General features: G+C 69.2%; 43 protein-coding genes and 1 pseudogene. 23 read left to right on the forward strand and 21 right to left on the reverse strand.

The window, feature by feature from the left end; genetic code table 11:
- Positions 1-497, forward strand: a pseudogene (locus MVA01S_RS07300) (DNA polymerase III subunit gamma/tau); the annotation flags it as partial.
- 19 nt (positions 498-516) lie between these two features.
- Here MVA01S_RS07300 and MVA01S_RS07305 read toward each other — a convergent pair.
- From MVA01S_RS07305 to MVA01S_RS07315, 3 genes are read right to left on the reverse strand one after another with little or no spacing between them, the layout of a single operon-like run.
- A complete protein-coding gene (locus tag MVA01S_RS07305; protein WP_003931814.1) occupies positions 517-894 on the reverse strand; it encodes a phage holin family protein in 378 nt (125 codons plus the stop codon).
- A gap of 16 nt (positions 895-910) precedes the next feature.
- Positions 911-2,245, reverse strand: a complete 1,335-nt coding sequence (locus MVA01S_RS07310; protein ID WP_003931815.1) for a class I SAM-dependent methyltransferase — start codon at positions 2,243-2,245, stop codon at positions 911-913.
- Entirely contained in the window at positions 2,242-3,633 is a 1,392-nt protein-coding gene (locus MVA01S_RS07315; RefSeq protein ID WP_003931816.1) for an FAD-binding oxidoreductase, read from the reverse strand. The genes MVA01S_RS07310 and MVA01S_RS07315 overlap by 4 nt, the downstream gene beginning before the upstream one ends.
- Positions 3,634-3,713: 80 nt before the next feature.
- Between MVA01S_RS07315 and MVA01S_RS07320 the strand changes: the two genes are divergently transcribed.
- Positions 3,714-4,178: an SRPBCC family protein gene (locus tag MVA01S_RS07320; RefSeq protein WP_003931817.1), complete on the forward strand. Its 465-nt coding sequence runs from the start codon at positions 3,714-3,716 to the stop codon at positions 4,176-4,178.
- A gap of 9 nt (positions 4,179-4,187) precedes the next feature.
- Here the strand turns inward: MVA01S_RS07320 and MVA01S_RS07325 are convergent, their stop codons facing one another.
- Complete coding sequence (locus tag MVA01S_RS07325; protein ID WP_040542071.1) at positions 4,188-4,928, reverse strand: Rv3717 family N-acetylmuramoyl-L-alanine amidase; 741 nt, start codon at positions 4,926-4,928, stop codon at positions 4,188-4,190.
- A gap of 129 nt (positions 4,929-5,057) precedes the next feature.
- Here MVA01S_RS07325 and MVA01S_RS07330 point away from each other — a divergent pair, with 129 nt between their 5' ends.
- From MVA01S_RS07330 to MVA01S_RS07340, 3 genes are all read left to right on the forward strand, one after another.
- Positions 5,058-5,390 (forward strand): YbaB/EbfC family nucleoid-associated protein, encoded by a 333-nt coding sequence (locus tag MVA01S_RS07330; RefSeq protein WP_003931819.1) that lies wholly within the window; start codon positions 5,058-5,060, stop codon positions 5,388-5,390.
- A 4-nt stretch (positions 5,391-5,394) separates the two neighbouring features.
- A complete protein-coding gene (gene recR, locus MVA01S_RS07335; protein WP_003931820.1) occupies positions 5,395-6,006 on the forward strand; it encodes a recombination mediator RecR in 612 nt (203 codons plus the stop codon).
- Between the two features lie 274 nt (positions 6,007-6,280).
- Entirely contained in the window at positions 6,281-7,168 is an 888-nt protein-coding gene (locus MVA01S_RS07340) for a type IV toxin-antitoxin system AbiEi family antitoxin (protein ID WP_003931821.1), read from the forward strand.
- Between the two features lie 6 nt (positions 7,169-7,174).
- Here MVA01S_RS07340 and MVA01S_RS07345 read toward each other — a convergent pair whose 3' ends face one another.
- Positions 7,175-7,891 (reverse strand): type 1 glutamine amidotransferase, encoded by a 717-nt coding sequence (locus MVA01S_RS07345; protein ID WP_003931822.1) that lies wholly within the window; start codon positions 7,889-7,891, stop codon positions 7,175-7,177.
- Positions 7,888-9,114: a DUF1727 domain-containing protein gene (locus tag MVA01S_RS07350; RefSeq protein WP_003931823.1), complete on the reverse strand. Its 1,227-nt coding sequence runs from the start codon at positions 9,112-9,114 to the stop codon at positions 7,888-7,890. Before MVA01S_RS07350 ends, MVA01S_RS07345 begins: the two co-directional genes overlap by 4 nt.
- Positions 9,115-9,192: 78 nt before the next feature.
- Between MVA01S_RS07350 and MVA01S_RS07355 the strand changes: the two genes are divergently transcribed.
- Positions 9,193-10,194, forward strand: coding sequence for a DEDDh family exonuclease (locus MVA01S_RS07355; RefSeq protein WP_040542026.1), 1,002 nt, complete (start codon positions 9,193-9,195; stop codon positions 10,192-10,194).
- Here MVA01S_RS07355 and MVA01S_RS07360 read toward each other — a convergent pair.
- Positions 10,181-11,050 (reverse strand): helix-turn-helix transcriptional regulator, encoded by an 870-nt coding sequence (locus MVA01S_RS07360; protein WP_003931825.1) that lies wholly within the window; start codon positions 11,048-11,050, stop codon positions 10,181-10,183. The two genes, MVA01S_RS07355 and MVA01S_RS07360, sit on opposite strands and share 14 nt — an antisense overlap.
- Before the next feature lie 73 nt (positions 11,051-11,123).
- On the opposite strand from MVA01S_RS07360, the gene MVA01S_RS07365 reads away from it, so the two are divergent.
- On the forward strand, positions 11,124-11,783 hold the full coding sequence (locus MVA01S_RS07365; protein WP_040542073.1) for a class I SAM-dependent methyltransferase: 660 nt from the start codon (positions 11,124-11,126) through the stop codon (positions 11,781-11,783).
- On the opposite strand, the gene MVA01S_RS07370 is transcribed toward MVA01S_RS07365, so the two are convergent.
- The 11 genes from MVA01S_RS07370 to MVA01S_RS07420 form a co-directional block, all read right to left on the reverse strand.
- The gene (locus MVA01S_RS07370; protein WP_003931827.1) at positions 11,776-12,159 is read right to left on the reverse strand and encodes an SHOCT domain-containing protein; all 384 of its coding nucleotides are present in this window, start codon (positions 12,157-12,159) and stop codon (positions 11,776-11,778) included. The genes MVA01S_RS07365 and MVA01S_RS07370 overlap by 8 nt on opposite strands.
- A gap of 117 nt (positions 12,160-12,276) precedes the next feature.
- Positions 12,277-15,513, reverse strand: a complete 3,237-nt coding sequence (locus tag MVA01S_RS07375; RefSeq protein WP_003931828.1) for an NAD-glutamate dehydrogenase domain-containing protein — start codon at positions 15,511-15,513, stop codon at positions 12,277-12,279.
- A 135-nt stretch (positions 15,514-15,648) separates the two neighbouring features.
- Positions 15,649-17,460 (reverse strand): 2-isopropylmalate synthase, encoded by a 1,812-nt coding sequence (leuA, locus tag MVA01S_RS07380; RefSeq protein WP_060941565.1) that lies wholly within the window; start codon positions 17,458-17,460, stop codon positions 15,649-15,651.
- 240 nt (positions 17,461-17,700) lie between these two features.
- Complete coding sequence (locus tag MVA01S_RS07385) at positions 17,701-18,369, reverse strand: helix-turn-helix domain-containing protein (protein WP_003931831.1); 669 nt, start codon at positions 18,367-18,369, stop codon at positions 17,701-17,703.
- Positions 18,370-18,378: 9 nt separating this feature from the next.
- On the reverse strand, positions 18,379-19,587 hold the full coding sequence (locus MVA01S_RS07390) for an NAD(P)/FAD-dependent oxidoreductase (protein ID WP_003931832.1): 1,209 nt from the start codon (positions 19,585-19,587) through the stop codon (positions 18,379-18,381).
- A complete protein-coding gene (locus tag MVA01S_RS07395; protein ID WP_003931833.1) occupies positions 19,584-20,954 on the reverse strand; it encodes an FMN-binding glutamate synthase family protein in 1,371 nt (456 codons plus the stop codon). Before MVA01S_RS07395 ends, MVA01S_RS07390 begins: the two co-directional genes overlap by 4 nt.
- A complete protein-coding gene (locus MVA01S_RS07400) occupies positions 20,954-21,649 on the reverse strand; it encodes a GltB/FmdC/FwdC-like GXGXG domain-containing protein (RefSeq protein WP_003931834.1) in 696 nt (231 codons plus the stop codon). Before MVA01S_RS07400 ends, MVA01S_RS07395 begins: the two co-directional genes overlap by 1 nt.
- Positions 21,637-22,545: a class II glutamine amidotransferase domain-containing protein gene (locus MVA01S_RS07405; RefSeq protein WP_003931835.1), complete on the reverse strand. Its 909-nt coding sequence runs from the start codon at positions 22,543-22,545 to the stop codon at positions 21,637-21,639. Before MVA01S_RS07405 ends, MVA01S_RS07400 begins: the two co-directional genes overlap by 13 nt.
- A gap of 34 nt (positions 22,546-22,579) precedes the next feature.
- Entirely contained in the window at positions 22,580-23,887 is a 1,308-nt protein-coding gene (glnT, locus tag MVA01S_RS07410; protein ID WP_003931836.1) for a type III glutamate--ammonia ligase, read from the reverse strand.
- 106 nt (positions 23,888-23,993) lie between these two features.
- Positions 23,994-25,247: an ammonium transporter gene (locus MVA01S_RS07415; RefSeq protein WP_003931837.1), complete on the reverse strand. Its 1,254-nt coding sequence runs from the start codon at positions 25,245-25,247 to the stop codon at positions 23,994-23,996.
- Between the two features lie 136 nt (positions 25,248-25,383).
- Entirely contained in the window at positions 25,384-25,980 is a 597-nt protein-coding gene (locus tag MVA01S_RS07420) for a nitroreductase family protein (RefSeq protein ID WP_040542075.1), read from the reverse strand.
- An 86-nt stretch (positions 25,981-26,066) separates the two neighbouring features.
- On the opposite strand from MVA01S_RS07420, the gene MVA01S_RS07425 reads away from it, so the two are divergent.
- The 3 genes from MVA01S_RS07425 (at position 26,067) to MVA01S_RS07435 (ending at position 29,545) form a co-directional block, all read left to right on the forward strand.
- A complete protein-coding gene (locus tag MVA01S_RS07425; RefSeq protein ID WP_003931839.1) occupies positions 26,067-27,332 on the forward strand; it encodes an aspartate kinase in 1,266 nt (421 codons plus the stop codon).
- A 62-nt stretch (positions 27,333-27,394) separates the two neighbouring features.
- On the forward strand, positions 27,395-28,429 hold the full coding sequence (locus MVA01S_RS07430) for an aspartate-semialdehyde dehydrogenase (protein WP_003931840.1): 1,035 nt from the start codon (positions 27,395-27,397) through the stop codon (positions 28,427-28,429).
- Between the two features lie 39 nt (positions 28,430-28,468).
- Complete coding sequence (locus MVA01S_RS07435; protein ID WP_390176151.1) at positions 28,469-29,545, forward strand: DUF4185 domain-containing protein; 1,077 nt, start codon at positions 28,469-28,471, stop codon at positions 29,543-29,545.
- A gap of 88 nt (positions 29,546-29,633) precedes the next feature.
- On the opposite strand, the gene MVA01S_RS07440 is transcribed toward MVA01S_RS07435, so the two are convergent.
- Positions 29,634-30,596 (reverse strand): NmrA/HSCARG family protein, encoded by a 963-nt coding sequence (locus MVA01S_RS07440; protein ID WP_003931842.1) that lies wholly within the window; start codon positions 30,594-30,596, stop codon positions 29,634-29,636.
- 92 nt (positions 30,597-30,688) lie between these two features.
- On the opposite strand from MVA01S_RS07440, the gene MVA01S_RS07445 reads away from it, so the two are divergent.
- The 11 genes from MVA01S_RS07445 (at position 30,689) to MVA01S_RS07495 (ending at position 41,169) form a co-directional block, all read left to right on the forward strand.
- Positions 30,689-31,174: a MarR family winged helix-turn-helix transcriptional regulator gene (locus tag MVA01S_RS07445; protein ID WP_003931843.1), complete on the forward strand. Its 486-nt coding sequence runs from the start codon at positions 30,689-30,691 to the stop codon at positions 31,172-31,174.
- A 56-nt stretch (positions 31,175-31,230) separates the two neighbouring features.
- A complete protein-coding gene (locus MVA01S_RS07450) occupies positions 31,231-31,605 on the forward strand; it encodes a hypothetical protein (protein WP_003931844.1) in 375 nt (124 codons plus the stop codon).
- A gap of 97 nt (positions 31,606-31,702) precedes the next feature.
- Positions 31,703-33,145: a catalase gene (locus MVA01S_RS07455; RefSeq protein WP_003931845.1), complete on the forward strand. Its 1,443-nt coding sequence runs from the start codon at positions 31,703-31,705 to the stop codon at positions 33,143-33,145.
- 42 nt (positions 33,146-33,187) lie between these two features.
- A complete protein-coding gene (locus MVA01S_RS07460) occupies positions 33,188-33,616 on the forward strand; it encodes an organic hydroperoxide resistance protein (RefSeq protein ID WP_003931846.1) in 429 nt (142 codons plus the stop codon).
- A 4-nt stretch (positions 33,617-33,620) separates the two neighbouring features.
- On the forward strand, positions 33,621-34,259 hold the full coding sequence (locus MVA01S_RS07465; RefSeq protein ID WP_003931847.1) for a sensor domain-containing protein: 639 nt from the start codon (positions 33,621-33,623) through the stop codon (positions 34,257-34,259).
- Between the two features lie 113 nt (positions 34,260-34,372).
- Positions 34,373-35,647: an ergothioneine biosynthesis glutamate--cysteine ligase EgtA gene (egtA, locus tag MVA01S_RS07470; RefSeq protein WP_003931848.1), complete on the forward strand. Its 1,275-nt coding sequence runs from the start codon at positions 34,373-34,375 to the stop codon at positions 35,645-35,647.
- Entirely contained in the window at positions 35,644-36,930 is a 1,287-nt protein-coding gene (egtB, locus tag MVA01S_RS07475; RefSeq protein WP_003931849.1) for an ergothioneine biosynthesis protein EgtB, read from the forward strand. Before egtA ends, egtB begins: the two co-directional genes overlap by 4 nt.
- The gene (gene egtC, locus MVA01S_RS07480; RefSeq protein WP_003931850.1) at positions 36,930-37,619 is read left to right on the forward strand and encodes an ergothioneine biosynthesis protein EgtC; all 690 of its coding nucleotides are present in this window, start codon (positions 36,930-36,932) and stop codon (positions 37,617-37,619) included. The genes egtB and egtC overlap by 1 nt, the downstream gene beginning before the upstream one ends.
- Positions 37,619-38,593 (forward strand): L-histidine N(alpha)-methyltransferase, encoded by a 975-nt coding sequence (egtD, locus tag MVA01S_RS07485; RefSeq protein WP_003931851.1) that lies wholly within the window; start codon positions 37,619-37,621, stop codon positions 38,591-38,593. The genes egtC and egtD overlap by 1 nt, the downstream gene beginning before the upstream one ends.
- Entirely contained in the window at positions 38,590-39,669 is a 1,080-nt protein-coding gene (gene egtE / locus MVA01S_RS07490) for an ergothioneine biosynthesis PLP-dependent enzyme EgtE (protein WP_003931852.1), read from the forward strand. Before egtD ends, egtE begins: the two co-directional genes overlap by 4 nt.
- A gap of 99 nt (positions 39,670-39,768) precedes the next feature.
- Positions 39,769-41,169, forward strand: coding sequence for a C4-dicarboxylate transporter DctA (locus tag MVA01S_RS07495; RefSeq protein WP_003931853.1), 1,401 nt, complete (start codon positions 39,769-39,771; stop codon positions 41,167-41,169).
- Between the two features lie 3 nt (positions 41,170-41,172).
- On the opposite strand, the gene MVA01S_RS07500 is transcribed toward MVA01S_RS07495, so the two are convergent.
- The gene (locus tag MVA01S_RS07500; RefSeq protein WP_003931854.1) at positions 41,173-41,847 is read right to left on the reverse strand and encodes an SAM-dependent methyltransferase; all 675 of its coding nucleotides are present in this window, start codon (positions 41,845-41,847) and stop codon (positions 41,173-41,175) included.
- A 221-nt stretch (positions 41,848-42,068) separates the two neighbouring features.
- Here MVA01S_RS07500 and MVA01S_RS07505 point away from each other — a divergent pair, with 221 nt between their 5' ends.
- Both MVA01S_RS07505 and MVA01S_RS07510 read left to right on the forward strand, forming a co-directional pair.
- The gene (locus tag MVA01S_RS07505; protein WP_003931855.1) at positions 42,069-42,665 is read left to right on the forward strand and encodes a hypothetical protein; all 597 of its coding nucleotides are present in this window, start codon (positions 42,069-42,071) and stop codon (positions 42,663-42,665) included.
- On the forward strand, positions 42,662-43,669 hold the full coding sequence (locus tag MVA01S_RS07510) for a PrsW family glutamic-type intramembrane protease (RefSeq protein WP_040542032.1): 1,008 nt from the start codon (positions 42,662-42,664) through the stop codon (positions 43,667-43,669). Before MVA01S_RS07505 ends, MVA01S_RS07510 begins: the two co-directional genes overlap by 4 nt.
- Here the strand turns inward: MVA01S_RS07510 and MVA01S_RS07515 are convergent.
- Positions 43,660-45,156, reverse strand: coding sequence for a glutamate-cysteine ligase family protein (locus tag MVA01S_RS07515; RefSeq protein WP_003931857.1), 1,497 nt, complete (start codon positions 45,154-45,156; stop codon positions 43,660-43,662). The two genes, MVA01S_RS07510 and MVA01S_RS07515, sit on opposite strands and share 10 nt — an antisense overlap.
- Between the last annotated feature and the right edge of the window lie 80 nt (positions 45,157-45,236).

The following is a 45,236-nucleotide window of genomic DNA, read 5'->3' on the forward strand; positions in this document are numbered from 1 at the left end:
CCGCGCCCGCCGTGCAGGCCCCGCCGACCACCCCGGCCGCGGCGGTGGCCGCGGGCGAACCCGGTGCGGCCGCGGTCCGCAGCATGTGGACCACGGTGCGGGAGAAGGTGCGCGAACGCAGCCGCACCACCGAGGTGATGCTCGCCGGTGCGATCGTGCGTGCCGTCGAGGGCGACACCCTGATCCTGAGCCACGAATCGGCCCCGTTGGCTCGTAGGTTGTGCGAACAGCGCAACTCCGACGTGATCCGCGAAGCGCTCAAGGACGCGCTCGGGGTCAACTGGAAGGTCGTGTGCGAGGCCGGCGCCGCGCCTGCAGCGGCGCCCAGCAGGCCACAGCGCGCCCCGGCCGAGCCTCCGCCGCCCGAGGTCGACGACGAGGAGAGCATGCTGGCCGAGGCCGGCAATCACGATCCCGCCGCGCCGCGCCGCGACCCGGAAGAGGCGGCGCTGGAACTGCTGCAGAACGAGCTCGGCGCCCGCCGCATCGACGGTTAGCGCACCGGCGGCGGGCCCGTCAGGCGGCTTTCTTCTCCCGCAGGACCAGCATCGGAAGCACCACGGTCGCCACGGCCGTGACGAGCCAGACCACCACGGTCGCCGCGATCCAGGATCCGATGCCGCGAATGCTCAGCCCGTGGGACAGCAGCGATGCGAGCAGCAGCGCCACGAACGTGGACACCAGGCCGATGCCGCCGAGAAAGGCGGACGCGTAGCGGCTTGCCATCTTCAGGAAGAACGGCGACAGGATCGCCTGCGCCACCGTGAAGATCGCCACCGCGGTGAAGAAGCCCAGCACGGACAGCGACACCCCGGGCACCAGCCACCCGGCCACCAGCAACCCGATAGCAGAGGATCCCAGGAAGATCGCGACGCGCAGCAGAAATCGGATCACACGGGGAGCATAGGGGTTACGCAGCCCACCAGGGCCGTAATGGCAGGCCGCCGTCACCGCCGCGTTCGTCGAGCTTGACCGCGAGCACCTGATGCAGCTGAATGGCGTTCTGTTCGAAGCCCACCCGTGACGCGGCGATGTACACACCCCACACCTTGGCGGTCGGGAGGCCCACCTCGGCGACCGCGTCATCCCAGTGCTCGACCAGGTTGCGGCTCCAGTCCCGCAGTGTCATCGCGTAATGCATCCGTAGGTTCTCCTCGTGCACCACCTCGAGCCCGACGTCCTGGACCTCGGTGATGATCCGGCCCGACCCGGTCAGCTCCCCGTCGGGGAACACGTACCGGTCGATGAATCCTCCTGCGGTGGCGTGACTGCGGTTGTGGTGGCGGGTGATGCAGTGGTTGAGCAGCAGGCCGCCGGGGCGCAGCTTGGACTTCAGGAAACGGAAGTACGACGGGTAGTTCGCGACGCCGATGTGTTCGGTGAGACCGATCGAGGACACCGCGTCGAAGTGCGACTCGAGCACGTCGCGGTAGTCGCCGTGGCGGACCTCGGCGAGGTCACCGAGCCCGTCGCGCTCGATGGCGGCACGCGCCCACTGTGCCTGCTCCCGCGACAGAGTCACCCCGACGGCTTTGACGCCGTGCCGCGCGGCGTAGCGCACCATTCCGCCCCAGCCGCAGCCGACGTCGAGCAGTCGATCACCCGGCTTGAGCCGCAGCTTCTCGAAGACCAGGCGGTACTTGTTCTCCTGCGCCTCCTCCAGGGTGGCGTCCGGGTGCGGGTAGCACGCGCAGGTGTAGGTCATCGACGGGCCGAGCACCCATTCGTAGAAGGTGTTCGAGACGTCGTAATGGTGGTGGATCGCATCGGCATCACGGGTCTTGCTGTGCCGCAGACCTTCTGCGATCCGCCGCCAGCGTGGCAGCGCCTCCTGGGGCGGCGGCGCGATCGGCTTGAGGTGCTCGATCCCGATCGAGCGCACCACGTTGGCCAGCACCCGCGCCGGCGGCCGCTTGTACTCCAGCCGCTCCGTCAGCGCGTTGAGCAGGTCGTAGGGATCGCCCGGATGCACACCGGCCAGCCGCAGGTCGCCCGCGACATAGGCGCGCGCCAGGCCGAGATCGCCGGGAGCGGTTGCGAGATAAGTGGTTCCGCGCGGCGACAGAAGGTCCAGGCCGAGGGTGGCATCCTCGGGTCCGGCGCTGCTGCCGTCATAGGCGGTGAACTTCAGCGGCCTGCGGCCCCCGGCGAAGATCTCCAGGACTTCGGCCAGGGTGAGCTTGCGATCACCGGGCAGGGCCGGATCGTTCGCGCCGGTGTGGGACCTGGTCCGAAAAGTGGTCATTGCCTCCGCACCGCCTTCGCATACAGATCGAGGAAACGGGAGTCTGGGTCATAGGTCTTCTTCACTGTCTTGTATATCTCCCCTCCGTACAGCGAATCGAACTCCTCCGGCGAGTAGAACGCATCGGAGTACAGCGATTTGTGACCCTCGAGCTCGCTCACCCTGCGTTCGATCAACTTGTTGGTGTGCCCCTCCTCGGGGCCGACCGGCACCGAGGACCAGAAGCCCACGTTGACGTAGGTGCGGTGCGGCCGGATCGGGTACAGCGGCCAGTCCCGGTCGCCGCGCAAGCGCAACGGGCACAACCAGATCGGTTCGATGGGCACGTTGTCGAGGAACCACTGCAGAAACTCGACCGTCCGCTCGATCGGGACCTCGATGTCCTGGACCACCCGCTCGCGCGGCGGCCGCCCGTGCCGCTTCTCGATGCGATCGGCGATGCCGTAACGCTGGTCGTAGCCGATCAGCTTCCAGTAGACGCTGCTGCGCCGGTAGCGGCGCGGCCACCAGCGGCGGATGCGCGGATTCTGCGCGCCGAATGCCCTTGAGCACCAGAACCAGTCGGTGTCCCAGCGCCACAGGTAGTCGTGGGTGGTGAGCCGGTCGTGCTTCTCGGCGCCGTCGTCGGGCGAGTCATGCTGGATCGAGCGGTAGAAGATGTCCTGGCCGGTGTAGTCGCTGACCGGTCCCGGCGTGGCCGAGCGCTGCCCGACACACAGGTAACTCTCGCCTGCGCTGAACACCACGCCGTCGAGGTAGTCCACGGTTTCGCCGTTCCAGCCGCCGGTTTCGGCGATGCGCTCCATCGCGTCCAGCAGGCCCGACAGCGAGTGGAACCGGACATGGCGCAATCTCACGTATGGCTGGACAGGCTCCAGCTCGATCGTGAGGCGGACCGAATACCCGAGCGTGCCATAGGAATTCGGGAACGCCCGGAAGAGGTCGGGATTCTCGTCGGGGGAGGCGCGCACGACGTCGCCGGTGCCGGTCAGAATGTCCATCTCCAGCACCGACTCGTGGGGCAGGCCGTTGCGGAACGACGCCGACTCGATCCCGAGGCCGGTCACCGCCCCGCCCAGCGTGATCGTCTTGAGCTGCGGCACGACCAGCGGCGACAACCCGTGCGGCAGCGTCGCGGCGACCAGGTCCTCGTAGGTACACATACCGGCCACGTCCGCGGTGCCCGCGTCCGGGTCGACGGCGATGACGTGCGTCAGCCCCGAGGTGTCCAGTCCTTTGGCGCTGTTCTTCGCCCGCGCGCGGAACAGGTTGGACGTGGGTTTGGCGAGTCGGACTGTGGCATCAGGCGGGATCGCGCGGTAACTGGTCAACAACCGCTGCACGCCGTCGGCGTGAGCGGCCCGTGCGTCATTCGAGGCAACAGGCACAGATATACGCTAGACCGAGGTCGTCACCGATGCGACCGCACTGAACTTCTGTGATCCCAACTGACAAGGAGTTAGCACTGATGGGACAGGTCAGCGCGTCAAGCACGGTCCTGATCGACGCCGATCCGGCGACGGTGCTGGGCGCCGTCGCAGACTACGAGGCCATGCGGCCCAAGATCCTCTCCGAGCACTACAGCGGTTACCGGGTGCTCGAAGGGGGGCAGGGTGCGGGCACCGTGGCCGAGTGGAAACTTCAGGCCACCAAGTCCCGCTCGCGCACGGTCAAGGCCGACGTCGACGTCGCGGGCCGCACTGTCATCGAGAAGGACGCCAACTCGTCCATGGTGACGAACTGGACCGTCGCCCCCGCCGGGCCCGGGTCCTCGGTCACGCTCAAGACGTCCTGGCAGGGCGCGGGCGGGGTCGGCGGGTTCTTCGAGAAGCTGTTCGCCCCGATCGGGCTGCGCAGGATCCAGGCCGAGGTGCTCGGCAACCTCAAGCGTGAGGTCGAGGGCACCCTCGGTGTCGAGGGCGCCCAGGGCTGAGCCCGCCCGTCAGCGCTGGGTGCTCAGGAACGCCACGATGCCGCGCACGACGGCGTCGGCGTAGCGCTGCCGTCCCTCCGGAGACTTCATCAGCGCCGAGTCGACCGGGTTCTTCATGTTGCCCAGCTCCACGAGGATGGACGGGAACTGCGCGAGGTTGAGTCCGGCGATGTCGGCGCGCGGATTCAGGCCCTGCTGGCCGATGTAGGTGGCGGGCGGGATGCCGGAGCCGGCGAGGTGGTCGCGCATCACCTTCGCGAACTGCACCGACGGGCCCGCCTGCGCGGCGTTCAACGGCGGTGACGAGTAGAGGACGTGGAAGCCGCGCCCGGTGGGCGGGCCGCCGTCGGCGTGGATGGAGACCACCGCGTTCGGGCTCAGCGCGTTGGCCATCGCGGCACGCTGGTCGACGCACGGGCCGAGTCCGGTGTCGTCGCCGCGGGACATCGCGGTGCGCACCCCGAGGGCGTGCAGCGCCTGCCGGATTCGCAGCGTGGTATCCCAGGCGAACGTGTGCTCGGCGAACCCGTCCTCGGTGGAGGTGCCGCTGGCCTGGCAGTCCTTCGTCCCACCGCGGCCGGTGGGCACCTGCCTGCTGATCGAGGCGTCGTTGGAACCGTTGTGGCCAGGGTCGAGGAACACGATCTTGCCCGCGACGTTGGTGGGGGCGGCCTGGGCAGGGGCGGCGGGCAGGGTGGCGACGAGCATCGCGGCCACCGCGGCGGCCCCGACACGCAGGATTGCAGGCACGGGCACGGCGACACGGTAGCCCCGGTGCCGACTACGCTGAAAGTCCGAAGTGCCGCTTGTGGACGAGCGCAACCAAGTCGATACCGATACGCAATCTGCACACCGAACACGTACGAAGAGGAACCAGTCATGCAGCCCGGTGGCCAACCCGACATGTCAGCCCTTCTCGCCCAGGCCCAGCAGGTGCAGCAGCAGCTGATGGAAGCGCAGGAGGCGCTCGCCGCTGCCGAGGTACAGGGCCAGGCCGGTGGCGGGCTGGTGCAGGTCACCATGCGCGGCAGCGGCGAGGTGGTCGCGGTGCGCATCGACCCCAAGGTCGTCGACCCCTCCGATGTGGAGACACTGCAGGACCTCGTCGTGGGCGCCATCGCCGACGCCGCCAAGCAGGTCACCATGCTGGCCCACGACAGGCTGGGTCCGTTGGCCGGCGGTATGGGCGGCCTCGGCTTGCCGGGGATGTGACTTCTTGTTCGAAGGACCGGTCCAGGATCTGATCGACGAGCTGGGCAAACTGCCCGGTATCGGGCCCAAGAGCGCCCAGCGGATCGCGTTTCACCTGCTGTCGGTGGAACCTCCCGACATCGATCGACTGACCGCGGTGCTGAACCGGGTCCGCGACGGCGTGACGTTCTGCGCGGTCTGCGGAAACGTCAGCGACGAGGAGCGCTGCCGGATCTGCGGCGACTCACGCCGGGACGCGTCGCTGATCTGCGTCGTCGAGGAACCCAAGGATGTCCAGGCCGTCGAGCGCACCCGGGAGTTCCGGGGCCGTTACCACGTGCTCGGCGGCGCGCTGGACCCGTTGTCGGGCATCGGGCCCGATCAGCTGCGCATCCGCGAACTGCTCAACAGGATCGGTGAACGGGTGGACGGCGTCGAGGTGGCCGAGGTCATCATCGCCACCGATCCGAACACCGAGGGCGAGGCGACCGCCACGTACCTGGTGCGGATGCTGCGCGATATCCCGGGGCTGAGCGTGACGCGGATCGCGTCGGGGCTGCCGATGGGCGGTGACCTGGAGTTCGCCGACGAGCTGACGCTGGGTCGGGCGCTGGCCGGCCGCCGCGCGATGGCCTGATTCGGGGCGCGCCCCAGTCCCAGTCCCACGCGTCACAGGTATCTGCGAATTGCAGGGGTCTTCTCGCACTTTCGCTGAGAAAAGCGGATAGCTGTGGCTGGTGAGGTTGGCTGTCTCGGGGTGGCGGGGCTGGTGGTCCCACCCGTCACAGGTATCTGCGAATTGCAGGGGTCTTCTCGCACTTTCGCTGAGAAAAGCGGATAGCTGGGACTGGTGAGGTTCGGCAACGGTTCGGTGCCGGGCGTTGTCGGTGGGACTTGGCACGATGCCCGGCATGGGCGAAGTCATCCTGGGTGGGGAAGCCGTCAGAGCCGGTGTGGTGACCCGGCACGAGCTCGCACGCTGGTACACCCCGCTGTACCGCGGAGTCTTCGTCCGCAAGGGCGTCGAGGTCTCGTTGCGCGACCGAGCGGTCGGGGCGTGGCTGACGACTGGGCGCAAAGGGGTGATCGCTGGTCTGGCCGCGGCCGCGCTGCACGGAGCGCCGTGGATCGACACCGACATTCCGATCGAGGTGGCCGGCGTGAAGAGCCGCCCGCAACCGGGCCTGACCACCCGCACCGACACGCTCGCCGACGACGAGATCGTCCGCCGCGCAGGGCTTCCCGTCACGTCGCGGATCAGGACGGCCTTCGATCTCGGGCGTCTGCTGGAGCGCCGGCAGGCGCTGGCCCGGCTGGATGCGCTGATGTGGAACCAGGAGTTCTCGCGCGACGCCGTCGCCGAGCTGGCCGACCGGCGGCCACGGGCGCGCGGGGTCGCGCAGTTGCGTGACCTGCTGCCGCTGGTCGACGGTGGTGCCGCCTCGCCCCAGGAGAGCATGCTGCGACTGTGGTTGCTGGACTGTGGATTTCCCCGTCCGGAGACGCAGATCCCGGTCCTGGACGGATCGCGGCCAGTGGCGTTCCTGGACATGGGCTGGCGGGAGTACGGGGTCGCGGTCGAGTACGACGGCGATCACCACCGCACGAAGCGCGCGCAGTACGTCAAGGACATCGCGCGGCTGCGGATGCTCGAAGAACTCGACTGGATCGTGATCCGCGTGATCGCCGAGGATCGGCCGTCGCAGTGGCTGGCCAGAACCGAGGCGGCACTGAGAAGTCGCGGTTGTCAGCTCGACGCGACCGACATACAGAGGTTCGTCAGGACGCTGGCCGCCTGAGGAGTCTCACACCCGCCGTGGGGCTGCCAGGCGTTCCCGACGCAACTGATTGACCTCCGGAAGGTCAAGCGACGCAAGCGGTCCGACTACCTTGGCGAGCAGGTGGTCGGCCAGCTCGGGGTTGCGGGCCAGGCAGCAGCCGTGCAGGTAGGTGGCGACGATGCTGCCCTGCACGGCTCCGTCGAAGCCGTCACCGGCCCGGTTGCCGGCGCCCTTGGTCACCGACCCGAGCGGCCGCGCCGCGGCACCCAGAACCGTTCCGCCGCGGTGGTTCTCGAACCCGGTCAGCGAATCGGTGAGCCCGTCGATCAGCGGCGTCGCGGCCACCTCGCCGATCGTGCGTTCGGTCTGTGGTGACGTGGTCACGTCCAGTACACCCACCCCCTCGACGCGTTCCCCCGCCGAGGTCTCGTACCAGTGGCCCAGCACCTGGATCGCCGCGCAGATCGCCAGCACCGGTGCGCCGCGCGAAACTGCCTGCTGGAGACCGGGATAACGAATCAGATGCTTGGTGGCCAGCCGCTGCGCGTAGTCCTCGGCGCCACCGAGGGTGTAGAGGTCCAGCTCGGCGGGCACCGGATCGTCCAGCGTGATCTCGACGATCTCGGCGGCGATTCCCCGCAGCCGCAGCCGTTGTCGCAGCACCACCGAGTTGCCGCCGTCGCCGTAGGTGCCCATCACGTCGGGCAGCACCAGCCCGATCCGGACCGCGGACTCGCTCACTTCGGCAACCGCCTGTTCAGTTGCAGGAACGCGGTGTAGTTCGCGAGCACCTCGACGTGCCCGGGCGGGCACGACGCGATCGCGGCCAGCGTGTTGTGCACCAGCGTGTGTTCCACCCCGGCGTACCCCAATCGCACGGCGAGGTCGGTGCCGCGCTCGCCGGCGGCCACCACAGGCACCGAATCGAAATGCTCGAAGCGCACGTCCCACAGCCACGACAGGTCCTCGCCGTCGGGGACCTGACCGTTGACCGCGATGACGACTCCTGCGGCGTCCCGGTCCACCATCGACAGCGCCTCCTGCCAGCCCGCCGGATTCTTCGCCAGCAGGATCCGGGCGGTGTGCGCGCCGATCTGCACCGTGCGGTAGCGGCCCGCGACCTCCTCGACCGCGGACACCGCGGCCACCGCGGCGGCCGGGTCCGCGCCGAGGGTCACCGCGGCGGCGACGGCCTGGGTCGCGTTGCCGCGGTTCACGGTACCCGGCAGCGTCAGCGACATCGGCAGCGACAACCCGTCGGGCCCGTGAACATGGGTGTCGTCGAACCACCAGTCGGGGTCGGGGCGTTTGAAGTCACATCCGGTCGAGTACCAGTCGGTCCCCTGCCGGACGATGATCTCGCCGGAGCGCGGGCAGCTGACCGAGTCGCTGGCCCAGCCGCTGCCTGCGGCCACCCACACCACCCGCGGGCTGTCGTAGGCCGCGGACGTCATCAGCACGTCGTCGCAGTTGGCCACGACCACCGTCGACGGATGCCGGGCCAGGCCGGCTCGCAGCGTGCGTTCGATGTGGTTGATCTCACCGACCCGGTCGAGCTGATCGCGCGACAGATTGAGCAATATGGTCACCGCGGCCGGCACTGCATCCAAGACGTGCGGGACGTGCATCTCGTCCACTTCGAGCGCGGCCAGCGGGGCGTCGGGGGCCGCGGCGAGCGCGGCGACGAGCCCGGCATCCATGTTGGCGCCCTCGGCGTTGGTGGCCACCGGGCCGACCGTGGCCAGCGCGGCAGCCGTCATCCGCGTGGTCGTCGACTTGCCATTCGTGCCGGTCACGACGACAGTGCGCCGTCCCCGTCCCAACTGGCCGAGGATCGACTTGTCCAGCGTCATCGCGACCAGACCGCCGATCATCGCGCCGGCGCCGCGGCCGGTGACGCGGGACGCCCAGCGTGCGCTCGCTCCGGCGGCGAGCGCGATACGTCCGCGTGGGGTGATGACCATCCCCGGCAGTTTAGAAGAGCCGCCGACACGCGGGGTGATGGAGCAGGGCTTGTCAGGGCCGCATGCCATCCTCGGAGGGTGAGTTCAACCGCCGGAAGTCGCTGGGGTAGACCCGCCGACGAGGTCGGCGCGGGCTGGGCCGTGGTCGATGTCGAGACCTCAGGTTTCCGCCCGGGACAGGCGCGCATCGTCAGCGTCGCGGCACTGGCGCTCAGCGACGACGGCAACGTCGAGAAGAGCCTCTACAGCCTCCTCGATCCCGGTGTCGACCCCGGCCCGACCCACGTGCACGGGCTGACCGCCGAGATGCTCGCCGGCCAGCCCACCTTCGGCGATGTCGTCGGTGATCTGTGCGAGCTGTTGCGGGGGCGCACGCTGGTCGCCCACAACGTCGGATTCGACTACTCGTTCCTGACCGCCGAGGCCGAGATGGTGCACGCCGAGCTACCCGTGGACACCGTGATGTGCACCGTCGAGCTGGCCCGCCGGCTTCAGCTCGGGCTGGACAACCTGCGGCTGGAGACGCTGGCCGCGCACTGGGGCGTCACCCAGATGAACCCTCATGACGCGCTCGACGACGCGATGGTGCTGGCCCAGATCCTCAAGCCCGTGCTGGTGCGCGCCCAGGAGCGGCGCAAGTGGCTCCCGGTGCATCCGGTCGGGCGGCGCACCTGGCCCAACGGCCGGGTCACCCACGACGAGTTCCGTCCGCTCAAGGCACTCGCGGCGCGGATGCCGTGCGCCTACGCCAACCCGGGCCGCTTCTCGCCGGACCGTCCGCTGGTGCAGGGCATGAGGATCGCACTGTCGGCCGAGGTCGGCCACACCCATGAGGAACTCGTCGAGCGGATTCTGCACGCGGGCCTCGCCTACACCGAGGCCGTCGACACGCACACCTCGCTGGTGGTCTGCGACGACCCCGCCCCCGAACAGGGCAAGGGCTACCAGGCCGGCGAGCTCGCCGTCCCGCTGCTGGGCAGTGCCGACTTCGTCGCGCGACTGGACGCGGTGATCGGCGGCGCGACGATCGAGGAGTTCACCGAACCACCGCCGGCCGGGGACCAGTTCAGCCTGTTCTGAGGCCGTTGTGCCGGGCCCGCCACCGGCGCGGCGACTCGCCGTGCGCCCGGCGGAACACGCGGGTGAAGTAGCCGGGGTCGACGATGCCGACCCGTCGCGCGACCTCCTGGACGCCGAGGTCGGTGCTCGCCAGCAGCGAGCGCGCCTCGGCCATCCGGCGTTCGGTGATCCAGTCGCCCACCGTGCGTCCGGTCCGGCGGCGCACCACAGTCGTCAGGTGGCCCGGGGACATCCCGCACTCGCGGGCCACGTCGCGCAGTGACACCTGCTGGTCGATGCGCTGCTCGATGACCTCGAACACCTTGGCCAACAACGGCTCTCCGCCGCGCTTCAGGTCGCCGACGACATCGTCGGCCAACCGGGCCAGATCGATCAGCAGCACCGTCAGGTGCGCCAGTGCGGCCTGCCGGTACCCGTCGCGGCGCTCGGTGAGTTCGGTGTCGATCGCCGCGACGGTGGACTCCCAGAACGCGCGGCGGTGCGCGGGGACGGTCAGGCGCAGCACGCCGTCGTGTCCGGTGTGCAGGAACGGAAACAGCAGCGGGTGGGCCCGCCAGGCCGGCCACGGCGCACGGGCGCTCCCACCGAGGGCGGCGGGGTCGAAGAACAGCGCGACCGCGCCGGCCGGGTCACCGAGCAGGTCGGGGTCCACCGTGGCGCCCGCGGCGACGACGTCGACTGCACCGGCCGCGCCGTGATGGACCAGGACCGGGAAATCGTGGATGTGTCGGCCGAGCCGCACCGGCGTGGTCCGGTCGAACCGGATCAGCGACACAGGAGGGGCGGCCGACTCGCTCGGGTACGCATAGATCGGCACTCCGTCGCGGCGGCCTGCGAATCGGGACATCTCGCCCATCAACCAAAGATAGTCCCGGTGTGGCCGATGATCACACCACATTCCTTGCTGCCGAACAGCAACGATGAACATCATGACGAAGAATCATCCGAAGTCGGTGACCCGGACGTGGGGCAACGCGCACGACTATCTTCCGGCAGCCGGCCGTGACTTCCTGCTGCCCGGCTATGACGTGATGGTCCGGGTGCTCGGGATGGGGCCGGTGTACGACGAGCTGATCGGCCAGGCCGAACTCCGCGACGCCCTCGACATCCTTGAGATCGGCTGCGGCACCGGCAATCTCACCCACCGAGCAGCGCAGGCGGCGCCGGCGGCCAGGGTGACCGGCACGGACCCCGACCCGCGGGCGCTCACCAGGGCCCGGCGTAAAGGCGGCGGGCGGATCCGATGGGAGCACGCCTACGCCCAGCGACTGCCGTTCCCTGACTGCGCCTTCGACCGGGTGCTGTCGTCGATGATGCTGCACCACCTCGAGGACGAGGCGAAAGCCGCGGCGCTGAGCGAGGTTTTCCGGGTGCTTCGGCCCGGTGGCCGTCTTCACGTCGTCGACGTGGGCGGGAGCGGCCACCCGGGCGGCGTCCTGACCAGGGTGACCGGACACGATCACGGGAGCGCTGCCACCGGCCTGCCGGAACAGATGCGCGAGGCCGGCTTCGACTGCCGGGTGCTCGGCACGCGGCGTCTGCGGCTGGCCGGACCCGTCACCTTCTACCGGGCCACCAGGCTCAGGTGAGCGCCTTGGCCTTCAGCGATTCGAACTCGCGCTGGTCGATGGCCCCGGCGTCCAACAGCGCCTTGGCGTCGGCGATCTCCTGTGCGGGACTTCGTCCGGCGGCCTGGCGGATGTACGCGTCGGTCTGCTGTTTGGCCTCCAGCGCCTGCTCACGGGCCCGCTCGGCCATACCCTTACCGCGCGCGATCAGGTAGACCAGCGCGGTCAGGTACGGGAACACGATCAGGAAGACGACCCAGAGCGCCTTCACCCAGCCCGAGGTCGTGTGGTCACGCCAGAACAGGTCGACGAGGATGTTGAACAAAATCATCAGGTAGGCGATGAACGCGAAAATCACCAGCAGTGACCAGAAGTAATCCCAGAACGAATCCCACATGGCGCGCTCCTCTCGGCCGATGCACGCAGATCTGCGCAATCGTCAGTCAAGCACCTCGGCAGCACCCAGATCAGGGTCCAAAGACCCTTGACGTGTACTTCCGCGTGAGGCTCCGGCTCACTCTCCGTTGGTGGTGAGCCGGCGCAGCTGCGCGGTGGCCACCGACAGCACCGCCAGATCCGGGTTCTCCGTGTGCCGGAAGTCGTGCAGGGTGCGGCGGGCCCGCTCGATCCGGGGCCGGTTGTGCGATTCGAACTCCTCGACGATGTCGACGTTGTCGGTATGCGGGCCGACCAGGCGGTACACGTCGAGCGCCAGCTCGCGCAGGGACCGGTAGAGGTCCTCACGTAACGCCAACCGCGCCAGGGCGTTCCACCGTCCGTCCCGTGGCAGCTCCGAGACCGCCAGCAGCAGGGTGTCGACACCGAGATGCGCGGACAACTCGAAGTAGATGTGCGCGAGCCTGGTCGCATCCTCGTTGTGCGCGCACGCCATGTCATTGATGTCCAGAAGACTGTAGGCGTAGAGCGATTCACCGATCCTGCAGGCGACGTCGATCGGCACCCCCTGCGCGACGTACCCCTCCTGGATCGCGAGGGCGGTGGCGCGTTCGCTGCCGCGGAGCATCTCGCTGAGTTTGCCGCGCAGCGTCGTCACCGCCTGGAAGCGGGCCACCTCGTCCTCGATCGCCAGAGGCTGCGGCCTGTTGGACAGGAACCAGCGGGCCGCACGGTCGAGTAGTCGCCTGCCTTCGATGACCAGTTCGTCGGTCAGCGCCGGGGACAGGCGCGCGGCGTGGATGTCGTGCCACAGCGCGTCGAGTTCGAAGACCTCCGACGCGATGGCATGCGCGCGCACGACCTCGGCGCTGGTGGCACCGGTCTCCTCGGCGAGCCGGAACGCGAACGTCAAGCCCGAGGTGGCCAGCACGTGGTTGGTCACCGCGGTGGCGATGATCTCCCGCCGCAACGGGTGCTCGGTCAGTTGTGCACCCATCCGCCGGCGCAACGTGGCCGGGAAGTAACGGTGCAATGCGGCGGTGAAATAGGGATCGTCGAATCCTTCACAGTCCAGCAGGTCGGCTTTGAGGGCGAGTTTGGTCTGCGCCATCAACGTCGCGAGCTGCGGCCTGGTCAGCCCGTCTCCGCATTTGATCAGGTCGGCGAATTCTGCTGCGCTGGGCAGGTGTTCGCGCTCGCGGTGGAGTCCGCGGTCGCGCTCCAGGGCGGACGTCATCCGGGCGTGCACCGAGACCATCTGGGCGGCGTTGCGGCGGGCGTCGCGCAGCAGACGGTTGTGCGCGAGATTGTTGGCCAGGACGTGCGCGGCGACCTCGTCGGTCATCTCGGCCAGCAGTGCGTTACGGGTGGAGTCCGGATGGCGGCCCGCGAGGAGGATCTTCAGGTTGACCTCGTGGTCCGAGCAGTCCACGCCCGCCGCATTGTCGATGGCATCGGTGTTGAGGTGCCCACCGCGACGGGCGAATTCGATGCGGCCGCGCGGGGACACCCCGAGGTTGCCGCCCTCGACGATGACCCGGGCGCGGACGTCGCGGGCGTCGACTCGTACGCCGTCGTTGACCTTGTCGCCGACGTCGGCGTGCTGCTCGTCAGCGGCTTTGATGTAGGTGCCGATCCCGCCGTTGAACAGCAGATCGACTGGCGCGCAGAGAATATGGGCGATGAGCTCGTTCGGGGTGATCCCCGCCGGCGCGTCGTCCATACCCAGAGCGCGGCGCATCTGCGCGGAGACCGGGATCGTCTTGGCGGTGCGCGGCCAGACGCCACCGCCGGTGCTGATCACCGCGTGGTCGTAGTCGGCCCAGGTCGAGCGCGGCAGAGCGAACAGGCGCTCGCGTTCGCGCCGGGCGGGCTCGGCCGCCGGATCCGGGTCGACGAAGATGTGGCGGTGGTCGAACGCGGCGACCAGTCTGATGCCGCGCCGCAGCAGCATGCCGTTGCCGAACACGTCGCCGCTCATGTCTCCGATACCCACCACGCGGAATTCGTCTCGGGCGGAGTCGATTCCGAGCTCCTCAAGGTGGCAATCGCCGCTGACCCAGGCGCCGCGGGCGGTGATGCCCATGGCCTTGTGGTCGTAACCGGCAGACCCGCCGGAGGCGAATGCGTCGCCCAGCCAGTACCCGCGGTCGAGCGCGACCGCGTTGGCCAGGTCGGAGAACGTGGCGGTGCCCTTGTCCGCCGCCACCACCAGGTACGGATCCGCCCCGTCGTGGCACACCACCCCTTCGGGTGCGGGATCGGTGTCGCCGGCGGCGTTGTCGACGACGTCGAGCAGAGCGGACACGAACTGCTTGTAGCAGCGCATGCCGTCGGTGCGCGATGGGGACGGTGACTTCACGACGAAGACGCCCTTGGCGCCGGCGGGCACGATCATCGCGTTCTTCACCGCCTGGGCCTTGACCAGTCCGAGGACTTCGGTGCGGTAGTCGTCGTGACGGTCGGACCAGCGCAGGCCACCGCGGGCCACCAGGCCGTAGCGCAGGTGCAGGCCTTCGAATTCCGGTGAGTAGACGAAGATCTCGGACAGCGGCCGAGGGTGGGGCAGCTCGTCGATGTGTGGTGCGTCCAGCTTGTGCACCAGGTAGGGGGCGTTGGGGCCCAGCGTCTCGGGGGCGAACGCATTGGTGCGTACGGTCGAGTTCACCAGGTTGCGGTACGTGCGCAGGATGCGGTCGGCGTCGATGTGCAACAACCGGTCGATCTCGGTGGTGAGCCGCTCGTCGGCGGCGGCGATGCCGGCTGCCCGGGCCGAGCTGCGACCGGCGGCGACACCGCCGCCGAACCGGGCCTCGAACAACGCCATCACCGCCGTGGTGGCCTCGGGATGGTCCAGCAGCACCTGCTGAATTCGGTTCTGCCCGTATGGCAGTGGCAGCTGTCGCAGGTATCGGCTGTAGCTCCGCAGGACCGCGACCTGGCGCCAGTCGAGCCCGGCGGTGGGGATCAGCACGTTGAACCGGTCGGCCTCGGCGCGGCCGGACCAGATCGCGCGGAACGTCTCGCAGATCTGGTCGTCGGCCTGCGCCCAGTCCTGGGCGAACCCCCGCGCCCCGGCGGTGTCCGGGTCCAGGAAGAGTTCATAGAGGTGGCACAGCGTTCCGTCGGGGCGCGCCCAGGTGGTGGTGTGCTCGTTGATGACCTCGAGGTCCATGCTCTGCAGCGCGGGCAGCATCCGGCGCAGCGGCACCGGCTGAGCCGACGCCAGAACGAACCGCAGCGGACTGTGTGACTCGGGTGGCTCGGGATTCTCGTGGCGCACACCCACGACGATCGCGACACCTGCCAACGAGTTCAGCCCTTCGGCGTTGAAGAACGAAACTGGGGACGACACCGATTCCTCCTGCTCAGGCCACGCTGCCCGTTATCGGGCAGCGTGGCTATGAGTCTGGAGGGTGCACACGCCTCATTGGTCGAGCACTACGTCAACAGACCGGACATACCGGTGACACTGTGTAACGGCGCAGCGTTACTGGCGGGCCGCCCGGTTGACGGCGGAGACCACGGCACGCAGGGATGCGGTGGTGATCGACGTCGCGATGCCGACACCCCACACGATCTTGCCGTCGATCTCGGCCTCGACGTAGGCCGCCGCCTGGGCTTCCTCGCCCGCCGACATCGCGTGCTCGGAGTAGTCCAGCACGTTGACCCGAATGCCCAGCGCGCCTAACGCATCACAGAACGCGGCCAGCGGACCGTTGCCGGCGCCGACGATCTCGCGTTCCTCGCCGTTGATCTTGACCACTGCGGTGATGCTGTCGGTGCCGCCGTCGACCTCGGCCGCGTCCACCTTCTGCCGCATCCGCTCCAGCGGGGTCACCGGCGCCAGGTACTCCTCGTGGAACGCGTCCCACATCTCCTTGGGCGACACCTCGCCGCCCTCGCCGTCGGTGATTTTCTGAATGGCCTGGCTGAACTCGATCTGCAGCCGCCTCGGCAGCGCCAGACCGTGGTCGGCCTTCATGATGTAGGCGACGCCGCCCTTGCCCGACTGCGAGTTCACCCGGATCACGGCCTCGTAGGTGCGGCCGACGTCCTTCGGGTCGATCGGCAGGTACGGCACCTGCCACAGGATGTCGTCGACATCCGAATCTGCTTCGTCCGCCGCGACTTTCATCGCGTCCAGGCCCTTGTTGATGGCGTCCTGATGGCTGCCGGAGAACGCGGTGTAGACCAGATCGCCACCGTAGGGGTGCCGTTCGTGCACCGGCAGCTGGTTGCAGTACTCGACGGTGCGGCGGATCTCGTCGATGTTGGAGAAGTCGATCTGCGGGTCCACGCCGCGGGAGAACAGGTTCAGCCCCAACGTCACCAGGCACACGTTGCCGGTGCGCTCGCCGTTGCCGAACAGGCAGCCCTCGATGCGGTCCGCGCCCGCGGCGTAGCCCAGTTCGGCTGCGGCGACGGCGGTTCCGCGGTCGTTGTGTGGGTGCAGGCTCAGGATGATCGAGTCCCGCGGGGACAGATGCCGGTGCATCCACTCGATCGAGTCGGCGTAGACGTTCGGGGTGGCCATCTCCACGGTGGCCGGCAGGTTGATGATCAGCGGCGCCTCGGGTGTCGGGGCGATCACCTCGGCCACGGCGTTGCACACCTCGACGGCGTACTCCAGTTCGGTGCCGGTGTAGGACTCGGGGGAGTACTCGAAGCGCCACAGCGTGTCCGGGTACTTCGCGGCCTCCTCGACGCACATCCGCGCGCCGTCGGTGGCGATCTTCTTCACCGCGTCGCGGTCGGCGCGGAACACCACGCGGCGCTGCAGGATCGAGGTCGAGTTGTAGAAGTGCACGATCGCGCGGGGCGCGCCCTCACAGGCCTTGAAGGTGCGCTCGATCAGCTCGGGGCGGCACTGGGTCAGCACCTGGATGGTGACGTCGTCGGGGATAGCACCGTCTTCGATGATCTCGCGGACGAAGTCGAAGTCGGTCTGGCTTGCCGACGGGAAGCCGACCTCGATCTCCTTGTAGCCCATCCGCACCAGCAGGTCGAACATGCGGCGCTTGCGGGCCGGGCTCATCGGGTCGATCAGCGCCTGGTTGCCGTCGCGCAGGTCCACCGCCGCCCACAGGGGCGCGGTGGTGATGACCTTGTCGGGCCAGGTGCGGTCGGGCAGCCGGATCGGCTCGACCTCGTCGTCGAAACTGCGGTAGCGATCAACCGGCATCGAGGAGCCACGCTGGGTGTTCCAGGAGGGCTGGCCGGGATGGGGTGCACCGGCGGGGGTGCTGATGGTGCGTACCGAGCTGAAGGCATCGGTGCTCGGGTTGAAGTTCTCAGTCATTTCGGTGCTCCGGGTTTATGGGGGATATCAGACCGGCGCATCGCGAAACACCCGCGACGGGAGGCCGGTCTGGATCAGACCCCGTCGCGGCGTCCGAGAAGGAGCACCCGCTGCACGCGAGCCACTGTACTCCGCATGGTCCACGGGCCAAAACGCGAGTTCGTCACATCCGAGAGTGCGCAGAGATCGCGTCCAGCACCCGTGACGCGACCTGAGCGCACTCTCGGTGAGAGGAGCGCGTCACACCTGGGCGTCGGGGAACGCGATCACCGACAGGAAGCGGATCGGGACCTCGACCAGGTCGACCGGGCCGTGGGCGCCCTCGCCGTCGATCTGCAGCGAGTCGCCGGGGTGCAGCCGGTACACCGACCGGCTGTGGCTGTAGTCCATGACGCCTTCGAGCATGTAGATGAACTCGGTGCCGGGGTGCTGGAACAGCGGATAGGTCTGGCTCTTCTCCGACAGCGTCACCTCGAGGCATTCCAGCCGCTTGTGCTCGCCGCGCAGTGAACCGAGCAGCTGGTACTCGTGGCCCTCACGGGTGCCCTCCCGCACGATGCGCGCACCGGTGCCCGCCTTGACGAACGCAGCCGGGCGTTCGACGTCGGCGCCGCGGAACAGGCTGGTCACCGGCACATCGAAGCCCTTGGCCAGCAGTGCGAGGGTGGACAGGCTGCACGAGGTCTGGGCGTTCTCGATCTTGCTCATCATGGCCTTGGAGATGCCGACCCGCGCGGCGGTCTCGGCGACGGTCAGGCCCTGCTGTTGGCGCAGCAGTCGCACATTGCGGCCGATCGCTGATTCGATCTCCAGCTCCTCGACCGGCGCCGCAGGGTCGCGGTCCCGGGCGGTGCCCGAGGTGTTGCGCAGCAGCGGGCCGTGGTCGGCCGAATCTTCTGGGAGGGCCACGGTCTCTGTCTAGCGCATCTGTCCGGCGCCGACGTAGGGGTAGGGGGTCTTGAGCGGATCGCCCTCGGCGAACCGGGACCACCGGAAGTCCGCGGCCGGGATGCGGGAGTCGCTGCTGTGGCCGTCGACGACGAGGTCGGCGACCAGCCGGCCGACCGCCGGGCAGATCTTGAAACCGTGCCCGCTGAAGCCGGCCGCGACGATCAGCCCGTCCAGCGGCGCGGCGGAGATGATCGGGTTCCAGTCCGGGGTGACGTCGTAGCAGCCGGCGTAGCTGCCGCGGATCGCCGCGTCGGGGAAGCCGGGGAAGCGGGCGCCGACCTTCTCGACGGTCACGTCGACGAAGTCGTCGGTGGCCCGGTTCAGGTAGTCGTCCGGGTCCGCCGGCTCGATCGCGTCGTACCCGGGCAGGTCGCTGTTGCCGAACAGGATCTCCCCGCCGACCTCGGGCCGCACGTACTGCAGCGACACCAGATCGGAGAACACCGGCACCGGGCCGGTCGGGACGCCGGGGTCGATCATCACGATCTGTTCGCGGATCACCTTGATCGGCACGTCCAGGCCGTACGGCGCGAGGAACGGGCGGGTCCAGGCGCCGGTGGCGACGACGACGGTGCCGGCCGAGATCTCTGCGCCGTCGGCCGTGCGCACCCCGGTCACCCGGTCGCCGTCGACGAGCAGTTGCGTCACCGTGGTGCCCTGCCGCACCCGCACCCCGGCCGCGCGCGCCGACGTGGCGAACGCCTGCGCGGTCTGATACGCGTCGCCGTACCCGCCGCGGCGCTCCCAGCCGAACGCCGCGAACGGCGTCAGGTCGGCGAACGGCCACAGCTTCGCGACCTCGCTCTTGTCCATCTCCTCGGTGTCCACCCCGACGGCCCGTTGGGCGGCAAGGCTTTTGCGGAGCGCGTCGACGTTCTGCTCGCCGACGCCGACGACGTAGCCGGTCTGGCGGAACCCGATGTCGAGCGCCGGGTCGCCGAGAAGTTCCGGCGCGTTCTCGAACACTTCGAGGCCGTCGGCGGCCATCGCGGCCAGTGAACTCACCCCGTAGTGGCACCGGATGATGCCGCTGGACTTGCCGGTCATCCCGGACCCGACCGTGTTCCGTTCGGCCACAACGACATCGGTGACGCCACGGCGGCTCAGTGCCCACGCCGCGGCCGCACCTTCCAGCCCGCCGCCGACGATGACGACATCGGCGGTCGCATCCGTCACCAGCTGCCGCCTCGACCCGGGATCCAGTCCGTGCCCGCCAGCGGAATCCTGGCCATCGCCGCGGCCTCGATGCTGACCGCGACCAGGTCGTCGGGCTCCAGGTGGCAGACATGGGACTTGCCGCAGGCACGGGCGATGGTCTGGGCCTCCATCGTCAGCACCCGCAGGTAGTTGGCCAGCCGGTGCCCGCCGGCGACCGGGTCGAAGCGCGCCGCCAGCTCCGGGTCCTGGGTGCTGATCCCCGCGGGATCCCTGCCGTCCTGGAAGTCGTCGAAGAACCCCGCTGCGCTGCCCAGCTTCTCGTACTCGGCGGCGTAACGCGGATGGTTGTCGCCGAGCGCGATCAGCGCCGCGGTGCCGATCGCGACCGCGTCGGCGCCCAACGCCAGCGCCTTGGCCACATCCGCGCCGTTGCGGATGCCACCGGACACGATCAACTGCACTCCTTTTCTTCCCGTCGCTCCGCTCGCCCCGGTCCGGTGAACGCCCAGTTCTTGCAAGGCCTGCACCGCCTGCGGGATCGCGGCCAGCGTCGGGATCCCCACGTGCTCGATGAACACCTCCTGGGTGGCCGCCGTACCGCCCTGCATGCCGTCGACCACCACGACATCGGCGCCGGCGTGCACGGCGAGCTTGACGTCGTAGTAGGTGCGGGTGGCGCCGACCTTCACATAGATCGGCTTTTCCCAGTCGGTGATCTCGCGCAGCTCGTTGATCTTGATGGTCAGATCGTCGGGCCCGGTCCAGTCGGGATGGCGGCACGCCGAGCGCTGGTCGATGCCCTGCGGCAGGGTGCGCATCCCGGCGACACGCTCGGAGATTTTCTGTCCCAGCAGCATTCCGCCGCCACCGGGTTTGGCGCCCTGCCCGAGCACCACTTCGATGGCGTCGGCCTTGCGCAGGTCGTCCGGGTTCATCCCGTACCGCGACGGCAGGTACTGGTAGACCAGGTACTTGCTCTGCCCGCGTTCCTCCGGGGTCATGCCGCCGTCACCGGTCGTGGTCGACGTGCCGACCTCGCTGGCCCCGCGGCCCAGTGCCTCCTTGGCCGGGCCGGACAGCGCGCCGAAGCTCATCCCGGCGATGGTGACCGGGATATCCAGGTGCAGAGGATGTTTGGCGAATCGGTCGCCGAGCACCACGTCGGTGGCGCAGCGTTCCCTGTAGCCCTCCAGGGGATAGCGCGACATCGACGCGCCGAGGAACAGCAGGTCGTCGAAGTGGGGGAGTGGCCGCTTGGCACCCCAGCCGCGGATGTCGTAGATGCCGGTGTCGGCGGCCCGCTGGATCGCCGCGATGGTGGCCCGGTCGAAGGTCGCCGATTCGCGCAGGCCCAGCCGCGCGCGGTCGTCAGGACTGTTGCTCATCAGTAGGCACCCGCATTGTCGACGTGGAAGTGATACAGCGATCGGGCCGACCCGTACCGGGTGTAGGCGGTGGTGTCGTCGCCCTCGAATCCCGCTGCCTTGAGCAGCATCGCGAGCTCTTCGTGGTGCTCGTCGCGCATCGGCTTGGCGATGCAGTCCGCACCGAGGGACGCGACGTCGCCGCGCACGTACAGCCGCGACTCATAGATGGAGTCGCCGAGCGCCTCGCCCGCGTCGCCGCGCACGACCAGCCGCCCGGCCTGGGCCATGAACGCGCTCATGTGCCCGACGTCGCCGCCGACGACGATGTCGACGCCCTTCATCGAGATGCCGCACCGAGCGGCGGCGTTGCCCTCGATCACCAGCAGCCCGCCGTGCGCGGTGGCCCCCGCCGACTGTGACGCATCGCCTTTGACCCACACCGAGCCGCTCATCATGTTCTCGGCCACCCCGGTTCCGGCGTTGCCGTCGATGATCACGTCGGCGTGCTGGTTCATGCCCGCGGCGTAGTAGCCGACGTGGCCGTCGACGGTGACGGTGACCGGCGCGTCGAGTCCGACAGCGACGTTGTGTGCCCCGGCCGGATACTCGATGCGGAAGTCGCCGGTCAGGTGCGGCGCGTGCAGTGCGGTGTTGACCTCGCGCAGCGGAGTCGTCCGCAGATCGAACGTCACCGGATCGGTCACCTGCTCCATGCGTACACCACCTCGGGTTCGGGTTCCCAGATCCGCGCCTGCTCGACGCCGGGAAGTGCTGCCAGCGCGCGGTATTCGCTGCCCATTGCGACCCAGTCGGCGGTCTCGGCGATCACCGCGGGCTTGCACGCGATCGCGTCGCGCACCACCGCGAACGAGTCGCGGTTGGAGACCAGCAGCGTGTAGAAGCCGTCGAAGGTGGCGCAGAGTTCCTTCAGCGCGCTCTCGACGTCGCGGCCCTCTGCCAGCAGCCGGGCGATGAAGCGGGCGCCCACCTCGGTGTCGTTCTCGCTGTCGAATGTGACGCCCGCGGCGCGCAGTTCGCGGCGGATGGTGGCGTGGTTGGCGAACGATCCGTTGTGCACCATGCACTGGCCGGGGCCGACCGCGTACGGGTGGCAGCCGGCCGGCGTCACCGCCGACTCGGTGGCCATCCGGGTGTGCCCGACGCCCTGCCAGCCCTGGGCTTTCGCGAGTTCCCAGCCCGCGGTGAGGTCACGCGGGTGTCCGACGCCCTTGAGTACCGCGACGTCCGGGCCGAACCCGGCGACCAGCGCGTCGGGGTAGGCCGAGCGCACCGCCGTCAGCAGGACCTCGGAGGCGACGTCCGCGGACAGCACGTGGCTGCCCCCGACGGCGACGCCCGCGACGTCACTTCCCAGTGCGGCGGCCACTGCCGCGGCGACCTGGTCGGCGTCCTCGGCGCGGCCGGTGCCGAGGTCGGCCACCGACACGCAGCCGGCCCCGGCCGGCGACCAGGCGGGGTTGCCGTAGACCGCGACCCCGGCCGAGTCGCTGCCGCGATCACCCATCTCGCAGAGCATCCCGGTCAGCAGTTCGCCGAGCCGGGGATAGAGCTCGGGCGTCCGCAGATGCAACCCGACGATCCCGCACATGGCGCAATCCCTTTCGTGTGGAGGTGGATTCGGCTCAGAAGGCCGTGAGGTACTGGTCGAGCTCCCACGCGCTGACCGAGCTGTGGTAAGCGAAGAACTCCTCGCGTTTGACGCGCGCGAAGTACTCCGCGACCCCGGGGCCTGCGGTGTCGAGCACGCCGGTCACCAGGGGGTCGGTCTCGAAATCCTCGATCGCGTGCAGCAGGGTGGGCGGAAGCGTCCTGGTGCTGACGCCCTGCCCGACGGCGCCGGGGTCGGTGCTGCGTTTGATGCCGTCGATTCCCGCGCCGAGCGCGGCGGCGATCGCCAGATAGGGGTTGGCCGAGCCGTCCCCGCCGCGCATCTCGATTCGGTCGGAGTCCGGGACGCGGATGTAGTGGGTGCGGTCGTTGCCGCCGTAGGTGGGCAGCCGGGGCGCCCAGGACGCCCCCGAGGACGTCGACACCGCGCCGGTGCGCTTGTAGGAGTTCACCGTCGGGGCGACCACGGCCTGCAGCGCGCAGGCATGTTCGAGGATGCCGCCGATGAACCCGTAGGCGGTGTCGGACAGGCCGAGGCCCCGGCTGTCCTCCTCGGCGGGAAACACCGGGGTGCCCCCGCTGGTCAGCGACAGGTGGAAGTGCAGGCCGCTGCCGGTCTTGTCGCCGAACGGTTTCGGCATGAAGGTGGCGATCATGCCGCGCTCGGCGGCGATCATCGACAGCAGGTAGCGCAGCGTGATCACCCGGTCGGCGGTGGTCAACGCGTCGGCGAACTCGAAGTTCTGCTCGAACTGGCCGTTGCCGTCCTCGTGGTCGTTGGCGTAGTTGGACCAGCCCAGCTGATTCATCGCGGTCGACACCGCGGTCAGGTGGTCGTACATGCGGGTGACGCCGCGGGCGTCGTAGCAGGGCTGGGCGGCGGTGTCGGCGGTGTCGGCGACCGCGATGCCGCCATCGGCGTTGCGGGACAACAGGAAATACTCGACCTCGGCCCCCACCCACGGCTCGAACCCGGCGTCCGAGCAGCGCTGGATCAGGGACTTGAGGATGACCCGCGGCGCATACGGCCACGGTTGTCCGTTGACGTGCGGGTCGCAGTGCACGAGCGCCAGGCCGTCCTTGACGAACGGGATCGGGGTGAACGACTCCGGATCGGGGATGGCCATCAGGTCCGGGTCCTTGGGTTCCTGGCCCATCGCGCCGACCGCATAGCCGGCGAAGCCGACGCCGTCGGTCGCCAGCAGGTCGACGGCCTCGACCGGCACCAGCTTGGCGCACGGCTTGCCACGCAGGTCGACGAACAACGCGAGGATGAACTTGGTGCCGGATTGCTCGGCCAGAGTTGCCAGGTCAGAAGCCATTTCCCGTCCTTGTCTCTTGATGTGAATCAAAGTATCACGCAGGGAAACCCACCGCACGGCGAGCGGCCGGTGCAGGCGCGTACACCTGCACCGGCCGGCCCCTCGGTCAGGCAGGCTGAATTTCGTAGGACGCCTCGCGGTGGAACGCCGCGTCGATGCCCTTCTCCTCGTCGTCGGGCGAAATGCGAATGCCGACAGTCTTTTTCAGTACGAAGGCGATCGCGAACGCGACGGCGAACGAGTACGCCATCACCGCGGCCGCGGCGACCGCCTGCTTGCCCAGCTGATCGATGCCGCCGCCGTAGAACAGGCCGTTGGTGGCGTTCGGCATGGTCTCGCTGGCGAGCAGCCCGATCAGCAGCGTGCCGATGATCCCGCCGACCAGGTGCACGCCGACGACGTCGAGCGAGTCGTCGTAGCCGAAGCGCTCTTTGAGGCCGACCGCGTACACGCAGACCGCGCCGGCGACGGCGCCGAGGATGATCGCGCCGACCGGGGTGACCGCGCCGCAGGCCGGGGTGATCGCCACCAGACCGGTGATCGCCCCGGAGGCCGCCCCTACCCCGGTCACGTGCCCGTCCTTGAACCGCTCCACGGCGATCCAGGCCAGCGTCGCGGCGCATGTCGCGACGAACGTCGTCACCATCACGATCGCCGCCGAGTTGCCCGCCGACAACGCGGAGCCGCCGTTGAACGCATACCAGCCGGCCCACAGCAGCCCGGCGCCGAGCAGGGTCAGCGGCACGTTGTGCGGCTTGCGCAGCTGGCCGAAGTTCCGCGACTTGCCCAGCACGATCGCCACCGCGAGCGCGGCGGCGCCGGCGTTGATGTGCACCGCGGTGCCGCCGGCGAAGTCCAGTGCGCCCAGCCGGTTGGCGATCCAGCCGCCGACCGAGTCCTCGGTGACCACGCCGTCGAACGCGAACACCCAGTGCGCGACCGGGAAGTAGACGAGCACCGCCCACAGCGCCGCGAACCCCATCCACGCGCCGAACTTCATCCGGTCGGCGACCGCCCCGGAGATCAGCGCGACGGTGATCGCGGCGAACAACGCCTGGAACAGTGAGAACAGGCTGACCGGCAGCCCGGCCACGGTCGTCATGGGTTCGGTCAGGTTCGTCATCCCGGCGAACTCGGTGAAGCTGCCGACGAAGCCGCCGTAGCTCGTGCCGAATGTCATCGAGAAGCCGAACAGCACCCACAGCACGCCCACCAGGGCTGCGGCGCCGAACGTCATCATCATCATGTTGGTCGAGCTCTTCACCGACACCATGCCGCCGTAGAACAACGCGAGGCCGGGGATCATCAGCGTGAGGCCGATGATGCAGCAGAGCATGAACGCGGTCGTCCCGGTATCCATAGACGTCCTCCTGCGAGTGTGCGGCTCCTGCGTGGAGCCGATCACTGACAGTTACTGCCGCTCCTGTTAACTGGACGGTCGCGCCGCGTTGCGTCGGCGTAACCAGCTCCTGGCAGCTGCCTGTGAGGCCGGCGCCTCACCTGCCGGGCAGGTCGTCCCAGTTCAGCACGATGTCGGGCAGGGGCAGGCGGTGCCGGGGCAGCCGGTCCCGCTCGGCGATCTCCGGGGCCGTCGACGCAGGGTCGGCAAGGTGACCGGCGGCGATCACGATCAGCGGCCGCAGGGTCGGCGCCAGCCCGAAGGTCTCGGCCGCGCCGGTCACGTCGAATCCGGCCATCGGGTGGGCGATCAGGCCGCGGGAGACCGCCTCGACGGTGACGTTGGCCATAGCCGCGCCGGCATCGACCGCGGCGTAGCGTTGGGTTTTCTCGTCGTCGCCGTCGTCGGCGCAGACCAGGATCAGCGCGCCGGCGGCCGTCGCATAGGCGTTGCCGCGCCGCAGCAGCGCGGCGATCGCGGTGAACGCCGCATCCGCGCGCACCCCCACCACGAACCGCACCGGTTGACGTCGTCCCCACGTCGGAGCCCATCGCGCGGCCTCCAGCAGCGCGAGCAGATCCTCGCGGGACAGGGCGGCATCCGGGTCGAACGCGCGGGGGCTCCAGCGCTGGGCGATCGGGGGGTGAATCGGGACCGAGGTGTCGGCCGACCGATCGGCGGGCACGGCGGGCACACCCGGCACGCTACCGGCGGGAGAAACCACGTGCGCACTACCTCTATCCTTTATGGGATCTCTCCCCGCTTTCGAAAGGTCCTGCAGTGGCGCTCGTCGTACAGAAATACGGCGGATCCTCGGTGTCCGACGCCGAGCGGATCCGCCGTGTGGCCGAGCGGATCGTCGAGACCAAGAAGGCGGGCCACGACGTCGTCGTGGTCGTCTCGGCGATGGGCGACACCACCGACGAGTTGCTGGACCTGGCCAAGCAGGTGTCGCCGGCGCCGCCGGCGCGCGAGCTGGACATGCTGCTCACCGCAGGTGAGCGCATCTCCAACGCGCTGGTCGCGATGGCGATCGAGTCCCTCGGCGCCGAGGCTCGCTCGTTCACCGGATCGCAGGCCGGTGTCATCACCACCGGTATCCACGGCAACGCCAAGATCATCGACGTCAACCCGGGCCGGCTGCGGGCCGCGCTGGACGAAGGCAAGATCGTGCTGGTCGCGGGCTTCCAGGGCGTCAGCCAGGACACCAAGGACGTCACCACGCTGGGCCGCGGCGGGTCGGACACCACGGCGGTCGCGGTGGCCGCGGCGCTGAACGCCGACGTGTGCGAGATCTACACCGACGTCGACGGCATCTTCACCGCCGATCCGCGCATCGTGTCCAACGCCCGCCGCCTCGACACCGTCTCCTTCGAGGAGATGCTGGAGATGGCCGCCGCCGGAGCCAAGGTGCTGATGCTGCGCTGTGTCGAGTACGCGCGCCGGTACAACCTGCCCATTCACGTCCGGTCGTCGTACACCGACAGGCCGGGCACGCTCGTCAAAGGATCGATGGAGGACATCCCGATGGAAGACGCCATCCTCACCGGAGTTGCACACGACCGCGGCGAGGCGAAGGTGACGGTCGTCGGGCTGCCCGACGTGCCGGGCTACGCCGCGCGGGTGTTCCGCGCACTGGCCGATGTCGACGTCAACATCGACATGGTGCTGCAGAACATCTCGAAGGTCGAAGACGGCAAGACCGACATCACGTTCACCTGCTCCCGCGAGAGCGGACCGGGTGCGGTGGAGAAGCTCACCGCGCTGCAGGACGAGATCGGCTTCACCCGCGTGCTCTACGACGACCTCATCGGCAAGGTGTCGCTGATCGGCGCCGGGATGCGGTCGCACCCGGGTGTGACGGCGACGTTCTGTGAGGCGCTGGCCAAGGCGGGCATCAACATCGACCTGATCTCCACCTCCGAGATCCGGATCTCGGTGCTGATCAAGGACACCGAGCTCGACCGGGCGGTCGCGGCGCTGCACGAGGCGTTCGGCCTCGGCGGAGCGGAAGAGGCAGTCGTGTACGCGGGGACAGGCCGGTAACGATGGGGCGAGCGAAGCGGCGGGAAAGATAGATGGGGCGAGCGAAGCGACGGGAAAGATAGATGGTCAACATCGGTGTGGTCGGGGCGACCGGCCAGGTCGGCCAGGTGATGCGGAACCTGTTGGCCGAGCGCGATTTCCCGGCTGACGAGGTGCGGTTCTTCGCCTCCGCGCGGTCGGCGGGCAAGAAGCTGGAGTTCCGGGGCCGGGAGATCGAGGTCGAGGACGCCTCGACCGCCGATCCGTCCGGGCTGGACATTGCGCTGTTCTCGGCCGGCGCGACGATGTCGCGGGTGCAGGCGCCGCGGTTCGCCGCGGCCGGTGCGGTCGTCGTCGACAACTCGTCGGCGTGGCGCAAGGACCCCGATGTTCCGCTGGTGGTCTCCGAGGTGAACTTCGAGCGGGATGCCGGAATTCGGCCCAAGGGCATCATCGCCAACCCGAACTGCACGACCATGGCCGCTATGCCCGTGCTCAAGCCGCTGCACGAGGAGGCCGGGCTGACACGGCTGATCGTCTCGAGCTACCAGGCGGTTTCCGGTAGTGGCCTGGCCGGGGTGGAAGAGCTCGCCACCCAGGTGCGTGCCGTCATCGACGGAGCCGAGCAACTGGTGCACGACGGCTCGGCGCTGCAGTTCCCGGCGCCGAACAAGTACGTCGCACCGATCGCGTTCAACGTCGTCCCGCTGGCCGGCTCGCTCGTCGACGACGGGTCCGGGGAGACCGACGAGGACCAGAAGCTGCGCAACGAGAGCCGCAAGATCCTGGGCATCCCCGACCTGCTGGTGTCGGGCACCTGCGTGCGCGTGCCGGTCTTCACCGGGCACTCGCTGTCGATCAACGCCGAGTTCGCCGAACCGCTGTCGGTGGCGCGGGCCACCGAGATTCTGCGTGAGGCGCCGGGGGTGAGCCTGGTGGATGTACCGACGCCGCTGGCCGCCGCGGGTGCCGACGACTCGCTGGTCGGCCGGATCCGCCAGGACCCGGGCGTGCCGGACGGGCGCGGTCTCGCACTGTTCGTCTCGGGCGACAACCTTCGAAAGGGTGCGGCGCTCAACACGATCCAGATCGCCGAGCTGCTGGCCGCCCAGTTGTAAGTGTTCCGCCGAAATTGCATTCCACGCGCGATAATCGCGATTCTGGCCGCGTGGAATGCGAGTTCGGCGGGGGGTGTGGCGAGTGCGACGCCGGTGGAGCTGCCTCCGCTGCAACCCGGCCAAGTGCTGCGGGTCGGCCCGGTGGCCGGCACGGGCACCCCGACCGCGGACTACGGCATCGGGGCGACCGACCTCTGTGAGTTCATGTCGTTCCCGAGCGGGATCCTGCAGGTCTGCGGTGACAGCTTCGCCGGACAGGGCGTCGGCTTCGGGGGCTGGTACTCGCCGGTCGCGCTGCACGTGGTCGGGGATTCGCTGGAGGACGCCGGCGGGGTCCGCTACGACGGCGTGACAGGTGTCTCGGCGCCGCTGCTGGCCGACGCCGCACCACCGGGTACCTCGCAGCTGCCCGCCGGCGTCATCGAGATCAACCGCGAGAACTGGATGCTGGTGACCACCACCAGGGACCTGCGCCCCGAGAGCTCTCGGCTCGTCAAAGCGGTTGCCGGGCAGGCCAATTGGCAGACCATTCCGGGGTCGGTCCGGGACGCGGGGTATGCGGACGGGCGGCAGTCGCAGATCAGCGGCTACTACGACCCGATCCCCACCGCCGAATCGCCCCGCGGCTGGGTGTACATCGTGGCCAACAATTTCGACCGCAGCGGACCCGTCGTGCTCTATCGGGCCACGCCGCAGTCGTTCACCGACCGGGCCACCTGGCAGGGGTGGACCGGGCACGGGTGGGGCGGTGAGCCGGCGCCGCTGTGGCCCGACCGGGTCGGTGAGATGAGCGTGCGCCAGATCGACGGGCAGACAGTGCTGTCGTACTTCAACGCCACCACCGGGAACATGGAGATCAGGGTGGCCAACGCACCGACGCAGCTGGGCACCGCACCGGTGACGACGGTGGTGGTCGCCGCGCCGTGGCCCGAACGCGTCGAGGATCTGCCGCCGCCGCAGGACAATCGGCTGGCCCAGCCCTACGGCGGCTATCTCTCGCCGCGCTCCACCCCGGACGCGGTGCGCGTGTTCGTCAGCCAGTGGAACACCACACCTCGCGGCGGCGCCCCGTACCGGGTGATCCAGTTCGCGGTGAACCCGATCAAGCCCTGGTGAGTCCCGCCCAATCTGAAGTAGTTCGCGAACCTCGGGCCGAAAATCGCCATCTACTTCAGTCTCGGCGGATGCGGGCCCGCTCAGACGGTCAGACGCGGATCTCGTTGGCGTGCAACGCCAGCCAGTCGCGGAAGGACAGTAGCTCGGGATTGAGCTCCCGTACGGCGGCCAGGTCCCGTGCTCCGGCGAAGTCCGCGGAGTTCTCCGCGTAGTACTGGAACATGTTGCCCATCTCCACCGCGCCCGGGAAGCCCTGCGCGCGGAAGTCGTCCCAGGAGGCCGGGCGGTAGGACACCGGCTCGCCGAGCGCGTCGCCCAGCGCGGCGGCGTACTGCTCCCCGGTCAGGTGGTCGCCGGCGATACTGACTGTGCTGCCGACGAATTCGTCGCCCCGGCGGAAGATTCCCAACGCCGCCTTCCCGATGTCGCCGACCGCGATGGTCGACAGCCGCTGATCGGCCATCGGCAGCGTCAAGGCCAGCCGGCCCTCCGAGTCCCGTGTCGGCCCCATCGCGCCCGTGAAGCCCTCGAAGAACATCGTGGTGCGCAGGAACGTCGTCGGCGCGCCGTGCTCGGTGAAGAAGCTGTCCGCCTCGGCCTTCGCGTCGAAATGCGGGACCTTGTAACGTCCGTCGACGTCGGGCACCCGGTCGGTGTCGCCGAAGTGGTCCCGGGTGTCCTCCAGGGTGGACCAGACGACGTGTGCCACGCCCGCCTGCTTTGCCGCCGCGGCGGCGTTGCGTGCCTGGTCCAGTTCCCGCTCGGCCGCGGTCCGGTCGTCCGACGGTTGCGCCCGAGCCCAGTAGTTGGTCACGACGAAGGCGCCGTGTGCGCCGTCGAATGCGTCGCGCAGGCCGGCGACGTCGTCCAGGTCGGCCTCCACGACGTCCGCGCCGGCGGCCGCGAGCGCGCGGGCCCGGTCCGACGACGCGCTTCGTGTCAGCGCACGTACCGCGAACGTTCCGGCGGGGTCGGCCAGGAGGGCCTCGGCCAGCCCGCCGCCTTGGGCTCCGGTGGCGCCCACCACTGCGATCGTCTTCCTGTCGGTCATGTTGCTCCGCTCCTCTTTAGGTTGATGTATCAACCCGTCCCACGGTAGGCGTGCTGGGTTGATGCGTCAACCAACGGGTAGGGTTTTGCGGCATGGCGGAAATGGCGGGCCTCACCGAGGACGAGTTGCGGGCATGGCGAAGCTTCACCGACATGCGCCACCTGCTGGAGCGTCATCTGGCCGCCCACCTGCAGCGGGAGTTCGGGCTGTCGGAGTCCGACTTCGAGATCCTGGTGAATCTGTCCGAGGCGCCTTCGGACCGGTTGCGCTCGTCCGAGCTGGCGGGCACGACCCAGTGGGAGAAGAGCCGGCTGTCCCATCACCTCGGCCGGATGGAGAAACGCGGGCTGATCCGGCGGGAGGCGTCGCAGGGCCGTTACCCCGATGTCGTCCTCACTCCGGCAGGCCGAAAGGCCGTCGAAGCGGCCGCCCCGGCGAACGCGGCGCGGGTCCGGGAACTGTTCGTCGACGTGCTCGGCCCGGAACGCCTGGCCGCGCTGGGGGAGGCCTCCCGCGACGTCATGGCCGCGCTCACCACCCACATCGCCGAGAACTGCACTCTCGCACCAAGCACATAGCTGATTCACAGCGTGCGCCTAACGCACACAGGGGATCAGCGCGAAGGATCGCCGGCATGACAGAAACCACGCCTGCAGAACACGAAGCCACCACCGCACCGATCCCGCAGCCGGTGTACGCCCACCGGCCGCCGAGCCGTCTCAACAAGGCTGCCGCGTGGGTCGGCATCGTCGCCGGGTCGGTGTTCATCGTCGCGGTGATCTTCGGTTTCGGCGTCGTCGTCGGCAAGAGTCTCGACGGCGGCCCGCGCCACCAGCACCACGGCGGCTACGGCGTCGCGGGCCATGCCGGCCCGCCGATGTCGCCGATGGGTCCGCGCGGCGGATTCGACCGCGGGCCAGGCTTCCCCGGCCCGTTCGGCTCCGGCGGGCCGGCGCTCGAGATCCCGCGTGAAGGCGGCACACCTGCTCCCGCTCCCGCACGTCCCTGACGGATTTCGTTCTGGGGATGCTTTACGCATCCATCGGGTACCCCGGCACCGAAGGACGACGGCTCAGCCCGATGCCGTTCCTTGCCGAGGAGAAGACATGACCGACAAGTTCGCGACCACCGACGGCGGTGCGCCGTTCCCCAGCTTCGAGCACTCGTTGACCGTGGGATCCGACGGACCGATCCTGCTGCAGGACCATTACCTGATCGAGCAGATGGCCAACTTCAACCGGGAACGCATCCCGGAGCGGCAACCGCACGCCAAAGGTGGCGGGGCGTTCGGGCAGTTCGAGGTCACCCAGGACGTCTCGGCCTACACCAAGGCGACGTTCCTGCAGCCGGGGGCCAAGACCGAGATGGTCGCGAGATTCTCGACCGTGGCCGGTGAGCGCGGCAGCCCGGACACCTGGCGCGACCCCCGCGGCTTCTCGCTGAAGTTCTACACACCCGACGGCAATTTCGACATGGTCGGCAACAACACCCCGGTGTTCTTCGTCCGGGACCCGATGAAGTTCCAGAACTTCATCCGCAGTCAGAAACGGATGGCCGCCAACAATCTTCGCGATCACCACATGCAGTGGGACTTCTGGACGCTCTCGCCCGAGTCGGCGCACCAGGTGACCTGGCTGATGGGCGACCGCGGCATCCCGAAGACCTGGCGGAACATGAACGGCTACTCCAGCCACACCTACAGCTGGCTCAACGACGCCGACGAGATGTTCTGGGTGAAGTACCACTTCAAGACCGACCAGGGCATCGACTTCCTGACCCAGGAGGACGCCGACCGGCTGGCCGGCGAGGACGCCGACTACCACCAGCGCGACCTGTACAACTCGATCGAGGACGGCAACTTCCCGAGCTGGACGCTGCACGTGCAGCTCATGCCGTTCGAGGACGCGAAGACCTACCGGTTCAACCCGTTCGACCTGACCAAGGTCTGGCCGCACAGCGACTACCCGCTGCACGAGGTCGGCAGGATGACACTGAACCGCAACGTCGTGGACTACCACGCCCAGATCGAGCAGGCGGCGTTCGAACCGAACAACATCGTGCCCGGCACCGGGCTGAGCCCGGACAAGATGCTGCTGGCCCGCGGGTTCTCCTACGCCGACGCCCATCGCGCCCGACTCGGCGTGAACTACAAGCAGATTCCGGTCAACGAGCCCAAGACCGAGGTCCGCGCCTACAGCAAGGACGGCGCGATGCGCATCCGCAACGCCACCGACCCGGTGTACGCACCGAACTCGATGGGCGGGCCGGAGGCCGATCCGCGCCGGGCTTCCGAGGTGCACTGGGCCTCGGACGGCGACATGGTCCGCACGGCCTACGCGCTGCGCCCCGACGATGACGACTGGGGCCAGGCCGGCACCATGGTCCGTGAGGTGCTCGACGACGCCGCCCGGGAGCGGCTGGCGCACAACATCATCGGCCACGTGTCCGACGGGGTGAAGGAACCTGTGCTGTCCCGGGTGTTCGACTACTGGCGCAACGTCGACGCCGACCTGGGCAAGAAGGTCGAGGAGGGGGTGCGCGGCGGCTGACGCCACTCGGCCACTCCCGGTTCGGCTGGCATGATCGGGTGGATGAACATCGAAGTCGTCTACACCGCGGAGTCCACCGCGACCGGGGGTGGCCGCGACGGCCACGTGAAATCGACCGACGGCAAGCTCGATTTCGACACCCGTCCACCCAAGGAGATGGGTGGCAGTGGTGAGGGAGTCAATCCCGAGCTGCTGTTCTCGTCGGGGTACGCCGCCTGTTTCCTCGGTGCGCTGCAACTGGTCGCCAAGAACGAGAAGATCGCCCTCGACAACGCCAGCGGGATCACCGCCAGGGTGGGCATCGGCAAAGACCCCGAGGGCGGGTTCGGGCTGACGGTCGAGCTGATCGGCTACCTGCCCGGACTCGAGAAACAGGTCGCCGACGAGCTGATGGAAAAGGCACACGGCGTGTGCCCGTATTCGAAGGCCACGCGCGGCAACATCGATGTCAAGCTGCTGGCGAAGGTCTGACCGGATGCGTGCTGCAGTCGTGGCGGGGGCCGCGATGGTGGCGCTGGCGCTGGCCGCGCCGGCATCGGCGCGCCCGTCGGACCCCGGTGTCGTGAACTACGCGGTGATGAGCAAGGGTTCGGTCGGCAACATCGTCGGCGCCCGGTTCGGGTTCGAATCGGTCTACACCAACCCGTTCCAGGCGTTCTACGTGGACAACCCCGCGTGCAACAACTGGGCCGACATCGGCCTGCCCGAGGTGTACAACGATCCCGACCTGGCGGCGTTCAACGGCGCCGTCGCCCACGAGTCGCCCTCCGACATGGCACATTTCGTCAAACAGGCGGTCGGCGTGTTCGCCACCGGCGACGCCGCCGACCGCGCGTTCCACCGGGTGGTCGACCGGACGGTCGGCTGCAACGGCCAGACCACCGCCATGCACCTGGACAACTTCACCACCCAGGTGTGGACGTTCACCGGCGGCCCGGCCACCGCGACCGACGCGAACTGGGTCAAACAGGAGGCCGGCACCGACCGGCGCTGCTTCGTCACGACACGCCTGCGGGAGAACGTTCTACTGCAGGCCAAGGTCTGCCAGTCGGGCAACGGGGGCCCGGCGGTCGACGTGCTGGCCGGCGCGATGCAGAACACTTTGGGGCAATGATTTCGCCGTTACGTCACCGGGGCGTCACCGATTAATTCGCGCGACATTGTCGGTCGGCTCTGGATGATGGGTACAGACGCCGCGATCGTTCCACACCCGGAGGGGGGTGGCTGATGGCACGCACCATGGCATCCGATGATGTCGTCGAGCAGCCTTTGGATCCACTGAGCAGCGCGGAAGCGGCCGCGCACCACATCGTGGAGACCTGCCTGAAAGACGGGCCGGTCGGGCCGGTGGGCCTGGAGATCGAGGCGCACTGTTACGACCGGACCGATCCACGACGACGGCCCGGCTGGGAGGAGTTGACGGCGGTGATCGCCGCGGTGCCCCCGCTGCCCGGCGGCAGCGCGGTCACCGTCGAGCCCGGCGGCGCGGTGGAACTGTCGGGTCCGCCCGGTGCGGACGCGGCGACCGCGGTCGCGGCCATGGCCTCCGACCGTGCCGTGCTGCGGGAGGCGTTCGCGCGTGCCGGGCTCGGGCTGGTGTTGCTGGGCGCCGACCCGCTGCGCCCCGCCGAGCGCGTCAATCCCGGCGCGCGCTACTCCGCGATGGAGACGTTCTTCCGGGCCAGCGACACCGGTGCCGCCGGTGCGGCGATGATGACCGCGACGGCCTCGGTACAGGTCAACCTCGAGGCCGGGCCGAAGCCTGGGTGGGCCGACCGGGTCCGGCTGGCGCACGCCCTGGGACCCACGATGATTGCGATCGCGGCCAACTCGCCGATCCTGGGCAGCGACTTCACCGGGTGGCAGTCCACCCGGCAACTGGTGTGGAGCCGGCTGGACTCGGCCCGCTGCGGGCCGGTCCTCGGGGCCGCCGGCGACGATCCGGCCAGCGACTGGGCCGGCTATGCGCTGCGCGCGCCGGTCATGCTGGTGCACAACCCGGACCCGGAGCCGGTCACGCAGTGGGCCCCGTTCGCCGACTGGGCCGACGGGCGCGTGCTGCTCGGCGGCCGCAGGCCGACCGCCGCCGATCTCGACTATCACCTGACCACGCTGTTCCCGCCGGTGCGGCCGCGCGGCTTCCTCGAGGTGCGCTACCTCGACAGCGTTCCCGACGCGGTGTGGCCCGCGGTCGTGCACACGCTGACCACGCTGCTCGACGACCCGGCCGCCGCCGCCGTCGCCGGCGAGGCCACCGAACCGGTGGCCACCGCGTGGGACCGGGCCGCCCAGCTCGGCCTGCAGGACCCCAGCCTGCACCGCGCCGCGATCCGGTGTGTGCACGCCGCGGCCGAGCGGGTACCGGCCCCGCTCGAGGAATCGATGACGATGCTCGTACGTTCGGTGGAGCAGGGCCGCTGCCCGGCCGACGACTTCGCCGACCGGGTGGCGACCCACGGGATCGCGCCCGCGGTCACCGAACTGGCGCAAGGGGAGTTGTGACGACACGCGAGGAACTGGCCGAGGGGCTGAGCACGGCCAGGGACCGCACGCTGCGGCTGGTCGACTTCGACGACGCCGAGCTGCGGCGCCAGTACGACCCGCTGATGAGCCCGCTGGTCTGGGATCTCGCCCACGTCGGGCAGCAGGAGGAGTTCTGGCTGCTGCGCGGCGGCGACCCGAACCGGCCGGGTCTGCTCTCGGCGCAGGTGGACCAGTTGTACGACGCGTTCGTGCACTCCCGTGCCAGCCGCGTCGACCTGCCGCTGCTCCCGCCGACCGACGCGCGCAGCTACTGCGCCACCGTCCGCGGCAAGGTGCTCGACGCGCTGGACACACTGCCCGACGACCATCCCGACGCGTTCACGTTCGGGTTGGTGGTCAGCCACGAGAACCAGCACGGCGAGACCATGCTGCAAGCGCTGAACCTGCGCCCGGGTACGCCGCTGCTCGACCGCGGCGTGCCGCTGCCGCAGGGACGCCCCGGGGTGGCAGGCACCTCGGTGCTGGTCCCCGGCGGGGAGTTCACGCTCGGCGTGGACGCCGCGGCTGAACCGTACTCCCTGGACAACGAGCGCCCGGCGCACACCGTCGACGTGCCGTCCTTCCGCATCGGCCGCGTCCCGGTCACCAACGCGGAGTGGCAGCAGTTCATCGACGACGGCGGCTACCGCGAGCCGCGGTGGTGGTCCGGGCCGGGCTGGGAGCACCGTCTCAAGGCCGGCCTGACGGCACCGATGTTCTGGAACGCAGGCATCCGGACCCGCTTCGGGTACGTCGAGGACATCCCCGGCGACGAGCCCGTCCAGCACGTCACCTTCTACGAGGCCGAGGCGTACGCGGCCTGGGCCGGGGCGCGGCTGCCGACCGAGATCGAGTGGGAGAAGGCCTGCGCGTGGGATCCCACGACCGGCAGCAGGCGCCGCTACCCGTGGGGTGCGGCCGCACCGACCACCGACGTCGCGAACCTCGGCGGGGAGTCGCTGCGGCCGGCGCCCGTCGGGGCGTACCCGCACAGCGCGTCCGCATACGGCGCCGAGCAGATGCTCGGCGATGTGTGGGAGTGGACCACCTCGACGCTGCGCCCGTGGCCGGGCTTCACGCCGATGATCTACCAGCAGTACTCGCAGCCGTTCTTCGACGGCATCGCATCGGGTGAGTACCGGGTGCTGCGCGGCGGTTCGTGGGCGGTGGCTCCGGACATCCTGCGGCCCAGTTTCCGCAACTGGGACCATCCGATCCGCAGACAGATCTTCTCGGGCGTGCGCCTGGCCTGGGATGCCTGATGTGTAGACACCTGGCCTGGCTGGGCGCACCGGTCTCGGTCGCCTCGCTGGTCCTGGACCCGCCGTCGGGACTGCTGGTGCAGTCCTATGCGCCGCGCAGACAGAAGCACGGGTTGATGAACGCCGACGGCTGGGGCGTCGGCTTCTTCGACGGCGCGGCGGCCCGGCGCTGGCGCAGCGCCGCACCACTGTGGGGTGATGCGTCCTTCGCCTCCGTCGCGCCCGCGTTGCACAGCAGCTGTGTGGTGGCCGCGGTGCGCTCGGCCAGCGTCGGCATGCCCATCGAAGCGTCGGCTTCCGCGCCGTTCACCGACGGCACCTGGTTGCTGTCGCACAACGGGCTCGTCGACCGCGCGGTGCTGCCGGCGTCGCCGCACGCCGAGTCCACCAATGACAGTGCGCTTCTCGCGGCGCTGATCTTCGCCCGTGGGATGGACGCCCTCGGCGACACGGTCTCCGGCGTCGCCGCCGACGACCCGAATGCGCGCCTGAACATCTTGGCCGGCAACGGTTCCCGGCTGTTGGCCACCACCTGGGGGGACACGCTGTCGGTGCTGCGCCGCGCCGACGGCGTGGTGGTCGCCAGCGAACCCTACGACGACGACCCGACGTGGCAGGAAGTGCCGGACCGCCACCTCGTCGAGGTCGACGGCACAGATGTGCGGCTGACGCCGCTGAAAGGATCGTGATGGCTTCACCCTCCGTGTCGATCACCAACCACCTGGCCGCCGACGCCGCCGAGACGGCCCTGCGCCGCGACGTCCGTCACGGTCTCACGCAGACTCCGAAAAGCCTGCCGCCCAAATGGTTCTACGACTCGGTGGGCAGCGACCTGTTCGACCAGATCACCCGGCTGCCGGAGTATTACCCGACCCGCGCGGAAGCCCAGATCCTGCGTGCCCGCGCCGCCGAGATCGCCGAGGTGACCGGGGCCGACACCCTCGTCGAGCTGGGAAGCGGGACGTCGGAGAAGACTCGCACGCTGCTCGACGCGCTGCGTGACCGTGGTTCCCTGCGCCGTTTCGTGCCGTTCGACGTCGACCCGAGCGTGCTGCAGGACGCGGGCGCGGCGATCCAGGCCGAATACCCCGGCATCGAGATCGAGGCCGTCTGCGGCGATTTCGAGGAGCACCTGGGGCTGATCCCGGTTACCGGACGGCGTCTGGTGGCGTTCCTTGGTTCGACGATCGGCAACCTCACCCCAGGGCCGCGCGCACAGTTCCTCGCCTCGGTGGCCCAGCTCATGCAGCCCGGCGACACGCTGCTGCTCGGAACCGATCTGATCAAGGACACCCGCCGCCTGATCCGGGCCTACGACGACAGTGCCGGGGTCACCGCCCGGTTCAACCGCAACGTGCTGACCGTCGTGAACCGCGAACTGGGGGCCGATTTCGACGTCGACGCCTTCGCGCACGTCGCCCGGTGGAACGACGCCGAGGAGCGCATCGAGATGTGGCTGCGCTGCACCCGCGCGCAGCGGGTCCACATCGGCGCGCTGGATCTCGCCGTCGACTTCGACGACGGCGAGCAGATGCTCACCGAGGTGTCCTGCAAGTTCCGGCCGGCCGGGGTCGACGGCGAACTCGCTGCCGCCGGTTTGCGTCGAACACACTGGTGGACAGACGAAGCCGGCGACTTCGGACTGTCCCTCGCGGTCAAATGAGTCTGGCCGAACAGTGGCGCGCCGCGCGCCCGCCGATGGCCGGTGTGCACCTCGACAGCGCCGCCTGCTCCCGCCAGAGCCTGTCGGTGATCGATGCCACGGCCCGACACGCCCGCCACGAAGCCGAGGTCGGCGGCTACGTCGCTGCCGAGGCGGCTGTGCCCGCGCTCGACGCGGGCCGCGCGGCGGTGCGGACGCTGACCGGAATGCCCGACGCCACAGTATATTTCACCACCGGCGCGAACGACGCGCTGGACATCCTGCTCAGGGACTGGCCCGGGGAGCGCACCCTGGCCTGTCTGCCGGGCGAGTTCGGCCCCAGCCTCGCGGTGATGGCGCGCAACGGTTTTAGCGTCGAAACCCTCCCGGTCGACGAGTTCGGCAGGCTGGACGTCAACGCCGTCGGGGCAGCGCTGTCGTCCCATCGGCCCGCGCTCGTGCACTTCACCGTGCTGGCCAGCCACCGCGGCATCGTGCAACCCGTGCACGACATCGCGTCGGCCTGCCGGGGACACGGGATCCCGCTGATCGTGGACGCCGCCCAGGGCTTCGCGCACCTCGACCTCACCGGCATCGGTGCCGACGCGGTGTACGCGACGTCGCGCAAGTGGACGGCCGGGCCGCGCGGGGTCGGGGTGCTGGCCACCCGGCCGGGGCTGCTGTCAGAGGACACCGTCACCCGGCTCGGCCACGCCGAGACAAACGTCGGCCTCCGGGTGTCGTTCTCCGTCGCCGTGGGTGAACACCTGGCCGCCGGACCCGCCGCGGTGCAGGCGCGGTTGCGCGAGGTCGGTGCGCAGACGCGCACCGCGCTGGCCGACCTGCCCGGCTGGCGGGTGGTGGAACACGTCGACGAGCCCAGCGCCATCACCACCCTGGAGCCCACCGACGGCGCCGACCCGCTGACAGTACGCGCCCGTCTCATCGCCGAGCATCAGATCGTGACCACCTACCTGGGCGTGGAGCGCGCCCCGCGGGAGATGACCCACCCCGCGTTGCGGGTGTCCCCGCACGTCGACGTCACCGACGCCGACCTGGACCGGTTCGTGGAGGCACTGGCCACCGTCACACGCTGAGGCTGCTCGACCAGCGCCCAGCCGTCGGCCCGGCACACGTGTGTGGGCCGGGTCACATTGGGTTATCCCCGCTTCACCACGCGCGGAGGGACGACGACGATGACTGATGCCAAGGCCGACTCTGACAAGGCGCCCGGGGACAAGGCGCCCGGAAAGGCCAACCGGGACCGCACCCACTGGCTCTACATCCTGGTGATCGTCGCCGTCATCGCCGGGATCGTGCTCGGGCTGGTCGCCCCGGACGTGGCGTCCTCGCTGGGCGTGCTCGGCGAGTTGTTCGTCAAACTCATCAAGATGATGATCGTCCCGGTCATCTTCTGCACGGTCGTCATCGGTATCGGCAAGGTCCGTGCCGCCGCGTCGGTCGGCAAGGTCGGCGGGCTGGCGATCTCCTACTTCCTGGTCATGTCGACCGTCGCGCTCGCGATAGGTCTGGTCGTCGGCAACCTGATCAGCCCCGGCACCGGGCTGAACGTGCCCAACGATCCGAGCAAGGGTGTCGAACTCGCCGGTGAAGCCGAATCCTCCGGCGGCACAATGGACTTCATTGCCAACATCATCCCCTCGACGCTGTTCTCGGCGGTCACCGAGGGCAACGTGTTGCAGGCTCTGTTCGTCGCACTGCTGGTCGGGTTCGGCATCCAGGGCATGGGCCAGACCGGAGAGGGGCTGCTGCGCGGCATCGAGGCCCTCCAGAGGCTGGTGTTCCGCATCCTGATCGGGGTGCTGTGGCTGGCGCCGATCGGGGCGTTCGGCGCGATCGCGGAAGTGGTGGGCGACACCGGCTTCGACGCGGTCATCCAACTCGGCGTGCTGATGGCGGCGTTCTACACCACCTGCGTGATCTTCATCTTCGGGGTCCTCGGCGCGCTGCTGTGGACGGTGTGCCGGGTCTCGATCTTCAAACTGGTGCGTTACCTGGCGCGGGAGTACCTGCTGATCGTCGCCACGTCGTCGTCGGAATCGGCCCTGCCGCGGCTGATCGCGAAGATGGAGCACGCCGGTGTGTCACCGGCGACCGTCGGCATCGTGGTGCCTACGGGCTACTCGTTCAACCTGGACGGGACCGCCATCTACCTGACCATGGCCTCGCTGTTCATCGCCGACGCGCTGGGCGACCCGCTGTCGATCCCCGAACAGATCGGCCTGCTGGCGTTCATGATCATCGCGTCCAAGGGGGCCGCGGGGGTCAGCGGCGCCGGGCTGGCCACCCTGGCCGCCGGACTGCAGAGCCACCGGCCCGAACTGCTCGACGGGGTCGGCATCATCGTCGGCATCGACCGCTTCATGTCCGAGGCGCGGGCGCTGACCAACTTCTCGGGCAACTCCGTGGCCACGCTGCTCGTCGGGACCTGGACCGGCACGGTGGACAGCCAACGGCTCAACGAGGTGCTCGACGGCGACCGCCCGTTCGACGAGGCCACGATGCTCGACGACGACGAGGACGGCGCCCCACCGGAGCGGGCGCCGGCGCGCAGCGCCAACCCCCCGACCGGGTAACCGCTAGCTATCCTTGTGCGCGGACAGCAGGAACGCCTGCATCCGCATCCGGCCACGGTCGTCGAGCATGTCCAGCGGCGGGGGCGGCATGCCGGGCAATTTTGGCACGTTGGTGTGGATCAGCGCGGGCCGGATGTCGTCGATCGTCCAGTACCGCGAAACCACCTCCCGCAGTTCGAGTTCGGTCACCTCGTTGGGGCCGCCCTCCATCTCGGCCGGGAACGCGCCCTTGGCGAAGACGAGCACGAAATAGCCGGCGCCCGGCGCGGCGGCCCGGTGCACCGACCGCAGGTAGGCGTCGCGGGACTCCACCGGAATCGAATGAAACAGCGTGCTGTCCACGACGGAGGAGAACCGGCCGTCAAAGCCGGTGAGCGCGGTGATGTCGGCGGCGACGAACGACGCCCGTTGCGACAACCCGCGCTCGGCGGCCGCCGCGGTCGCCGCGGAGATCGCCGTCGGGCTGATGTCGACACCGGTCACGGTGTAACCGTCGGCGGCCAGCGCCAGTGACATTTCGGCATGCCCGCAACCCGCGTCGAGCACGTCGCTGCGGAACCTGCCGTCGCGCCACAACGCGGCCAGTTCCGGTTGAGGTTCGCCGATGTTCCACGGCGGCTCACCCTCGAAGTCGCCCTCACCCCGGTAGACACCGTCCCAGTCCATCACCTCGGCCATGGCAGCCACGCTACCCGCGCGCCGGTCTAGCGAACTCGAACGCCAAGAGAATCGCCAACCTGGCAACGAATGAGGTGGTGTCTGGTGCTGGGGCCGCGGGGTGTCCAGGCCGGGAAACTGACACTTGTTAGCCAAGGAGACAGGCCAATGCGATCCCGATCGGAATCAGTTCAGCGGAATTCCCGTCGGTCCTGGTGTCGTGACTGCTAACCTGCCGGTCTGTGAGCAGCGAACTCGCACAGGGGGAGACACAGCCGTCGACGGCGGCCGAGGAGATCGTGGTCGGGCGCCGACGCCTCACCGGCAAGCGCGCCGCGCTCGCGCTGGTGGCCGGGATGCTCGCCGTGCCTCTCATCCCGGCGTTTCTGCTATCCGGATCGGACGACCCGGCCCCAGCCGTAGACGGTGAGACCGTCGAGGTGGCAACGGAGTCCGGCGAAGTCATCTCCACGGTGCCGCCGGACGGCTGGGAGGTCGCCTCGGTGCCCGGCGGGGCGGTGTGGCAGTCCGGGGACGCCTTCGTCCGCATCGAGGCGCACGACCTGGACGGCCGCGACGTGGAAACGGTAGGGGAGCGCCTCATGCAGATCGACCGGAGGCGGGGCTTCTCACCCGCCTACGACGGAGGTCAGGCGCAGTCGGGCGACGGCCGGCTGACCGGGGAGACCTGCGTCGTCACCGCGGCGGGCATGTCCGGCGCCTGCGCGGTGATCGCCGACGACGAGGTGGTGGTGCTGGTGCAGACCCTCGGAGACGTCGAGACTCCCGCACTGCCGCTGCAGGATCTGCTCGCCGCGATCGGCAGGGCCGACCGATGACCGCACTGCCCATGCGCCCAGAGGTGGTGTACCGGCCCTACAACGCGGTGTTCTGGGTGTGGATCGGCGCCATGGTGCTCGGCACATGGCGGCTGCTGTCCGGCTCGGGGGCGGCGTTCGCCGAAACCAGTCAGACCCACATCGCGCTCGCTCCGGTCTGGATCGCGTTCATGGCCCTGCTGGTGTGGGTGATGACCCGCTTCGATCCGTTCCGGGCTGCGGTGCGGTATCCGCAGATGCTGCTCGCGGGGGCTGCACTCGGTGGAACCGTCGCGTTGGCCATGGCCGCGTCGGCCAACACCACTTTGGAGCAGGTGTGGGCTTCGGTCCTCGACCCGGTGACCCTGTCGCGGTGGGCACCCGCACTGACGGCCCCGTTTGTCGAAGAGGCCGCCAAATTGAGCTGTGCGGCAGTGATTTTGGTGCTCTGTGCGTCGGTCTGCACCCGAATCAGCCACGCTCTGCTTGTCGGCATGTTCGTCGGCTTCGGCTTCGACATGCTCGAGGATCTGACCTATGCCACGACGGGTGCGCTGGCCAGCCTTGATTCCGACCTGATTGGCGCCGGCGAGCAGATGTACACCAGGATCGCCACATCGGTCCCGTCGCATTGGGCGTTCACGGCCCTGACCACGGTCGGATTGCTGTTGTTGCTCCCGACTTTCAGCAACCCGAGCGGATGGAGCCGGATGCGGCGGATCGTGACCGCGGCGCTGCTGCTGGCGGCGGGACCGCTGATGCACTTCGTGTGGAACGCCCCGGTTCCCGATGGCACGCTGCTGAAGATGGGGTTCAATCTCGCGCTGCTCCTGACCGTCACAACCCTGCTGCTGCGTGAGGAACGCCGCTGGGTGATGGCCCACGGTGACAAAGCGATTCGGGCGGGCTTCACACCCGAACTGGTGGCCTCGCTTCCCACCTGGCGCAGCCGACGGCGGGTGCCGGGCAAGCGCAGAGACGTCCGCCGCCGGCAGCGGGCCGCGCTGGCCGCGATTCAGGCCTGACCCGGCAGCTCCCAGGTGTGCACCGGCTCGTTGGAATGCATGTGCTCGCAGTACAACCGGAGCATCTCGGCCAACGCCTCGGGCCGGGTCAACCCGCGGTCCTGGAGCGCAGTCACGGTTGCGCTCTGCCACACCGCGCCGTTGCGACCGGTCTTGGCGCGGCCCTCGATCACCCCGAGGTAGCGGTCGCGCACCTCGGCGGCCACCCCCCACCGGCGCAGCCCCTCATCGGCCATCGGCAGGAGCCGGCGCAGGACCAGCTCGTCGGGCGTCACCTCACCCATGCCGGGCCAGTACAGCCGCGCGTCCATCCCGTGTCGGGCGGCAGCGACGAAATTCGCCTCGGCCGCAGTGAAACTCATCTTCGTCCACAGCGGTCGGTCCTCCTCGGACAGGCTGCGCAGCATGCCGTAGTAGAACGCCGCGTTGGCCATCATGTCCAGCACCGTCGGCCCCGCGGGCAACACCCGGTTCTCGACCCGCAGATGGGGCCGGCCGTTGACGACGTCATACACCGGCCGGTTCCACCGGTAGACCGTGCCGTTGTGCAGCCGCAGCTCCGACAGGTGCGGGGTGCGGCCCGCGGCGAGTTCGGCCACCGGATCCTCGTCGGAGACCTCGGGCAACAGCGACGGGAAGTAGCGCACGTTCTCTTCGAACAGATCGAAGATCGAGGTGATCCAGCGCTCCCCGAACCAGACCCGGGGCCGCACGCCCTGGGTCTTGAGTTCCTCCGGACGGGTGTCGGTGGCCTGGGTGAACAGTTCGATCCGGGTCTCGGCCCACAGGTGGTGGCCGAAGAAGTACGGCGAGTTGGCGCCGAGGGCCAACTGCGGACCGGCCAGCACCTGGGCGGCGTTCCAGTTGTCGGCGAAGTCGGCCGGCGACACCTGAAGGTGCAGTTGCATGCTGGTACAGGCGGATTCGGGGGCGATCGACGCGGCCTGCAGGCTCAGGGGCTCGGGGCCCGCGATGTCGATCATGATGTCCTCGCCGCGCGCGGTGAAAATCGAGTCGTTGAGCGCCTGATAACGGGCGGACTCACTCATCCAGTCGCCCGACAGGTGTTCGGGCATCAGGGTGGGCAGGATCCCGATCATCACGATGTGCGAACCGTCGGAGTCGGCCTTGGCCTCCGCCGCGTTCAGGCTGGCCCGGACGTCGTCTTCGAGCTCCAGTGCCGCCCGTCCCGGCAACCGGCGTGGCGGAACGTTGAATTCGATGTTGTAGGCACCCAGTTCGGTCTGATACGCCGGATCGGCGATCGCGGCCAGCACCTCCGAGTTGTTCATCGCCGGTTGATAGCCGGAGTCGACCAGGTTGCACTCGATCTCCATGCCGGTCAGTGGCTTCTCGAAATCGAAGCTGGACTGGGCCAGCATCGTCTCGAACACGTCCAGGCACAGCTGCACCTTGCGGCGGTACTCGCGGCGATGCGCGCGGCTGAACTCGGTCTGCCTCAGTGGCGCGCTGATTTCCTGGCCCACGGGCCCAAGCCTATCGGCGCGAGGCCACCGCGACCTGAGGACCGAGTAAGCCGCCCCGCAACTCGATGTCGACCGGCGGG

Origin of the sequence: Mycolicibacterium vaccae NBRC 14118 = CIP 105934, from assembly GCF_001552715.1 — a bacterium.
Classification (GTDB): domain Bacteria; phylum Actinomycetota; class Actinomycetes; order Mycobacteriales; family Mycobacteriaceae; genus Mycobacterium; species Mycobacterium vaccae.

Coding starts and splice junctions, on each gene's coding strand:
- MVA01S_RS07310 (WP_003931815.1), bottom strand. CDS start 2,245: ATGACCACTTTTCGGACCAGGTCCCACACCGGCGCGAACGATCCGGCC.
- MVA01S_RS07320 (WP_003931817.1), top strand. CDS start 3,714: ATGGGACAGGTCAGCGCGTCAAGCACGGTCCTGATCGACGCCGATCCG.
- MVA01S_RS07330 (WP_003931819.1), top strand. CDS start 5,058: ATGCAGCCCGGTGGCCAACCCGACATGTCAGCCCTTCTCGCCCAGGCC.
- MVA01S_RS07340 (WP_003931821.1), top strand. CDS start 6,281: ATGGGCGAAGTCATCCTGGGTGGGGAAGCCGTCAGAGCCGGTGTGGTG.
- MVA01S_RS07350 (WP_003931823.1), bottom strand. CDS start 9,114: ATGGTCATCACCCCACGCGGACGTATCGCGCTCGCCGCCGGAGCGAGC.
- MVA01S_RS07360 (WP_003931825.1), bottom strand. CDS start 11,050: ATGGGCGAGATGTCCCGATTCGCAGGCCGCCGCGACGGAGTGCCGATC.
- MVA01S_RS07365 (WP_040542073.1), top strand. CDS start 11,124: ATGACGAAGAATCATCCGAAGTCGGTGACCCGGACGTGGGGCAACGCG.
- MVA01S_RS07370 (WP_003931827.1), bottom strand. CDS start 12,159: ATGTGGGATTCGTTCTGGGATTACTTCTGGTCACTGCTGGTGATTTTC.
- leuA (WP_060941565.1), bottom strand. CDS start 17,460: ATGACTGAGAACTTCAACCCGAGCACCGATGCCTTCAGCTCGGTACGC.
- MVA01S_RS07395 (WP_003931833.1), bottom strand. CDS start 20,954: ATGAGCAACAGTCCTGACGACCGCGCGCGGCTGGGCCTGCGCGAATCG.
- MVA01S_RS07400 (WP_003931834.1), bottom strand. CDS start 21,649: ATGGAGCAGGTGACCGATCCGGTGACGTTCGATCTGCGGACGACTCCG.
- MVA01S_RS07405 (WP_003931835.1), bottom strand. CDS start 22,545: ATGTGCGGGATCGTCGGGTTGCATCTGCGGACGCCCGAGCTCTATCCC.
- glnT (WP_003931836.1), bottom strand. CDS start 23,887: ATGGCTTCTGACCTGGCAACTCTGGCCGAGCAATCCGGCACCAAGTTC.
- MVA01S_RS07415 (WP_003931837.1), bottom strand. CDS start 25,247: ATGGATACCGGGACGACCGCGTTCATGCTCTGCTGCATCATCGGCCTC.
- MVA01S_RS07430 (WP_003931840.1), top strand. CDS start 27,395: ATGGTCAACATCGGTGTGGTCGGGGCGACCGGCCAGGTCGGCCAGGTG.
- MVA01S_RS07440 (WP_003931842.1), bottom strand. CDS start 30,596: ATGACCGACAGGAAGACGATCGCAGTGGTGGGCGCCACCGGAGCCCAA.
- MVA01S_RS07445 (WP_003931843.1), top strand. CDS start 30,689: ATGGCGGAAATGGCGGGCCTCACCGAGGACGAGTTGCGGGCATGGCGA.
- MVA01S_RS07450 (WP_003931844.1), top strand. CDS start 31,231: ATGACAGAAACCACGCCTGCAGAACACGAAGCCACCACCGCACCGATC.
- MVA01S_RS07455 (WP_003931845.1), top strand. CDS start 31,703: ATGACCGACAAGTTCGCGACCACCGACGGCGGTGCGCCGTTCCCCAGC.
- MVA01S_RS07460 (WP_003931846.1), top strand. CDS start 33,188: ATGAACATCGAAGTCGTCTACACCGCGGAGTCCACCGCGACCGGGGGT.
- MVA01S_RS07465 (WP_003931847.1), top strand. CDS start 33,621: ATGCGTGCTGCAGTCGTGGCGGGGGCCGCGATGGTGGCGCTGGCGCTG.
- egtA (WP_003931848.1), top strand. CDS start 34,373: ATGGCACGCACCATGGCATCCGATGATGTCGTCGAGCAGCCTTTGGAT.
- egtC (WP_003931850.1), top strand. CDS start 36,930: ATGTGTAGACACCTGGCCTGGCTGGGCGCACCGGTCTCGGTCGCCTCG.
- egtD (WP_003931851.1), top strand. CDS start 37,619: ATGGCTTCACCCTCCGTGTCGATCACCAACCACCTGGCCGCCGACGCC.
- egtE (WP_003931852.1), top strand. CDS start 38,590: ATGAGTCTGGCCGAACAGTGGCGCGCCGCGCGCCCGCCGATGGCCGGT.
- MVA01S_RS07495 (WP_003931853.1), top strand. CDS start 39,769: ATGACTGATGCCAAGGCCGACTCTGACAAGGCGCCCGGGGACAAGGCG.
- MVA01S_RS07500 (WP_003931854.1), bottom strand. CDS start 41,847: ATGGCCGAGGTGATGGACTGGGACGGTGTCTACCGGGGTGAGGGCGAC.
- MVA01S_RS07510 (WP_040542032.1), top strand. CDS start 42,662: ATGACCGCACTGCCCATGCGCCCAGAGGTGGTGTACCGGCCCTACAAC.